This window comes from Centipeda infelix ATCC 43532 (assembly GCF_000234095.1).
Lineage (GTDB): Bacteria > Bacillota > Negativicutes > Selenomonadales > Selenomonadaceae > Centipeda > Centipeda infelix.
In genome coordinates, this window is sequence record NZ_JH376799.1 from 324,268 (window position 1) to 381,938 (window position 57,671).

At 57.4% G+C, this 57,671-nt stretch carries 60 protein-coding genes and 3 tRNA genes (2 of these 63 only partly in view); 3 read left to right on the forward strand and 60 right to left on the reverse strand.

All coding sequences use genetic code 11. The features are described 5' to 3' along the window. Positions 1–195: the 5' end (the start) of a diaminopimelate epimerase gene (dapF, locus tag HMPREF9334_RS07635; protein ID WP_006692898.1), read on the reverse strand. 645 nt of this gene lie to the left of the window's left edge; only the first 195 of its 840 coding nucleotides appear in the window; its start codon is at positions 193–195; the stop codon falls past the left edge of the window. 119 nt (positions 196–314) lie between these two features. On the opposite strand from dapF, the gene HMPREF9334_RS07640 reads away from it, so the two are divergent. After that, positions 315–2,075 (forward strand): Rqc2 family fibronectin-binding protein, encoded by a 1,761-nt coding sequence (locus tag HMPREF9334_RS07640; RefSeq protein ID WP_039957424.1) that lies wholly within the window; start codon positions 315–317, stop codon positions 2,073–2,075. A gap of 53 nt (positions 2,076–2,128) precedes the next feature. Here the strand turns inward: HMPREF9334_RS07640 and rplQ are convergent, their stop codons facing one another. The 39 genes from rplQ to HMPREF9334_RS07835 form a co-directional block, all read right to left on the reverse strand. Continuing rightward, positions 2,129–2,461 (reverse strand): 50S ribosomal protein L17, encoded by a 333-nt coding sequence (gene rplQ, locus HMPREF9334_RS07645; RefSeq protein WP_006692900.1) that lies wholly within the window; start codon positions 2,459–2,461, stop codon positions 2,129–2,131. Positions 2,462–2,480: 19 nt separating this feature from the next. Further along, a complete protein-coding gene (locus tag HMPREF9334_RS07650; RefSeq protein WP_006692901.1) occupies positions 2,481–3,440 on the reverse strand; it encodes a DNA-directed RNA polymerase subunit alpha in 960 nt (319 codons plus the stop codon). Positions 3,441–3,490: 50 nt separating this feature from the next. After that, positions 3,491–4,084, reverse strand: coding sequence for a 30S ribosomal protein S4 (gene rpsD, locus HMPREF9334_RS07655; RefSeq protein WP_006692902.1), 594 nt, complete (start codon positions 4,082–4,084; stop codon positions 3,491–3,493). Between the two features lie 20 nt (positions 4,085–4,104). After that, complete coding sequence (gene rpsK, locus HMPREF9334_RS07660; protein WP_006307536.1) at positions 4,105–4,497, reverse strand: 30S ribosomal protein S11; 393 nt, start codon at positions 4,495–4,497, stop codon at positions 4,105–4,107. 15 nt (positions 4,498–4,512) lie between these two features. After that, the gene (rpsM, locus tag HMPREF9334_RS07665; RefSeq protein WP_006307537.1) at positions 4,513–4,881 is read right to left on the reverse strand and encodes a 30S ribosomal protein S13; all 369 of its coding nucleotides are present in this window, start codon (positions 4,879–4,881) and stop codon (positions 4,513–4,515) included. A 14-nt stretch (positions 4,882–4,895) separates the two neighbouring features. Beyond that, positions 4,896–5,009, reverse strand: a complete 114-nt coding sequence (rpmJ, locus tag HMPREF9334_RS07670; protein WP_006307538.1) for a 50S ribosomal protein L36 — start codon at positions 5,007–5,009, stop codon at positions 4,896–4,898. A gap of 87 nt (positions 5,010–5,096) precedes the next feature. Then, positions 5,097–5,315 carry a translation initiation factor IF-1 gene (gene infA, locus HMPREF9334_RS07675; RefSeq protein WP_006307539.1) on the reverse strand — a complete coding sequence of 73 codons (219 nt, stop codon included), beginning with the start codon at positions 5,313–5,315 and terminating at the stop codon, positions 5,097–5,099. An 18-nt stretch (positions 5,316–5,333) separates the two neighbouring features. Continuing rightward, positions 5,334–5,978, reverse strand: coding sequence for an adenylate kinase (locus HMPREF9334_RS07680; RefSeq protein WP_006692904.1), 645 nt, complete (start codon positions 5,976–5,978; stop codon positions 5,334–5,336). Positions 5,979–5,995: 17 nt separating this feature from the next. Beyond that, on the reverse strand, positions 5,996–7,252 hold the full coding sequence (secY, locus tag HMPREF9334_RS07685; RefSeq protein WP_006692905.1) for a preprotein translocase subunit SecY: 1,257 nt from the start codon (positions 7,250–7,252) through the stop codon (positions 5,996–5,998). 1 nt (position 7,253) lies between these two features. After that, positions 7,254–7,697 carry a 50S ribosomal protein L15 gene (gene rplO / locus HMPREF9334_RS07690; protein ID WP_006692906.1) on the reverse strand — a complete coding sequence of 148 codons (444 nt, stop codon included), beginning with the start codon at positions 7,695–7,697 and terminating at the stop codon, positions 7,254–7,256. Positions 7,698–7,716: 19 nt separating this feature from the next. Continuing rightward, positions 7,717–7,902 (reverse strand): 50S ribosomal protein L30, encoded by a 186-nt coding sequence (gene rpmD, locus HMPREF9334_RS07695; protein ID WP_006692907.1) that lies wholly within the window; start codon positions 7,900–7,902, stop codon positions 7,717–7,719. Between the two features lie 15 nt (positions 7,903–7,917). Continuing rightward, positions 7,918–8,424 carry a 30S ribosomal protein S5 gene (gene rpsE / locus HMPREF9334_RS07700; RefSeq protein ID WP_006692908.1) on the reverse strand — a complete coding sequence of 169 codons (507 nt, stop codon included), beginning with the start codon at positions 8,422–8,424 and terminating at the stop codon, positions 7,918–7,920. A gap of 12 nt (positions 8,425–8,436) precedes the next feature. Continuing rightward, complete coding sequence (gene rplR, locus HMPREF9334_RS07705; protein ID WP_006692909.1) at positions 8,437–8,796, reverse strand: 50S ribosomal protein L18; 360 nt, start codon at positions 8,794–8,796, stop codon at positions 8,437–8,439. Positions 8,797–8,817: 21 nt separating this feature from the next. Continuing rightward, complete coding sequence (gene rplF / locus HMPREF9334_RS07710; RefSeq protein WP_006692910.1) at positions 8,818–9,369, reverse strand: 50S ribosomal protein L6; 552 nt, start codon at positions 9,367–9,369, stop codon at positions 8,818–8,820. A gap of 22 nt (positions 9,370–9,391) precedes the next feature. Continuing rightward, on the reverse strand, positions 9,392–9,790 hold the full coding sequence (rpsH, locus tag HMPREF9334_RS07715; protein ID WP_006307547.1) for a 30S ribosomal protein S8: 399 nt from the start codon (positions 9,788–9,790) through the stop codon (positions 9,392–9,394). 30 nt (positions 9,791–9,820) lie between these two features. Beyond that, a complete protein-coding gene (locus HMPREF9334_RS07720) occupies positions 9,821–10,006 on the reverse strand; it encodes a type Z 30S ribosomal protein S14 (protein ID WP_006307548.1) in 186 nt (61 codons plus the stop codon). 19 nt (positions 10,007–10,025) lie between these two features. After that, positions 10,026–10,565 carry a 50S ribosomal protein L5 gene (gene rplE, locus HMPREF9334_RS07725; protein WP_006307549.1) on the reverse strand — a complete coding sequence of 180 codons (540 nt, stop codon included), beginning with the start codon at positions 10,563–10,565 and terminating at the stop codon, positions 10,026–10,028. Between the two features lie 27 nt (positions 10,566–10,592). After that, the gene (gene rplX / locus HMPREF9334_RS07730; protein WP_006692911.1) at positions 10,593–10,919 is read right to left on the reverse strand and encodes a 50S ribosomal protein L24; all 327 of its coding nucleotides are present in this window, start codon (positions 10,917–10,919) and stop codon (positions 10,593–10,595) included. 15 nt (positions 10,920–10,934) lie between these two features. Then, positions 10,935–11,303 (reverse strand): 50S ribosomal protein L14, encoded by a 369-nt coding sequence (gene rplN, locus HMPREF9334_RS07735; protein WP_006692912.1) that lies wholly within the window; start codon positions 11,301–11,303, stop codon positions 10,935–10,937. A 15-nt stretch (positions 11,304–11,318) separates the two neighbouring features. After that, complete coding sequence (gene rpsQ, locus HMPREF9334_RS07740; protein WP_006307552.1) at positions 11,319–11,576, reverse strand: 30S ribosomal protein S17; 258 nt, start codon at positions 11,574–11,576, stop codon at positions 11,319–11,321. A 51-nt stretch (positions 11,577–11,627) separates the two neighbouring features. Further along, the gene (gene rpmC / locus HMPREF9334_RS07745) at positions 11,628–11,819 is read right to left on the reverse strand and encodes a 50S ribosomal protein L29 (RefSeq protein WP_006307553.1); all 192 of its coding nucleotides are present in this window, start codon (positions 11,817–11,819) and stop codon (positions 11,628–11,630) included. Further along, positions 11,809–12,246: a 50S ribosomal protein L16 gene (rplP, locus tag HMPREF9334_RS07750; RefSeq protein ID WP_006692913.1), complete on the reverse strand. Its 438-nt coding sequence runs from the start codon at positions 12,244–12,246 to the stop codon at positions 11,809–11,811. The genes rpmC and rplP overlap by 11 nt, the downstream gene beginning before the upstream one ends. Continuing rightward, a complete protein-coding gene (rpsC, locus tag HMPREF9334_RS07755) occupies positions 12,246–12,917 on the reverse strand; it encodes a 30S ribosomal protein S3 (protein WP_006692914.1) in 672 nt (223 codons plus the stop codon). The genes rplP and rpsC overlap by 1 nt, the downstream gene beginning before the upstream one ends. A 16-nt stretch (positions 12,918–12,933) precedes the next feature. Further along, positions 12,934–13,272 (reverse strand): 50S ribosomal protein L22, encoded by a 339-nt coding sequence (gene rplV / locus HMPREF9334_RS07760; RefSeq protein ID WP_006307561.1) that lies wholly within the window; start codon positions 13,270–13,272, stop codon positions 12,934–12,936. A gap of 18 nt (positions 13,273–13,290) precedes the next feature. Further along, positions 13,291–13,572, reverse strand: a complete 282-nt coding sequence (gene rpsS / locus HMPREF9334_RS07765) for a 30S ribosomal protein S19 (RefSeq protein WP_006307562.1) — start codon at positions 13,570–13,572, stop codon at positions 13,291–13,293. Positions 13,573–13,694: 122 nt separating this feature from the next. Then, the gene (gene rplB, locus HMPREF9334_RS07770; protein ID WP_006692915.1) at positions 13,695–14,522 is read right to left on the reverse strand and encodes a 50S ribosomal protein L2; all 828 of its coding nucleotides are present in this window, start codon (positions 14,520–14,522) and stop codon (positions 13,695–13,697) included. Positions 14,523–14,542: 20 nt separating this feature from the next. Next, positions 14,543–14,824, reverse strand: coding sequence for a 50S ribosomal protein L23 (gene rplW / locus HMPREF9334_RS07775; RefSeq protein ID WP_006692916.1), 282 nt, complete (start codon positions 14,822–14,824; stop codon positions 14,543–14,545). After that, positions 14,824–15,447, reverse strand: a complete 624-nt coding sequence (gene rplD, locus HMPREF9334_RS07780) for a 50S ribosomal protein L4 (protein ID WP_006692917.1) — start codon at positions 15,445–15,447, stop codon at positions 14,824–14,826. Before rplD ends, rplW begins: the two co-directional genes overlap by 1 nt. A gap of 18 nt (positions 15,448–15,465) precedes the next feature. Next, positions 15,466–16,119: a 50S ribosomal protein L3 gene (rplC, locus tag HMPREF9334_RS07785; protein WP_039957430.1), complete on the reverse strand. Its 654-nt coding sequence runs from the start codon at positions 16,117–16,119 to the stop codon at positions 15,466–15,468. A 15-nt stretch (positions 16,120–16,134) separates the two neighbouring features. After that, positions 16,135–16,446, reverse strand: coding sequence for a 30S ribosomal protein S10 (rpsJ, locus tag HMPREF9334_RS07790; RefSeq protein ID WP_006695835.1), 312 nt, complete (start codon positions 16,444–16,446; stop codon positions 16,135–16,137). A gap of 383 nt (positions 16,447–16,829) precedes the next feature. After that, the gene (gene tuf, locus HMPREF9334_RS07795; RefSeq protein WP_006692919.1) at positions 16,830–18,017 is read right to left on the reverse strand and encodes an elongation factor Tu; all 1,188 of its coding nucleotides are present in this window, start codon (positions 18,015–18,017) and stop codon (positions 16,830–16,832) included. 15 nt (positions 18,018–18,032) lie between these two features. Then, positions 18,033–20,111 carry an elongation factor G gene (gene fusA / locus HMPREF9334_RS07800; RefSeq protein WP_039957433.1) on the reverse strand — a complete coding sequence of 693 codons (2,079 nt, stop codon included), beginning with the start codon at positions 20,109–20,111 and terminating at the stop codon, positions 18,033–18,035. A 34-nt stretch (positions 20,112–20,145) separates the two neighbouring features. Then, a complete protein-coding gene (gene rpsG / locus HMPREF9334_RS07805) occupies positions 20,146–20,616 on the reverse strand; it encodes a 30S ribosomal protein S7 (protein ID WP_006692921.1) in 471 nt (156 codons plus the stop codon). A gap of 27 nt (positions 20,617–20,643) precedes the next feature. Then, a complete protein-coding gene (rpsL, locus tag HMPREF9334_RS07810; protein ID WP_006692922.1) occupies positions 20,644–21,021 on the reverse strand; it encodes a 30S ribosomal protein S12 in 378 nt (125 codons plus the stop codon). A gap of 64 nt (positions 21,022–21,085) precedes the next feature. Next, positions 21,086–21,331, reverse strand: a complete 246-nt coding sequence (locus HMPREF9334_RS07815) for a ribosomal L7Ae/L30e/S12e/Gadd45 family protein (protein WP_006692923.1) — start codon at positions 21,329–21,331, stop codon at positions 21,086–21,088. Between the two features lie 158 nt (positions 21,332–21,489). After that, positions 21,490–23,505: an LTA synthase family protein gene (locus HMPREF9334_RS07820; RefSeq protein WP_006692924.1), complete on the reverse strand. Its 2,016-nt coding sequence runs from the start codon at positions 23,503–23,505 to the stop codon at positions 21,490–21,492. Between the two features lie 63 nt (positions 23,506–23,568). Then, positions 23,569–24,750, reverse strand: a complete 1,182-nt coding sequence (locus HMPREF9334_RS07825) for an FtsW/RodA/SpoVE family cell cycle protein (protein ID WP_006692925.1) — start codon at positions 24,748–24,750, stop codon at positions 23,569–23,571. Next, the gene (gene trmB / locus HMPREF9334_RS07830; RefSeq protein ID WP_006692926.1) at positions 24,750–25,409 is read right to left on the reverse strand and encodes a tRNA (guanosine(46)-N7)-methyltransferase TrmB; all 660 of its coding nucleotides are present in this window, start codon (positions 25,407–25,409) and stop codon (positions 24,750–24,752) included. Before trmB ends, HMPREF9334_RS07825 begins: the two co-directional genes overlap by 1 nt. A 30-nt stretch (positions 25,410–25,439) precedes the next feature. Further along, positions 25,440–27,095 carry a ShlB/FhaC/HecB family hemolysin secretion/activation protein gene (locus HMPREF9334_RS07835; protein ID WP_006692927.1) on the reverse strand — a complete coding sequence of 552 codons (1,656 nt, stop codon included), beginning with the start codon at positions 27,093–27,095 and terminating at the stop codon, positions 25,440–25,442. A gap of 176 nt (positions 27,096–27,271) precedes the next feature. Here HMPREF9334_RS07835 and HMPREF9334_RS07840 point away from each other — a divergent pair, with 176 nt between their 5' ends. Then, complete coding sequence (locus HMPREF9334_RS07840) at positions 27,272–27,730, forward strand: low molecular weight protein-tyrosine-phosphatase (protein WP_006692928.1); 459 nt, start codon at positions 27,272–27,274, stop codon at positions 27,728–27,730. 75 nt (positions 27,731–27,805) lie between these two features. Here HMPREF9334_RS07840 and HMPREF9334_RS07845 read toward each other — a convergent pair whose 3' ends face one another. From HMPREF9334_RS07845 to HMPREF9334_RS07910, 15 genes are all read right to left on the reverse strand, one after another. Beyond that, on the reverse strand, positions 27,806–39,238 hold the full coding sequence (locus HMPREF9334_RS07845) for a YDG domain-containing protein (RefSeq protein WP_006692929.1): 11,433 nt from the start codon (positions 39,236–39,238) through the stop codon (positions 27,806–27,808). Positions 39,239–39,371: 133 nt separating this feature from the next. Continuing rightward, positions 39,372–40,748 carry a flagellin N-terminal helical domain-containing protein gene (locus HMPREF9334_RS07850; protein ID WP_006692930.1) on the reverse strand — a complete coding sequence of 459 codons (1,377 nt, stop codon included), beginning with the start codon at positions 40,746–40,748 and terminating at the stop codon, positions 39,372–39,374. Between the two features lie 284 nt (positions 40,749–41,032). Further along, positions 41,033–44,803 (reverse strand): PolC-type DNA polymerase III, encoded by a 3,771-nt coding sequence (locus HMPREF9334_RS07855; protein ID WP_006692931.1) that lies wholly within the window; start codon positions 44,801–44,803, stop codon positions 41,033–41,035. Further along, positions 44,800–45,375, reverse strand: a complete 576-nt coding sequence (locus tag HMPREF9334_RS07860) for a lytic transglycosylase domain-containing protein (RefSeq protein ID WP_006692932.1) — start codon at positions 45,373–45,375, stop codon at positions 44,800–44,802. The genes HMPREF9334_RS07855 and HMPREF9334_RS07860 overlap by 4 nt, the downstream gene beginning before the upstream one ends. After that, a complete protein-coding gene (coaE, locus tag HMPREF9334_RS07865; protein ID WP_006692933.1) occupies positions 45,362–45,967 on the reverse strand; it encodes a dephospho-CoA kinase in 606 nt (201 codons plus the stop codon). The genes HMPREF9334_RS07860 and coaE overlap by 14 nt, the downstream gene beginning before the upstream one ends. After that, entirely contained in the window at positions 45,968–48,598 is a 2,631-nt protein-coding gene (gene polA / locus HMPREF9334_RS07870) for a DNA polymerase I (protein ID WP_006692934.1), read from the reverse strand. Further along, positions 48,595–49,104: a cob(I)yrinic acid a,c-diamide adenosyltransferase gene (locus HMPREF9334_RS07875; RefSeq protein WP_006692935.1), complete on the reverse strand. Its 510-nt coding sequence runs from the start codon at positions 49,102–49,104 to the stop codon at positions 48,595–48,597. Before HMPREF9334_RS07875 ends, polA begins: the two co-directional genes overlap by 4 nt. Positions 49,105–49,182: 78 nt before the next feature. Next, complete coding sequence (gene ndk / locus HMPREF9334_RS07880; RefSeq protein WP_006692936.1) at positions 49,183–49,596, reverse strand: nucleoside-diphosphate kinase; 414 nt, start codon at positions 49,594–49,596, stop codon at positions 49,183–49,185. Continuing rightward, positions 49,596–50,126, reverse strand: coding sequence for a gamma carbonic anhydrase family protein (locus HMPREF9334_RS07885; protein ID WP_006692937.1), 531 nt, complete (start codon positions 50,124–50,126; stop codon positions 49,596–49,598). Before HMPREF9334_RS07885 ends, ndk begins: the two co-directional genes overlap by 1 nt. Positions 50,127–50,179: 53 nt before the next feature. After that, on the reverse strand, positions 50,180–51,409 hold the full coding sequence (locus HMPREF9334_RS07890; protein WP_006692938.1) for a tRNA nucleotidyltransferase/poly(A) polymerase-related protein: 1,230 nt from the start codon (positions 51,407–51,409) through the stop codon (positions 50,180–50,182). 13 nt (positions 51,410–51,422) lie between these two features. Further along, positions 51,423–51,548, reverse strand: a complete 126-nt coding sequence (locus tag HMPREF9334_RS12625; protein WP_071985983.1) for a secretion protein HlyD — start codon at positions 51,546–51,548, stop codon at positions 51,423–51,425. Positions 51,549–51,637: 89 nt separating this feature from the next. Continuing rightward, positions 51,638–51,714 (reverse strand) — tRNA-Ile (locus HMPREF9334_RS07895). 72 nt (positions 51,715–51,786) lie between these two features. Continuing rightward, a tRNA-Gly gene (locus HMPREF9334_RS07900) sits at positions 51,787–51,861 on the reverse strand. A 4-nt stretch (positions 51,862–51,865) separates the two neighbouring features. Next, positions 51,866–51,940: transfer RNA gene (locus HMPREF9334_RS07905), tRNA-Gly, on the reverse strand. Between the two features lie 123 nt (positions 51,941–52,063). After that, positions 52,064–53,782 carry a methyl-accepting chemotaxis protein gene (locus tag HMPREF9334_RS07910; RefSeq protein WP_006692939.1) on the reverse strand — a complete coding sequence of 573 codons (1,719 nt, stop codon included), beginning with the start codon at positions 53,780–53,782 and terminating at the stop codon, positions 52,064–52,066. A gap of 164 nt (positions 53,783–53,946) precedes the next feature. Here HMPREF9334_RS07910 and HMPREF9334_RS07915 point away from each other — a divergent pair, with 164 nt between their 5' ends. Continuing rightward, positions 53,947–54,276 carry a hypothetical protein gene (locus HMPREF9334_RS07915; protein WP_006692940.1) on the forward strand — a complete coding sequence of 110 codons (330 nt, stop codon included), beginning with the start codon at positions 53,947–53,949 and terminating at the stop codon, positions 54,274–54,276. Positions 54,277–54,322: 46 nt separating this feature from the next. Here HMPREF9334_RS07915 and lptB read toward each other — a convergent pair whose 3' ends face one another. The 5 genes in view from lptB to HMPREF9334_RS07940 are tightly spaced (at most 20 nt apart) and all read right to left on the reverse strand, a layout consistent with a single transcriptional unit that may run on beyond the window. Continuing rightward, positions 54,323–55,042 carry an LPS export ABC transporter ATP-binding protein gene (lptB, locus tag HMPREF9334_RS07920; RefSeq protein WP_006692941.1) on the reverse strand — a complete coding sequence of 240 codons (720 nt, stop codon included), beginning with the start codon at positions 55,040–55,042 and terminating at the stop codon, positions 54,323–54,325. 12 nt (positions 55,043–55,054) lie between these two features. Continuing rightward, complete coding sequence (locus tag HMPREF9334_RS07925) at positions 55,055–55,750, reverse strand: LptA/OstA family protein (protein WP_006692942.1); 696 nt, start codon at positions 55,748–55,750, stop codon at positions 55,055–55,057. Continuing rightward, complete coding sequence (lptC, locus tag HMPREF9334_RS07930) at positions 55,747–56,292, reverse strand: LPS export ABC transporter periplasmic protein LptC (protein ID WP_006692943.1); 546 nt, start codon at positions 56,290–56,292, stop codon at positions 55,747–55,749. Before lptC ends, HMPREF9334_RS07925 begins: the two co-directional genes overlap by 4 nt. Beyond that, on the reverse strand, positions 56,292–57,200 hold the full coding sequence (locus HMPREF9334_RS07935) for a lysophospholipid acyltransferase family protein (RefSeq protein WP_006692944.1): 909 nt from the start codon (positions 57,198–57,200) through the stop codon (positions 56,292–56,294). Before HMPREF9334_RS07935 ends, lptC begins: the two co-directional genes overlap by 1 nt. A 20-nt stretch (positions 57,201–57,220) precedes the next feature. Further along, a protein-coding gene (locus HMPREF9334_RS07940; RefSeq protein ID WP_006692945.1) for a KdsC family phosphatase crosses the window boundary here: on the reverse strand, positions 57,221–57,671 show its 3' portion. The gene runs 107 nt beyond the window's last position; 451 of the gene's 558 nt are visible here — the last part of the coding sequence; the start codon falls outside the window, past its right edge; it ends in the stop codon at positions 57,221–57,223.

Consider the following 57,671-nt stretch of genomic DNA (forward strand, 5'->3'; position numbering starts at 1 on the left):
TCCGTCGGGATTGAACTCACGCATCCGCACATCCGCCGTCTCCGAGGGGCAGACCACCATCAGACCGTCTGCACCGATGCCGAAATGCCGATCACACATCTTCACCGCGAGTGCCGCAAAGTCAATCGGCTCTTTATCCAGAAAATCCACGACCACGAAATCGTTGCCGCAGCCCTGCCATTTTGTAAACTTCATCTATCACACCGCCTTGCTGCACGTATTGTACTATGAAACGTCCCCATGTGCAAGGCGCAACGCTTGCCTATTATGCTGTCGGCGTGTATAATTTTTATGAACTAGAAAGAAGTGATAGCATGAGCCTTGACGGCTTCTCCATGTCCGCCCTCGCACGCGAACTCGCGGACGCACTCACGGGCGGGCGCATCGATAAAATCAACCAGCCAAATAAACAGTCCATTGTTCTCTCCGTACGCCAGCCGGGGAAAAACCTGCTCCTCTATATCAACACCAACGCAAGCAACCCATCCGCACATCTCATCGAAAATGCCCCCGAGAATCCCGCCGAGCCGCCAACCTTCGTCATGCTCCTCAGGAAACAACTCGAAACGGGACGCATCGCCGCCGTGCGGCAGGAGGGACGTGACCGCATCATCCACCTCGACATTGACGTGATTGCAGGCGGCGGGCGCATCACAACGCGCACCCTCACCCTCGAACTCATCGGCAAATACAGCAACATCATTCTCCACGAGGACGGCATCATCACCGAGGCACTGCGCCGCATCGGCGAGAATACGAGCCGTGTACGTACCGTCTTCAAGGGCATTCCCTACACCCTTCCCCCCGTACAGGACAAATACGACCTCTTTACGGCGAATATTGACGATATTATCACACGCATACAATCGGACAGCGAGGCAAAACTCTTTCAGGCTCTCATTGGCTCTGTCCTCGGCTTTGGCCCCGTCTCGGCAAAGGAGATCTGCTTTCTCGCGGGACTTGCACCAAACATCCTCATTTCCGCACTGGATTCATCAGACTTTGCGGAAATCTCCCGCGCGCTCACAGAGCTGCATACATGGATGAAAGAGCCCTCGCCCTCCCTGCGTCTGGACGAGAACAGCAAAGTTACGGCAATGGCGGCATTTCCCCTCAGCGAACTTCCCAATACGCAGCGCATCTCCTATCCCACGCTCAGTGCACTGATGATCGACGCGGACAAACGCCTCGGCAGCTACATCATCCCCGACCGCGAGCGCTTTCGCCGTCTCGTACGCACCGAGCTTACGCGCGCACGCGAGAAATATGACAAGCTCGGCGCAGAGATTGCGGCGGCAGAGAATGCCGAGGAACAAAAAATCTATGCCGACAACCTGATGACCTATCAGTATCAGTACAACGACCACGCCGATGACGAGATCACCGTCCCGAACATCTACAGTGAGACGGGTGAAACGATTACGATTCCGCTCGATCGCCGCATCGGTATCATCGCGAACATGCAGGCGTACTACAAGAAATACGACAAGCTGAAGCGTGCCCAACAGCTGCTCGCCGTCCAACAGGAGCACTGCATGGCGAACATCCGCCACCTTGAGAGCATCGAGGCATCTCTCGACTCCTCCACGCGTCTTGCAGAGATCGCAGAGATACAGGACGAGCTGATTACCTCGGGCTACCTCCACGAAAAACTGCCGAAGCGCAGCAAGGATCGCCGTGCGCATCCATTCTCCTTCACCGCCCCCGATGGCAGTATCATTCTTGTCGGCAAGAACAATGTCCAGAACGACACACTCACATTTAAGACCGCCGCCCCCACGGACATCTGGCTGCACGTCCGCGACATTCCCGGCTCACACGTCATTCTGCGGACAAACGGAGACGAACCGAGTGAGGCATCCCTCCACCTCGCCGCGCAGATTGCCGCCCATTTCAGCAAGGCGTGCGGCTCCTCTAACGTCCCCGTCGACTACACCGCCGTCCGCTTCGTCAAGAAACCCTCGGGGGCCGTCCCCGGCTTCGTCCGGTTCATCAACGAGAAAACACTCTTTGTCACAGAGGATGAGGATGTGCTTGTGCCAATATTGGCACAAGATCCGACGGCAAGTACATAACGAAACAAAAAACTCCCGAAACTTTCGTTCCGGGAGTTTTTTCACGATACCACTTACACGAGCTCAATGATTGCCATCGGAGCGGCGTCGCCGCGACGGGGACCGAGCTTCAAGATGCGGGTGTAGCCGCTCTTCTTATCCGTGTATTTCTCTGCGATTTCGCCGAAGAGCTTGCGCACGACATCCTCTTCTGCCAGAGCTGCGATAGCCTGACGGCGCGCACTGAGATCGCCGCGCTTGGCGAGCGTGATGAGACCGTCGGCGAGGGAGCGGAGCTCCTTTGCCTTTGCCTCGGTCGTCTCAATGCGTCCATACTTGAAGAAGGATGTGAGGATGCTCCTGAGGAGAGCCTTGCGGGCCGCGGAATTGCGTCCGAGCTTTCTCATGTGTTTCCCACTCCTATCGTTATTCGTTTTCCTGTCTCAAGGAGAGTCCAAGCTCCTCAAGTTTTTTCTTCACTTCATCCAGAGACTTGCGTCCGAGATTGCGCACCTTCATCATGTCATCCTCGGTCTTCTGCGCGAGATCGGCAACGGTGTTGATGCCGGCGCGCTTGAGGCAGTTGAAGGAACGGACGGAAAGATCCAGATCGTCGATGGTCATCTCCAGCACCTTCGCGCTGTCGTCGACCTCCTCGGGCGGGAAGTTCGGAACTTCCTCCTCCTCCTCGACGATGTTGCCGTCCATGTTCTGGAACAAACGCAGGTGCATGACGAGGATCGCAGCCGCCTTGCTCACGGCTTCCTCCGGACGGATGGAGCCGTTCGTCCACACGTCGAGAATGAGACGGTCGTAGTCGGTAACGTTGCCGACACGCGTGTCCTCGACCGTGTAGTTGACGCGCTGCACAGGGGAGAAGATGGAGTCGATAGGGATAACCCCGATGGAGTCATCCGACTTCTTATTCTTGTCCGCCGGTACATAGCCGCGCCCACGCTCGACGGTCATCTCGATCTTGAGCTTGCCCGTCGCATTCAGCGTTGCGATGTGAAGATCCGGATTCAGGATCTCGATGTCGCTGCCGCATTCGATGTCGGCTGCTGTGACCTCACGCTCCCCCACCGCTTCAATGCGGATGGTATGCGGCTCTGTTCCCTGCATACGGATGCAGAGCTGCTTCAAGGCAAGCACGATACTCGTCACATCATCCCGTACACCCGGAATGGTGGAGAACTCGTGAAGGACGCCGTCGATCTGGATGGAGGTAACAGCTGCTCCATCCAGTGAGGAGAGCAGCATACGCCGCAGACTGTTGCCGAACGTCGTACCGTAGCCCGGTTCGAGCGGCTCGCAGACGAAACGCCCGTAGCGTCCGTCCTCGCTGATCTCTGCGATCTCGATTTTCGGTTTCTCGATATCTGTCATCTATGTGCCTCCTCCATAATAAACGCGTAATGCAGACACATTCACATTCATTATTTGGAGTAGAGTTCGACGATGGCCTGCTCGTTGACCGGCACGTCGATTTCCTCACGATGGGGGAAACGCGTGACCGTGCCTGTCAGATTTGCCTGATCGGCGGTCAGCCATGCGGGAGCGGAAAGAGCGTTGCTGCTCTCCTTGAGTTCCTTGAAGAACGCGCTCGCGCGGCTCTTCTCGGCGACCTCGATCACGTCGCCCTCACGAACGAGTGCGGAGGGAATGTCAACGCGCTTGCCATTCACGGTGAAATGTCCGTGGCGGACGAGCTGACGTGCCTGACGGCGCGTGTTGGCAAGCCCGAGGCGGAAGACGACGTTGTCGAGACGACGCTCGAGAAGGCTCAGCAGGTTCTCACCCGTGACGCCCGACATCTTCTTCGCCTTGTCATAGTAGCCGCGGAACTGACGCTCGAGGACACCGTAGATGAACTTTGCCTTCTGCTTTTCCTTGAGCTGGAGTCCGTACTCGGAGACCTTGCGGTTCGTGCGGCGGAGCTGACGCGTCGACTGGCGCGAGCGGCCGAGTGTAGCCGGCTCGAGACCGAGGGCACGGCAGCGCTTGAGAACTGGTACTCTATCAATTGCCATGTTGTTTCATGCACCTCCTGTTAGACGCGGCGACGCTTCGGCGGACGGCATCCGTTGTGCGGGATGGGGGTCACGTCTTTGATCATGTTGACTTCGAGACCGGTTGCCTGCAGCGAGCGAATTGCCGCCTCACGCCCTGCACCGGGTCCCTTGACATAGACTTCGACGGACTTCAGACCGTGCTCCATCGCAGCCTTTGCCGCCGTCTCTGCAGCCATCTGTGCTGCAAACGGCGTGCTCTTGCGCGAGCCACGGAAGCCGAGACCGCCGGCACTCGCCCACGAGAGGGCATTGCCGCTCTTATCGGTGAGCGTGACGATCGTGTTGTTGAATGTCGAGCTGATGTGTGCAACGCCCGACTCTATGTTCTTGCGAACTTTTTTCTTGGAACGTGTTGTTTTCTTAACAGCCACCTCTACAAGCCTCCTTTACTTTTTCTTGCCTGCAACGGCCTTCTTCGGGCCCTTGCGTGTGCGCGCGTTGTTCTTCGTGTTCTGTCCGCGAACAGGCAGGCCGAGACGGTGGCGGCGGCCACGGTAGCAGCCGATATCAACGAGACGCTTGATGTTCATCTGAATTTCGCGGCGAAGGTCGCCCTCCACCACGGCGTTCTTGTCGATGGCATCACGAAGTCTGACGACTTCATCCTCCGTGAGGTCGCGCGTACGAGTATCGGGGTTCACGTTCGCGATCGCAAGCAGCTTCTTCGCGGTCGTGAGGCCAATCCCGTAGATGTACGTCAGGGAAATCTCAATTCTCTTATCACGGGGCAAATCTACACCGGCAATACGTGCCATAAGTGCACCTCCTTTTATCCTTGTCTTTGTTTATGCTTCGGGTTCTCGCAAATGACCATGACACGGCCTTTGCGCTTGATGATCTTGCATTTCTCGCAGATTTTCTTGACAGACGGTCTTACCTTCACTGCGCTTGCCTCCTTCCGTCTCCCTAGGTTCAAGTCGATCTTTTCTATTCTAGCACAAAATTTGCGGTTCGGCTAGTATTTTCAGGACTATTTGAAGCGATATGTAATACGTCCACGAGTCAGATCGTACGGGGTGAGTTCGATGGTCACTTTGTCGCCCGGCAGAATACGGATGAAGTTCATGCGTATCTTTCCGGAAACATGAGCCAGGACAACGTGTCCGTTCTCAAGTTCGACCTGGAACATCGCATTGGGAAGCTTCTCGACAACTCTTCCCTCTACCTCGATGACATCCTGTTTTGACATACTTCCCTTTCGCTCCTTTTACGCCTCAAGGACGGCGGCGAGATCCGCCTCGACCTTCGCGATGTCCTGTCTGCCGTCGATCTCCTTGTAGACGCCCGCCTTCGTGTAGTAGTCGATAAGGGGGCGCGTGGAGGATTCATAGACGGAAAGACGGCTCTTCATGGTCTCCTCGCTGTCGTCGGCACGCTGATAGGTCGTGCCGCCGCAGTCATCGCAGACACCCTCAACCTTCGTCGGGTTGAACTTCACATGGAAGGAATGTCCGCAGCTCTTGCAGATCCGGCGGCCAACGGCACGCTCGATCAGATCGGCGGCGGGAACATTGATGTTCAGCACCCCCGTCAGCTTGATGCCGTTATCCGCAAGAATCTCAGTGAGTGCATCCGCCTGCTCGACCGTGCGCGGGAAGCCATCGAGGATAAAGCCCTTCTGACAGTCCGGCTTACTGAGACGCTCGCGGACAATGCCGATCGTCACCTCGTCGGGGACGAGCTTGCCCGCGTCCATGTAGGACTTTGCCTCTTTGCCGAGCGGAGTGCCCTCTTTTACGGCTTCACGAAACATATCGCCCGTGGAGATATGCAGAATACCGTAGCGTTTTACGAGATTTGCCGCCTGTGTACCCTTGCCGGCACCCGGAGGCCCCATCAAAATGATGTGCATTGCTCTATCTCCTTACGTTATTTCATAAAGCCTTCGTAGTGGCGCATAACAACCATCGACTCGATCTGCTTCATCGTCTGGAGGGCAACCCCCACGACAATGAGGAGAGCCGTGCCGCCGAAGTACACCCCCTGAATGTTCGTCGCACCTGCCACCATGTTGGGCAGTACCGCGATGAATGCGAGGAAGAACGCCCCCGCGAGCGTGATGCGTGTCAGCACGTAGTCAAGATAGTCGGCCGTCGCCTGTCCGGGTCTGAGCCCCGGGACGAATCCGCCGTACTTCTTTAGATTGTCTGCCATATCAGTGATCTTCACCGTGACCGATGTGTAGAAATAGGTGAAGAAGATAATCATCAAAACGTAGAGTGTTGTCTGAAGCGGTTTGCCCCACTCCAGATACGCAGCTGCGGTCTTGACCCACGGTACGTCGATGAACTGTGCGACCGTAATCGGGAACATCAGAACCGACGAGGCGAAGATGATCGGGATCACACCCGCCTGATTCACCTTGAACGGGATGTGGCTCGAGTGCCCGCTCCCCACGCGGCCGCCCACGAGACGCTTTGCGTACGTGATCGGAACGCGACGGAAGCCCGTTTCGATGTGGATGACAAAGACGATCATCGCAAGTGCGATGACGGCAAACGCGAACACGCTGAAGTAGCTGATCGTGCCCGCCTTGACGTAGGCGTAGATCGTGCCGATGTTCTTCGGCAGTGCCGCGACGATACCGGCAAAGATGATGAGTGATATCCCATTGCCGACACCGTTTGCCGTGATCTGCTCGCCCAGCCACATGAGGAACACCGTCCCCGCTGTGAGGGTGATTGCAATGATGAGGATGTTCACGGGGTTCGGGTTGAGGATCGCACTCTTCAGACCGATCGACATACCGATCGCCTGAAAGAATGCGAGCGCAACCGTAAGATACCGCGTGACTTTCGTCGTCTTCTTGTGCCCCTCCGCGCCTTCCTTCGACCACTGTTCAAGCGTCGGTACAACGACGTTGAGCAGCTGGATGATGATGGCTGCGTTGATGTAGGGCGTGATGCTCATTGCAAAGACGGAAAACTTACTGAACGCACCACCCGAGAACAGATCGAGGAGACCGAACAGCGTCCCCTGTGCGAAGAGCTGCTCGATCGCCGTCGGATCGACGCCAGGCACGGGGATGTGCGTCCCCATGCGGAACACGGCGAACATGATGAGGGTGAATACGATCTTTTGGCGCAGTTCCGGAATCTGAAAGATGTTTCCAAGGGCTTGGAGCACCTTAGATCACCTCTACTTTGCCGCCTGCCGCTGCAATTTTCTCCGCCGCGCCCTGCGTAAAGCCCTGCGCGCGTACGGTGAGGTTCTTTGCCGTGAGCTCGCCATCGCCAAGGATGCGGATGCCGTCACGGACATTCTTGAGGATGCCCGCCTCGATGAGTGCAACGGGATCCACCGTCGCACCATCCTCGAAGCAGTTCAGGCTTCCGACGTTCACCTCGGCAAAGGTCTTTGCCCAGATGTTCTTGAAGCCGCGCTTCGGAAGACGACGGTAGAGAGGCATCTGACCGCCCTCAAAGCCGCTGCGGACACCGCCGCCGGCACGGGACTTCTGCCCCTTCATGCCGCGCGTCGAAGTCTTGCCCATACCCGAGCCGATGCCGCGGCCGACACGCTTGCGCGTGACACGCGATCCCTCAGCGGGCTGTAATTCATGCAGTTTCATAGATGTTTGCCTCCCCTCTTCAGTCTGCAATCTCTTCCACCGTGATGAGGTGGGAGACCTTGTGAAGCTGCCCACGCACGGCGGGCGTGTCGGGAAGCTCGGTAACGGAGTTGCGCTTACGCAGTCCGAGCGATTTCACAGTCTTGCGCTGCGTCTCAGGACGACCGATCAAGCTGCGTGTCAGCGTTACTCTGACTTTTGCCATGTTCGTTCCTCCTTATCAGCCAAAAATCTCGCGCACGGTCTTGCCGCGGAGTGCTGCTACATCGGCGGGGTTCTTGAGGCCGATGAGACCTTCCATCGTCGCGCGAACCATGTTGTTCGGGTTGGACGAGCCGAGCGACTTCGTGAGGATGTCACGCACACCCGCAAGCTCGAGCACCGCACGCGCAGGGCCGCCGGCGATCACGCCAGTACCTTTGGCGGCGGGCTTCAGAAGCACACGGCCGGCACCAAAGATGCCCGTGATCTCATGCGGGATCGTGCGCTCCTCGCGCAGCGGAACCTCGATCAGGCTCTTCTTGGCATCCTCAATGCCCTTGCGGATTGCCTCGGGCACCTCGGCAGCCTTGCCCATGCCAAAGCCGACCTTCCCCTTCTTGTTGCCGACGACAACAAGTGCACTGAAGGAGGAGCGTCGGCCGCCCTTGACAACCTTCGATACGCGGTTGATGAATACGACACGCTCCTCGAACTCCGGCGTCTCGTTTTCGTTATGTCTAGCCATGCTTTCCCTCCTTTAGAATTTCAGACCGGCCTCACGTGCCGCCTCAGCGAGAGCAGCGACGCGGCCATGATAGATGTAGCCGCCGCGGTCAAAGACGACCTCGGTGATGCCCTTCTCAAGAGCCTTCTTCGCAACAGCGGCGCCGATTGCCTTGGCCGCCTCGACGTTGCCGCCGTACTGGGAGAAGTCCTTGTCCTTCGAGCTCGCGGAGACGAGCGTCACGCCCTTTTCATCGTCGATGATCTGTGCGTAGATGTTCTTCAGGCTGCGGAATACATTGAGGCGCGGACGAGCCGCAGTCCCCGCAATGTGATTGCGCACGCGCAGATGGCGCTTCTGGCGCGCCTTATTCTTATCCTGCTTGATAAGCACAGTGTGTCACTCCTCTCCTTCTTATTTCTTGCCCTTCGCGCCGGCTTTGCCTTCCTTGCGGCGGACATGCTCTCCGGCGTACTTGATGCCCTTGCCCTTGTACGGCTCCGGCTCACGATGCGCACGGATCTCGGCCGCAGTCTGACCGACGACTTCCTTGTTGATGCCGGAGATCGTGATGACCGTAGCAGAGGGGCACTCAAACGTGATGCCCTCGGGCGGCTCAACGACAACGGGATGAGAGAAGCCGAGCGAGAGGTTCAGATTCTTGCCCTGCTTTGCCGCACGATAGCCGACGCCGCTGATCTCAAGGGTCTTCGTGAAGCCTTCCGACACACCGACCACCATGTTGTTGATGAGCGTGCGGGAAAGGCCGTGGAGCGACCTGTGCATTTTATCGTCCGAAGGACGGGTGACGGTTACGACACCTTCCTCGACGGTTATTTTCATATCCGGATGGATCTCGCGCGAAAGCTCGCCCTTCGGGCCCTTCACTTTCACGAGATTATCCGCACCGACCGTGACGGTAACGCCAGACGGAATGTGAATCGGTGCTCTTCCAATTCTTGACATTGTTACACCTCCTGCCTGTGCATTACCATACGAATGCGAGAACTTCGCCGCCGAGTCCCGCCTTGCGTGCGTCCTTGTCGCTCATGATCCCCTTCGACGTGGAGATCACAGAGATACCGAGGCCGCCGTAGACACGCGGGAGCGCATCGTGCTTTGCATACTGACGAAGTCCGGGCTTGGAAACGCGCTTCAGGCCGGAGATAACGTGCTCACGCTTAGCTCCATACTTCAGCGTGACGGTGAGAACGCCCTGCTTGCCGTCCTCCTGGAAGGAGTAGTCCTTGATGAAGCCTTCCTTTTTCAAGACCTCGGCGATTGCCGTCTTGACCTTTGACCCGGGGATCGCCACGCTCTCGTGGTAGACCGAGTTCGCGTTGCGGATGCGGGTCAGCATATCTGCAATAGGATCAGTCATTGCCATGAATCGATATCCTCCTTTTTGCTATTGTTATTACCAGCTTGCCTTCGTTACACCAGGGATGGCGCCCTTGTAACTCTGCTCACGGAAGCAGATACGGCACATATCGAACTTGCGGATGTAGCCGTGCGGACGTCCGCAGATCTTGCAGCGGTTGTACTTGCGTGTCGAGAACTTGGGCTCTTTGCTCCACTTCTCAATCATTGCCTTCTTTGCCACAGTTGTTCCTCCTAGCCCGTTACGCGCGGAACGGCATACCCATGAGACGGAGGAGCTCTTTTGCCTCTTCGTCCGTATGCGCGCTCGTAACAATGACGATGTTCATGCCGCGAATCTTGTCGATCTTGTCGTAGTCAATTTCGGGGAAAATGAGCTGCTCGCGCAGACCCACAGCATAGTTGCCGCGGCCGTCGAACGCCTTCTCGCTGACCCCACGGAAATCGCGGACGCGCGGAAGTGCGACATTCATGAACTTGTCGAGGAACTGATACATACGCGTGCCGCGCAGCGTCACCTTGCAGCCGATCGGCATGCCCTCGCGAAGCTTCCACGCGGCAAGCGACTTCTTCGCACGCGTGAGCTGGGGCTTCTGCCCTGCGATAGCGGTGAGATCTGTCACAGCGGCATCGAGTGCCTTCGGGTTGCCGACAGCCTCGCCGACGCCCATGTTGATGATGACCTTCTCGACCTTTGGGAGCTGCATGACGTTCTTATAGCCAAACTTCTCCGTCAGAGCCGGCGCAACTTCCTTCTGATACTTTTCCTTGAGTCTTTCCACTTTGCGTATTCCTCCTTTCCGCTAATCTTACTGCTCGATGGGCTCGCCGCACTTCTTGCAGGCGCGCACCTTGCGCTCACCGATGATGCGGTGCGCAACGCGCGTCGCCTTGCCGCATGCGGGGCAGACCAGCTGCACCTTCGATGCGAACAGCGGTGCTTCCTTCGTGATGATACCGCCCTGCGGCGCACTCTGGCTCGGCTTCGTGTGACGCTTCACCTTGTTCACGCCCTCGACAATGACCTTGCCCTTCTTCGGCTGAGCCTCGAGAACCTTGCCCTGCTTGCCCTTATCCTTACCGGAAAGAACGACGACCGTATCGCCCTTCTTGACGTTCAGTTTTGCCAGCGACAAAATAACACCTCCTCCTTAAAGAACTTCGGGCGCGAGCGAGACGATCTTCATGAAATCCTTCTCGCGCAGTTCGCGTGCAACAGGTCCGAAAATACGCGTTCCGCGCGGCGTGTGGTCGTCTTTGATGATGACGGCCGCATTCTCGTCGAAGCGGATGTAGGACCCGTCCGGACGGCGCAGTCCCTTGACGCTGCGGACGACAACCGCCTTGACGACGTCGCCCTTCTTCACCGTGCCGCCCGGCGATGCTGCCTTGACGGAGGCGACGATAACATCGCCGATGTTGGCATACTTGCGGTACGAGCCGCCCAGTACGCGAATGCAGAGGATTTCCTTCGCTCCTGTGTTATCGCCGACATTCAGGATTGTTTCCTGCTGTATCATTGATTCTGTTCCTCCTTACTTCGCGCGCTCAACGACTTCGACCACGCGCCAGCGCTTCGTCTTCGAGAGCGGACGCGTCTCCATGATGGATACGCGGTCGCCGACGTGCGCATCGTTCTTCTCGTCATGCGCGTGGAACTTCACCGTCTTCTTAACCGGCTTCTTATACATCTTGTGCTGCTCGAGCTCCTCGACAGCAACGACAACGGTCTTGTCCATCTTGTCGGACACGACCTTGCCGACTCTCACTTTGCGTACGTTTCTATCGCTCATGTGTGTATGAGCCTCCTTCCTGCGTATCAATAAAATGTCCGTAATTTAGATTTAGGCGTTTGCCTGCTCACGCTGAATGGTCTTGATGCGGGCAATCGTCTTCTTTACGTCCTTGATACGCATCGGGTTGTCGAGCTGTCCTGTGGCGTGCTGGAAACGGAGGCCAAAGAGCTCTTCCTTGAGCGACGCGAGTTTTTCCGTGAGCTCGTCGGCACTCAGGCCGCGGATCTCATCAACCTTCATTCACTTCACCGCCCTCTACTTCTTCGCGTACGACGAACTTCGTCTTGATCGGGAGCTTGTGACCGGCAAGGCGCATTGCCTCTGCCGCAACCTCGCGTGCCACGCCGTCCATCTCAAAGAGGACACGGCCCGGCTTCACGACGGCTACCCAGTACTCGGGCGAGCCCTTACCAGAACCCATGCGGGTCTCCGCCGGCTTCGCCGTGACCGGCTTGTCCGGGAAAATCTTGATCCAGACCTTACCGCCGCGCTTGATGTAACGCGTCATCGCGATACGCGCAGCCTCGATCTGGCGGTTCGTGATCCATGCCGGCTCCAGAGCGACGAGGCCATACTGGCCGTGGCTGACCGTGTTGCCGCGCTGTGCCTTGCCCTTCATGCGTCCGCGGAACTGCTTGCGGTACTTAACGCGCTTTGGGAGTAACATTACGCCTCGCTCCTTTCCTTATTGTTCTTCGGTGCCTGCTTCTTGTCGGGGAGAACCTCGCCCTTGAAGATCCAGACCTTGATGCCGATACGGCCATACGTCGTATGTGCCTCGGCCGTTCCGTAGTCGATGTCTGCACGCAGTGTGTGCAGGGGGATGCTGCCCTCGCGATAGGACTCGCGGCGTGCGATTTCCGCACCGCCGAGACGACCGCTGACGGCGATCTTGATGCCCTTCGCGCCGAGGCGCATCGTGCGGCCGACCGCCTGCTTCATCGCACGGCGGAAGGCAATGCGGCGCTCAAGCTGTGCCGCAATGTTCTCGGCGACGAGCGTCGCGTCGAGATCCGGCTGCTTGATCTCTGCAATATTGATGTCAACGCGCTTCTCGGTGAGGTTCTTGAGCCCCTCTTTGATCTGCTCGATGCCCGAGCCGCCGCGTCCGATGACCATGCCCGGCTTTGCCGTATGGATCGTGAGCTTCAGGCGGTTCTTGCTGCGCTCCGTCTCCACGCGGGGAACACCTGCGGTCTGGAGGCTCTTCTTGAGGTAATCGCGAATCTTGATATCCTCGTGCAGATTCTGCGCGAAATCCTTGTCTGCATACCAGCGGGCATCCCAGTCCTTGACGATGCCAAGGCGAATGCCATGGGGATTTACTTTCTGACCCAAACTGTTTCCCTCCCTATTACTTTTCGTTTACGGCAACCGTGATGTGGGACGTGTGCTTCAAAATCTTGAACGCCTGTCCACGCGAGCGCGGATGAATGCGCTTGAGCGTCGGTCCCTGGTCAACGAAAGCTGAGGAAATGAACAGTCGATCCACATCCATGTCAAAGTTGTTCTCCGCGTTTGCAACAGCAGAGCGGAGCACCTTCTCCACGGCGTCCGCGCCGACCTTCGGCGTGAACTTCAGGATCGCGAGAGCGTCAGCAACGCTCTTGCCGCGCACGAGGTTCATTACAATGCGAACCTTGCGCGGTGCGATACGGATGTATTTGGCGGTAGCCTTTACTTCCTGTGCCACGAATCGTCCTCCTCTCTATCAGCGCAGCGAGGTCTTGCGCTCTTCGCCCGCGTGACCCTTGAATGTACGTGTCGGCGCAAACTCGCCGAGCTTATGTCCGACCATATCCTCCGTGACGTAGACGGGGACATGCTTGCGTCCGTCATGGACAGCGATCGTGTGGCCGACGAAATCCGGGAAGATCGTCGAGCTGCGCGACCATGTGCGCACAACCTTCTTCTCGTTCTTTTCGTTGAGCGCATCGATCTTCTTCATCAGGCTCTCTGCGACGAAAGGCCCTTTCTTAATCGATCTTGACAAAGTTTTTCCTCCTTTCGCCGGACTGTAATCAATCCGACGAGGTTCTATCTGCAAGTTGCGGTGTTAAATCAGCAATCCAGAGGGATGCCCCAAAAGCAGGGGCTATCCTCATGAGTTACTTATTACTTCCTACGATGCACAATCAGACGATTCGACGCCTTCTTCTTGCGGCGCGTCTTCTTGCCCATCGCAATCTTGCCCCACTTCGTCATCGGGCTCTTGCGTCCGACCGGCGAACGGCCTTCGCCGCCGCCATGCGGATGGTCATTCGGGTTCATCGCAATGCCGCGCGTCTCCGGACGGCGTCCGAGCCAGCGGCTGCGGCCTGCCTTACCGATGGTGATGTTCTCATGCTCGAGGTTGCCGACCTGCCCGATCGTCGCACGGCAGTTGATATGCACGCGGCGGATCTCGCCGGACGGCATACGGAGGAGAGCGTAGTCGCCTTCCTTTGCCATGAGCTGCGCGGATGCTCCCGCGCTGCGCACGAGCTGTGCGCCCTTGCCGATCTTGAGCTCGACGGCATGGATCACCGTACCGAGCGGGATATTCTTGAGCGGAAGCGCGTTGCCCGGCTTGATGTCAGCCTCGGCACCCGACTCCACGACATCGCCGACCTTGAGGCCGTTCGGTGCGAGGATGTAGCGCTTCTCGCCATCTGCGTAGTTCAGGAGCGCAATGCGTGCGCTGCGGTTCGGATCGTATTCAATCGTCGCGACGCGGGCGGGGATCCCGTCCTTCGTGCGCTTGAAGTCGATGATGCGATAGAGCCGCTTGTGACCGCCGCCGCGATGGCGCACAGTCAGTTTGCCCTGCTGGTTGCGTCCACCCGATTTCGTCAGGCGGACGGTGAGGGACTTCTCCGGCTTGTCCGTTGTGATCTCATCGAAGGAAGAGACCGTCATGAAGCGTCTGCCGGCAGAATACGGCTTAAAACTCTTTACTGCCACGTTCGTACCTCCCTTTCGTCTCAGCCTTCAAAGAACTCGATGCTCTCGCCCGGCGCGAGTTTCACGATGGCCTTCTTGTAGTCCGGGCGCTTGCCCTGCGTGCGGCCCATGCGCTTTGTCTTGCCGATGACGTTGACCGTGTTGACCTTTGCGACCTTCACCTTGAAGATCTCCGAGACCGCCTTTGCGATCTCGATCTTGTTTGCAGCCTTTGCAACAACGAAGACGTATTTGCCTTCAGCCATGAGCTGCGTCGTCCGCTCCGTGATGAGCGGGCGTACGAGAATATCACGTGCGTCCATTATGCGAATACCTCCTCGATACGGGTGATGGCATCCTTCGTAATGAAGAGTTTGTCGTGATGGAGAATGTCATAGACATTGATTCCACGCGCCGTGATGGCTTTTACACCCGGAATATTGCTGGTGGAACGCTCCACATTCACAGCTTCGTCCGCCGTGATGAAGAGGCTCTTTGCATTCACACCGAAATCGCTCAGGAGCTTCACGGCTGCCTTCGTCTTCGGTGCCTCGAAGTCGAGCTGGTCGAGGACGATGAAATCGCCCGTACGAACCTTGTCCGACAGCGCGCACTTGAGGGCAAGACGACGCTGCTTGCGCGGCATCGTAAAGCCGTACTTGCGCGGATGCGGGCCAAAGACCGTACCGCCGCCAACCCACAACGGGCTGCGCGTCGAACCTGCACGGGCACGACCCGTGCCCTTCTGACGCCAGGGCTTGCGTCCGCCGCCGCGCACGAGACCGCGCGTCTTCGTGGCATGGGTGCCGAGACGCTGCGATGCGAGCTGGAGGACAACCGCCTGATGAAGGAGGCCGGCATTCATTTCGACATTGAAGAACTCGTCGCTGAGGCTGATCTCGCCAACCTGGTTGTGCGACATATCATATACTGCTACATTCGCCATGCTGCGATTCCCCCTTCCTTATTCTTTCGCTGCCTTTGCAGGCTTAACGGTATCTTTGATTACGACAAATCCCTTCTTCGGGCCCGGAATCGCGCCCTTGATAAGGATGAGGTTGCGGTCACTGTCCACGCGGACAATCGTCAGACGCTGCACCGTGACACGCTCGCCGCCCATACGGCCGGGGAGCTTCTTGCCCTTGAGGACGCGTCCGCCGGGACCGGAGATCATCGCACCCGTCGAGCCCGGCTCACGGTGTGACTTCGAGCCGTGCCCCATGGGGCCGCGTGCGAAGTTGTGACGCTTGATGCCGCCCGCGAAGCCCTTGCCCTTGGACGTACCGACCACATCGACGAGATCGCCCGCAGCGAAGATGTCGACGCCGATCGTGTCACCAACATTGTATTCGGAAGGAGCAGCAAGACGCATCTCACGAATGAAGCGCACTGCCTTCACGCCCGCCTTCTCAAACTGACCCTTGAGCGGCTTCGTGACGTTCTTCTCCTTGATATCGCCAAACCCGAGCTGCACAGCGTTATAGCCGTCCGTCTCGTCGGTCTTGTTCCGGAGCACGAAGTTGTTGCCGGACTCAACGACCGTCACGGGAACGACGCGGCCTTCCTCTGTGAAGATCTGGGTCATGCCCAGTTTTCTTCCTAAAATAGCCTTAGCCAAGGCTTCCACCTCCTATTAGAGCTTAATCTCGATGTCAACGCCGGCAGGCAGATCGAGACGCATGAGCGAATCGACCGTCTTGTTCGTCGGCTGCAGGATGTCGATGAGACGCTTGTGCGTGCGCATCTCAAACTGCTCGCGCGAGTCCTTGTTGACGTGCGGAGAACGGAGAATCGTGTAGACATTCTTCTCCGTCGGAAGTGGAATGGGACCTGAGACCATTGCACCCGTCTTCTTTGCCGTGTCGACGATCTTCGCCGCACTCTGATCGAGAGCCTTGTGGTCGTAGGCCTTCAAACGAATTCTGATTTTCTGCTGTTTCGCCAAAGTAGTTTTCCTCCTTCGTCCGGGGTCTCGCCCCAAACATTTCTCCACGGCAGTTCCCTCTGCCCCCTCGGGGCATAGCCATCTGCCATGTCATCGCATGGAGTACGTCGTCTGTCGTATGATTCCAAAAGATGAAAAAGAAGTTTTATCATATCCCAATCGGGAAATTTCGGTTCATTCAGCCCCCATCTCAGCGCATCTTTTTCGCGCTGTCTGTGTCAGCAAATCCTCCACATAGCACCTCGGCTATGCGTCCGGTTTGCTTCCTTGACAGCCCCAAAAATCTACGCCAATCTGAGGAGCTTCATCGAACCGTCATTTCCCTCGAAAAGGAGCGACGCGAGCGCCGCTCCTCTCCCTAGGGAATATCAAGAGACTAAGAATTAGCCTTCAATCGCCGTAACACGACCCGCGCCGACCGTGTGGCCGCCCTCGCGGATAGCGAAGCGGAGACCCTGCTCGATCGCGATCGGGGTGATGAGCTCGACTTCCATCTCGACGTTATCGCCGGGCATAACCATCTCCGTGCCCTCGGGGAGACGGACAACGCCCGTCACGTCCGTCGTACGGAAGTAGAACTGGGGACGATAGTTCGTGAAGAACGGCGTATGACGGCCGCCCTCTTCCTTCGTCAGAACGTAGACCTGCGCCTTGAACTTCGTGTGCGGATTGATGGAACCCGGCTTTGCGAGAACCTGACCGCGCTCGATGTCCTTGCGATCCACGCCGCGGAGCAGTGCGCCGATGTTGTCGCCCGCAACCGCGCTGTCGAGCAGCTTGCGGAACATCTCGATGCCCGTGACAACCGTGCTGCGCGCCTCATCCTGAAGGCCGACGATCTCAACCGTATCGTTCAGCTTCAGCTCGCCGCGCTCCACACGACCCGTAGCAACCGTGCCGCGGCCCGTGATCGTGAACACGTCCTCAACCGGCATGAGGAACGGCTTGTCCGTGTCACGCGTCGGCGTCGGAATGTACTTGTCAACCTCGTCCATGAGCTCGAGGATCTTCGCCTTCATCGCCTCGTCGCCCTCAAGAGCCTTGAGTGCGGAGCCCGCAACGACAGGGATGTCATCGCCGGGGAACTCATACTGCGAAAGCAGCTCGCGGACTTCCATCTCGACGAGCTCGAGGAGCTCGGGATCGTCAACCTGGTCGACCTTGTTGAGGAACACAACGAGAGCCGGAACGCCGACCTGACGAGCGAGCAGGATGTGCTCACGCGTCTGGGGCATCGGGCCGTCAGCAGCGGAGACAACGAGGATTGCGCCGTCCATCTGCGCAGCACCCGTGATCATGTTCTTGACATAGTCCGCGTGGCCCGGGCAGTCGACGTGTGCATAGTGGCGGTTGTCCGTCTCATACTCAACGTGTGCCGTGTTGATCGTGATGCCGCGCTCGCGCTCCTCCGGAGCCTTGTCGATGTCCGCATAGTCCTCGAACTTCGCATAGCCCTTCTCGGAGAGAACCTTCGTGATCGCAGCCGTCAGCGTCGTCTTGCCGTGGTCAACGTGGCCGATCGTGCCGATGTTGACATGGGGCTTGCTGCGGTTAAACTTTTCCTTTGCCATTCTAAAATTGCCTCCTTATTCGCCTTTGTTCTTGGCGACTACAGCGTCAGCTATATTCTTAGGAACTTCGTCGTAGAAGGAAACCTCCATCGAGTAGTTCCCGCGGCCCTGAGTTTTGGAACGGAGATCCGTCGAGTAGCCGAACATCTCCGACAGCGGAACGAACGCGTTGATGACCTGCACACCGTTGCGCGGCTCCATGCCGTCGATGCGTCCGCGACGCGAGTTCAGGTCGCCGATGACGTCGCCCATGTACTCCTCGGGCACCGTGACCTCGACCTTGACGTACGGCTCAAGGAGAACCGGGCTTGCCTTCTCGGCACCCGCCTTGAATGCCATCGAACCCGCCACCTTGAACGCAGCCTCGGACGAGTCGACCTCATGGAACGAGCCGTCGTAAACGATAACCTTAATGTCGACCATCGGATAGCCGGCGACCACGCCGCCCTCCATCGCCTGTTTGACACCGGCCTCGATCGGATTGATGAATTCCTTCGGAATTACGCCGCCGACGACCTTGTTCTCGAAGCTGAAGCCCTCGCCTGCCTCCTGCGGAATGAGTTCGAGCCAGCAGTGACCGTACTGACCGTGACCGCCGGACTGACGGACAAACTTGCCCTCTGCCTTGACGGACTTGCGGATCGTCTCGCGGTATGCAACCTGCGGCTCGCCGACTTTGCAGTCGACCTTGAACTCGCGGAGCATACGGTCGACGATGATCTGCAGATGCAGCTCGCCCATGCCCGAGATGATGACCTGCCCCGTCTCAGCGTCCGTATGAACGCGGAACGTCGGATCCTCCTCCGCAAGCTTCTGGAGAGCGATGCCCATCTTCTCCTGATCGTTCTTCGTTGCGGGCTCAACCGCAACAGAGATAACCGGATCGGGGAACTCCATCGACTCGAGGATGATCGGCTTGTTCTCATCGCAGAGCGTGTCGCCCGTCGTCGTATTCTTGAGGCCGACTGCCGCCGCAATGTCGCCGCTGTAGACCACGTCGATCTCCTTGCGGTTGTTCGCGTGCATCTGGAGAATGCGGCCGATGCGCTCCTTGTTGTCCTTCGTCGCGTTGAACACATACGAACCGGAGTTCAGTGTGCCCGAGTAGACGCGGAAGAACGCGAGCTTGCCGACGAACGGATCCGTCATAATCTTGAACGCAAGTGCCGAGAACGGCGCATCGTCCGAAGAGGGACGGCTGTCCGCCTCGCCCGTATCGGGATTCACACCCGCAATCGGCGGGATGTCCGTCGGTGCCGGCATATAGTCGACGATCGCGTCGAGCAGGGGCTGCACGCCCTTGTTGCGATACGACGTACCGCAGGTGACCGGAGTCATCTGACAAGCGATCGTTGCCTTGCGGATCGCACGGCGGATCTCCTCCTCCGTGACCTCCTCACCGCCGAGATACTTCTCCATGAGCTCATCGTCCGCCTCTGCGCACGCCTCGATCAGCTTCTCGCGGTACTCTTCTGCCTGCTCTTTGTACTCGGCCGGAATCTCGACCTCATCGGTCACCTTGCCGAGATCGTCCTCGTAGACGATCGCATCCATCTTCACGAGATCGATGATGCCCTTGAACTCATCCTCTGCGCCGATCGGCAGCTGAATCGCCACCGGGTTCGCATTGAGACGCTCGCGCATCATGTTCATAACATTGAAGAAATCTGCGCCCGTAATGTCCATCTTGTTGACATACGCCATACGCGGAACATTGTAGCGTTCCGCCTGACGCCAGACCGTCTCCGTCTGCGGCTCAACACCGCCGCGTGCGGTCAGAACAGCCACCGTGCCATCCAGCACGCGCAGCGAGCGCTCTACCTCGACCGTAAAGTCAACGTGACCCGGCGTATCAATGATATTGATGCGATGGTTCTTCCAGTGGCAGGTCGTCGCCGCCGACGTAATCGTAATGCCGCGTTCCTGTTCCTGAACCATCCAGTCCATGGTGGCAGCGCCCTCATGAACCTCGCCGATCTTGTGCGTTACGCCCGTGTAGAAGAGAATGCGCTCGGTGGTCGTCGTCTTGCCGGCATCGATGTGTGCCATGATGCCGATATTCCGCGTTTTTTCAAGGGAATATTCTCTTGCCACTGTTTCCTATCGCTCCTTACACTGCCGGTAAATATTACCAGCGATAATGTGCGAATGCCTTGTTGGCCTCCGCCATCTTGTGCGTATCTTCCTTCTTCTTGATCGCTGCGCCCGTATTGTTCGCAGCATCCATCAGCTCCGCCGAAAGACGTGCATCCATCGTCTTCTCGCCGCGCAGACGCGCATAGCCGACAAGCCAGCGGATGCCGAGCGTCATGCGGCGATCCGCACGAACCTCGACTGGAACCTGATAGTTGGCACCGCCGACACGGCGTGCCTTGACCTCGAGCACAGGCATGACATTGCGCAGAGCCGTCTCGAACACCTCGAGCGGATCCTGCCCTGTCTTCTCGCGAATCGTGTCAAACGCATCGTACACAACGCGCTGTGCGACACTCTTCTTGCCCGAGAGCATAACCTTGTTGATAAACTTCGTCACCGTCTTGGAATGATATACCGGATCCGGCAGAACATCCCGCTTCGGCACGGGGCCCTTACGTGGCATAGCCCAACCTCCTAACGATATACTTCCTTACTTCTTCTTCGCACGCTTCGCGCCGTACTTGGAGCGACCCTGTGCACGGTTCTGAACCCCTGCGGTATCGAGGGAACCGCGAATGATGTGGTAACGAACACCCGGCAGATCCTTCACACGACCGCCGCGAATGAGGACGACGCTGTGCTCCTGCAGATTGTGCCCAATTCCGGGGATGTATGCGGTCACTTCGATGCTGTTCGTCAGGCGAACACGAGCAACCTTTCTAAGAGCAGAGTTCGGCTTCTTCGGCGTGGACGTATAGACACGCGTGCAGACGCCGCGCTTCTGCGGGCTGTTCTTCAGTGCTGGTGCTTTCGATTTCTCCTCGAGGCTCTTCCGGCTCTTGCGAATGAGCTGATTGATCGTTGGCATACTGCACCTCCTTCCTTTGTCGTCATATCATTTCTTTTGTATGAAAACGCAGAGAACTGCGTTTTTACCGTAGTTTGGCGACCGCTGCCGCACCCACATCGAGGTGCACCGCAGCGCCGAGCTCCGCCTTCGTCGCGGAGCGGTTAGGGGTAATCCCCGCACCCCCGCATGCCGCAAGCAATGCGCCAAGCACACGCTCATCGACATCAGAGGCGATGAACACCATCTCCGCCGTATCGCTCCGCACCGCCTTGCACACCTGATGGATGCCGGCGACCGTGCGCGCTGTACGCAATTTTTCCAAAGACATAGTGCACCTCCAAAAAGGGGACTGTCACATAATATCATCCGTCAAAACGCTTGTCAACGCATATTTTACAAAGTTTTCTATTTACACCCCTTCTAGCGTATCTTTCTTTTTTGTTTAGATATTTTTGTAGAAAATGCGGACATTGCTGTCCGCACTCATCAAATATTACTCTCCATCAAAAGTTCGGGGTGACGCACATAGTACGCCGTCAACTCACAGTACGCATCGCGCTCCGCCGTGAACCGCTCCGTATCGAAGTGCCACGGCAGCTGCCCCGCCGTCACAGCCAGCTCCTGCGCGGCACGCTCACGATAGTAGCCAATCTCCTCACGCGTGAGCCACGCATATGGTGTCACAACACAATCAATCGGCTCTGTCAGCGGCTTTTCGACAGCATAGTAGGGGAATCCCTGCGGTGCAATAAGTTCAATAAGTGTCGGCAAGATGTTGAGGTGTCCACCAATCACATTGTGTGCAAGATGCGCTTCCGTCAGCTCCGCATGGTGCATCGAAAACGACGTGAGAATGCGTTCACGCAGCAGCATCTCCTCCCGCGCTGCCAGCCCCCGAATAAGCGGAGCCTCACCGCCCATGTGATCTCCCGTCACGATAAAGAGGCCGTCCGGAAACGCTTCCCGCATCTGTGTGATGAAACGGCAGAGTGCCCAGTCCGCATACCACGCACAACCAAGCCCGCGATACTTCAGCGAGTTTTTGCGCAGCGCAGCACCCATTTGGGGATTCAGACGTGCTGCATCAAAGCCGCACTCCTCAAACGGGATACGGTAGGGGCCATGGTTCGAGGTCGTATAGAGGAAATGAAAGGATGGCACATCATCCCCCTCTGTGCGAATGCGCCGCGCCGCTTCGTCCAGAAAGATATGATCGTAGACACCGAGCCACGTACGCGGCGCATCTTCCCCACAGATATCCATGCCGCCGTATGCCGCATCAAACCCGAGCGCAGGCACAAAGTGGACGAGACTGCCCCAGTTCAGTCCGCCGCCGTACCAGAAGGACGTACGGTATCCAAGTTCCTTGAGCTGGCGCGGCAACGCAGTGGGCAACGTATGATCCCAAAAGATCACATTCTCGTTCAACTCCATATCCGCGTCATAGATGCCGAGAAGCAGCCTGACAATAGACGGCTGCGAGATCATCCCGCCCGAAAGAAAATTGTTGATACTGACCGTATGTTTTTCGGCACGAAAACGAGCCCCCGCCTCCATGAGATTCAGTGTCGCGTACGGCTCATCGAAAAAAACCTGCCCGTAACTCTCCGCCAGCAGAAAGAAAATATGACGCGGCGGCGTGATGCGCGCCCCCTGCGCCGTTCGCCGAAACACTTCCAGTGGAGCCCCCGCGAAGGATGTCGGCATGATCGCTGTCATAATCGCACGGCTCTCTGCATCGGTATGATTCAGGCACTCCCGCACAGGACGTTTCCACACCATCTTGAGCGCGATGAGATCATCGATCGCCGCCTTGCCGAGTACCGCATCCTCCTTGACAGCAGCAGGCACCTCATCCCACTCGGGCTTTTTCCGATGGCGCAGCGTCCCACCATAGCGCAGCCAGTAAAAGAGCACAATAGCGGCGATAAACACCAACGTATTGACCGCATACTGTCCCGCCCCATCCGTCAGCGTGGGATAGGACACGGACGGCAGGGAAAGCAGAGCATTTCCCGCCGCGCAGCAGAGCGCGAGATAGGGCAGATACCCGAGCAGCAGCCACACACCATGATTCTGGTGAAAGAAGATATCGGCGAAGTTGCGCTTGTCTGCATTTTTCCCGAGCCAGAGCGTCTGATTGAACGTATCGTGAAAATGCGCATAGAAAATCATCTTACCGATAAACGCCGTATAGAGCACCGCTGCATAGATAAGGAGCAGCGACAGACGCACGGCATCACTAACGGCAAAGTATGCGGGAAGGAACGCCGCAGGTATCGAGACGAGAACAAGAGGAATCAAAAACGCATACGCGTTGAAGTCCATCCCCCACCAGAATCCGTAACGAAAACAGGAAATCCACTTCCCCCACGCACCACACGGCGACTTCTTTGGCCGGTAGACGAGGATAAAGATGAGACGAAACACGGCACAGATCAGCGGCGGCAGAAGGAAAATCTTGAAATCCTGCTGCATTCCGAGAAAGAAATCACTGAACATCAAACAACCTCACAAACAAGAGAGGGATCTGCATGGAATTGTTTCTCATGCAAATCCCCAACTTCATCGCACTACATGAATGTGTTCCCGCCGTTTCTCCGGCGGCTCCATATTTTTCTTTTGCACAGGCACATCCTTACTGCGATCAGCAATGCCGAGCAGCATGCCCATTCCTGCCATCGTCACGATCAGCGACGAGCCGCCGTAGCTGATGAACGGCAGCGGCACGCCGACCACAGGGAGCAGCCCCGCGACCATCGCGAGATTTGCAAGCGCCTGCCCGAGTACGAGAAAGATGATACCGAGCGCCAGCACCTGCCCGAACGTATCCTTCGCCCGCGCCGCCACACGCATACAGGTAATGAGCAGCACCCCCAGCAGAAAGAAGATCAGCACCACGCCGAAGAACCCGTGCTCCTGACTGAAAATTGCAAAGGCAAAGTCCGTATGTGCCTCCGGCAGATACTCATATTTGCTCACGCCGTCGCCAAACCCCATGCCGAAGATCCCGCCCGAGCCGATCGTCGAGAGCGACTGCACCATCTGATAGCCTGCATCGCGTGCATCCGACCACGGATCGAACCACACCTCAATGCGCTTCATGCGATAGGGCTGCAGCGTCCCAATGGCAAATGCCGTCACCAGCGTAAGCGGCACGATCCACAGCCAGTAGCGCGGCTTAATGAGTAGGACAAGCGCCATGAGGAGTGGAACACCGAACACAATGCACGCCGTACCAAAGTCCGGCTCGCGGTAGACGAGAAATGCCATCACGAGAATTGCCCCGAAGGGGATCACCACACGCGGCCAGTCCCGATCCATGCGAAAGCGCTCCTTGCCAAGCATCGCCGAGATTGAGAACGCCCCCATCAGCACCGCCATCAGCTTTGCAAACTCCGCCGGCTGAAAACTCAGAGGTCCGAGCGCAATCCAACGCTGTGCCCCGTTGATCGTTGTGCCCACAAAGAGCACCGCAACCAAAAGGAAGAGATTGATCCCAAGTCCGATGAACATGAGCCCGCGCAACCGCTGATAGTTGATCTTACGACAGATCCAGCAGGCGACAATTCCGAGCAGCAGCCATTGGAGATGCCGCTGGAGGAAGTAGTACGGATTCTCGAAATTCATCGCCGCAAGCACATAGCTTGAGCTAAATACATTGATCGTCCCCGTCACAAGGAGGATCGCCATGATGATGACAATCGGCTCCGTCTCACTCTTGAAGAGCGTATAGCGCGTACGCATTACACGTGCCTCACGGGAGGGTGCGCCACAAGACGACCGATCTTCGCCCCGCGCGCGCTGAATTTGCGCTCGTACTCCGTCATGATATTGTCCGCCTCACCGAGCGCATGGAGATCGTGCGTCACACGCGAGAGCTGCCACCCCTCCGCCGCCATTGTCTCAAGCGAGTAGTCAAACAGCCCCATATTGTCCGTCTTAAAGTGAAGTTCTCCGTCTGCCTTCAGCACAGCACGATAGCGTTCAAGAAAGAGCTCACTTGTCAGTCGTCTCTTTGCATGGCGTTTCTTCGGCCATGGATCGGAGAAATTCAGATAGATGCGGTCGACCTCGGCGGGAGCAAAGAGCTCCGTGAGGTACGCCGCATCAAAGACGAGCAGCCGCACATTCGACAGCTGACGCGCCGCCGCCTTGCGCGCCGCAAAGTAGAGCACCCCCTGCTGCGCCTCAAGCCCTACATAGTTCACATTGGGATTCCGCGCCGCAAGCTCCGTCAGAAAGGCCCCCTTGCCCACGCCGATCTCCACATGAAGCGGTGCTATGCGCCCAAACGCCTCCGTCCATGCACCGGCGCACTGCGACCAATCGCCCCCAAGCGGTGTCACAAAATCCGCATAGTCCAGAATCGCCGTATCAATCCACGGCTTTCGTCTCAGTCTCATAGCCCGTTCCCGTTCAGCCCCGTTCTATCATTACCAGATCTTCCCCGCCATGAACCAGACGCGCCCCGCCGCATTGTTTTTCGCCGACACCGACGAGTCAAGACCGATGCGCCGCGCATAGTCTACACGCGCGAACCAGTCGCCCGGATTGCTGTATGCCGCGCCGATCCCCCAACCGCGCAGGGTCACGCGGTTGTCCGGCGCAACCGCCGTTTTGCTCACACGCACCGTTCCCATATCGTAGAACGTGCTCATTGTCAGTCCGCGCACCGGTGTATGCCAGCGCAGCTCCGCCGTTCCGAGCACCCCCTCATCACCCGCCCCCTCGCCCTGCGCGTAGGCGCGTACGCCGTTCGGGCCGCCGAGGTAGAACTCCTCCGAGCTGTCGAGATTGCGGCTTGCCTTCTGCCCCGCAACCTTGACGAGGAAATCCGTCGTGTGCCCGAGCTGCTGCACCGCTGTAGCTTCCGCCTCAAGCTTTGCATACGACCCATCCTCCGTGCGGTTGAGCTCGCCCAGAATACGGCTATACTCCGAGTCCAGCCCCAGCGTTCCAAGCGTCAGATTCGCATTGTAGTTCAGCGTCAGCCCCTGCACACGATGCATGCCAACCAGGCCCGCATAGACGCTATGCGTATGCTTTTTGCCCGTAAGCTCAAACGCCGTGATATCATCGTTCAGATCGCGGTAGTTGTAGCCATAGCGGAAAGTCAGGCTGCGATTCGTCAGATGATAGAGCGGCACCTGCCCAAAGAGCGAGACTGTCAGCGAGTTCCCCTCCGCGCCAATGGCAGAAAGGGTCTGTCCGATCTTATAATTCATGCGCGAGATGCCAAGTCCCAGTGTCGATCCGCCGTGTCCGACCACCGTCTCATAGTTTGCGTAAAAGTTTCGGAGGCTCCCGTTCGAGATCAGCGTACCGAGGCTCACCTTGTCGCCCGCCCCCGAGGCATTGTAGATCGTCTCCTGCAAGCCGTAGCGGTAGCGTCCCGTCGACGGACTGCCGTAGTTCTCTACATAGAACACCGTATTCGACTCCTTCGAGTCCTCGATGCGCACCGTCAGCTTGCTCGTACCGAACGCCGTGCCGGGGCTCAGCACACCGACCGCGCGTGCGCCCGTCGCATCCGACACCGAGTAGAGCGCCGTCTCAAGCTTCTCCGTCGTGATGATGTCATCCGCCTTCAGCCCTGCAATGATCCGACGTGCAACAGGCGTTTTCAGTCGGCTGTTGTTTTCAATCGCGATCTCACCGTAACGCCCCGGCAGCACACGCAGCACAACAATGCCGTCTGCACTCTCCTGCGGCGGCAGATACACCGCAGCAGCAGGATAGCCGTGGCTGCGGCAGTACGAAGTCAGTGCGTCCACCGTACGGCGCAGCTGTGCCATCGTCCGATACTCGCCCATCCCCTCCTCGAGGATGCGTGTCAGCTCCTTCTTATCGAGATCGAGATCGGGGGCCTCCAAAATAAAATTCTCAATCGTGAACTGCGCATCGTCACCCGCCTGCTGATAACGCGGGGTCTGATCCTCCACGCCAATCTCAGGTCTTGGCTGCTCACTCGCGACCTCCGCGCCCGGCCGCGCCAGCGACGGTGCAGCATAGCCCGCGCTCCCTACGCACGCAGCCCCCGCACAAATACACGCGGCAACACCCGCACGCACAACAGCATACTTTCTCATACAATTCATCCCATCACACACGATCGTCTCTCAACCCCTATTATGCTGACATTATTTCGTATACATTCTAGCATTTTCAAGGAGAAAAGACAAGGGAAGCGCACACGCGGCGGTTGCAATCGGAGCATATTTACGGTAGACTTTCCAAGAAAAACAAACATAGAGGAGTATACACCATGAAAAAAATACTATTCGTCTGCCACGGCAACATCTGCCGCTCCCCCATGGCGGAGTTCGTCATGAAACACCTCGTGCGCGAAGCAGGGCTTGCCGACAAAATCCTTGTAGAGTCCAAAGCTCTCCACCGCGACGAGATCGGCAGCGACACCCATCGCGGCACACGCGAAGTACTGCGCGCGCATGGCATCCCATTCAGCAAGCGACGTGCAACGCTCATGACCGCCGCCGACTACAGCGCATTCGACATCATCATCGGCATGGATACCGAGAACATGAACGACCTCGACCGCCTCACAGGCGGCGATCCCGACGGCAAGGTTCGCCGACTCCTCTCCTACATCGGCGAGGAGCGCGATGTTGCCGACCCGTGGTACACCGGCAACTTCGACATCACCTACCGTGATGTGGATGCGGGGTGTCGTGCACTGCTGCAAGAACTGACGAAAAATAAATAACCATGACAAAAGCGCCCCATCGATGGATTTTATCATTCCACCGATGGGGCGCTTCATGTTGCTATTGTTTTTTGCTCAGCCGAACACTTTATTCACGAGAGAGAACACAGTCTCATCCGTGATGCGGATGTCCGTTTTGCTGATATCGACCCCGTCCTTGATCGTATTGATAGAAGGCGGTGTGTAGGTTACCTCCGCCTCGGCATCGCGGCCGAAATGGCTGCGGCGGTCGAGCGAGGCATTTTCATAGGCATACTCATCGGGGATCATCTTGCTCGTCTGGGTGAGTGCCTTGTAGTACTCATAGTCCGGGATATAGGGGCCGATGTGGAGCGCGGTCGCGTTCGCGGGATCCTGCACAAAGCGATAGTTGCGCGAGACGGTATCGCCGTCCGTGCCGTTCAGTGCGTGATAGTCCCCACGGATCATATAGTCGCCCCAGCGCAGACGCGCATTCGGCGAAGAATAGCCGATCGAGCCGGGCAGAACCTCATTCGGAAGGAGCTCTGGGATATCATTATGTCCCAGGTTGCTGCCCATCGGTTTGCCCGTATAGCTCTTGGGCAGCCCCTCGTTGATCCAGCGTGTCTGCGGGTCAGCTTTCAGACGAATGTCCTTCGGCGTGATCTTGCCCAGGCCCTTGGCATTTGTCACCTCAGTGCCCTTGCTGTCCACGATCTTATAGTTCGCAGCATCCGCTCCCGAGAGGCCAAGTGCATAGGTAACACCGACATCAGCAGCCGTGCCGTTCCCTTGGTTCCAGACACCGTCCTTCCACGCAACATTCTCTGTGTCATACGTTGCCGTAGTTGCATTCGACACATCATCGCCCGTGATGAGGGCACGCTTCGCCGTATCATTGGCATGACGGAACCGCATGAGCCCGTCGCCGCTCCGCATGATGAGATTACCGTCGGCGTCCCGCGCCGCATTCACAACGCCGCGCGTGCCGTCATACTCCTTCGTCAGGTACGGCAGTGTCTCCGCCATGATCGCTCGGCGGTTGATCTTGCCCGCGCCATCGCCATGGATTTTCCCATTCCAACCATTCTCAAAATCGAAGTTCTGCTTGCTCAGCTGCACCTCGTACTGCACACCGCGGCTGTTCTCGCTCGCATCCTTGCTGCGTTTTCCACCCGTCGGCTGATACGTCCCCTTAATGTCCGCGATATCCTTGTCCTGCAGGGCGAAGGGCTTCCATCCCTCCGCGCGGGGCAGGCGCATACGGCTATCCGATCGATCGAGGCGCGACCGTGCATCGTTTACGGCATCCGTGCCATCGTACTCCTTTACCGCATCCTTGAACTTCATGCGGAAATCGCTCTCACGCACGCTTGCCTTCGTAATCCGGCCCTTGCCGTAGCCCGTTTCATCGAAGTCATAGTTACCCGCATCATTGCCGAGCAGCGTACGCATCGCGTCACCCAGCTTGCGGTACTGCACATCCTTCGGCGGCTCGCCGGTCTGATTTGCGTCGGCGTTTTTCGTAAAGGCACTGTCGGTTCTGCCGTAGCCGTAGTCGCTCGGCAAGGTAATGTCGTTATTTGCCGCATCACGCAGGATCAGCTGTTCGCCGCTGGGATTCACACCATCGCGGCGCAGCGTCGCGCGCGCATCCGAATCCTTCACGAGTGCAGTCACATCCGTGTTCGTGCTTGTCCCATCATACGCACGCGACACATCACCGAACGTGATATCGAGGCGGCGCGGCGTGATCGTATTGTTGTTCGTCGAGGTCTGTGAGATCACATTTCCGCGCTGATCGACGAGTTCATAGTTGCCCGCGTGCGCAGCATCGACAGCAATATTATAGTTGACTTTCTTGTTGCGTCCCGCCTTCTTATCCTCAAATGTCGCCGTCGAGATATTCTGCACGCCGTCATTCGTGAGAAGCCCGCGATCGCCGTTCTCTTCCTCCAGCTGCACGATGTCCGCACCCGACGTAACCTGATTTCCACGATAGTACGTCTTGATCGTCGGGTCGCCGCTGTCATAGACCTTGGTCGTCCCGTCATACATCTTCGTCAGCTGCCCCGGGGCATACGCCGTGACCTGCCGCTTCGTGATTGTGCCATTCGCCTGCTTTGTGATCGGCCCCGTGATATCGAAATTGTGCCCCGTATAGTTCAGCGTGTACGTCACACGCGGCTGTGCACCGCCCGCCACGTTTGCGGTATCGTAGTGGGTTGATGCCTCGTCGGCGCGGATCGTGAGCTCTTTCTTGATGTCAATCGGCGTACCATTGATGTTCACTGTCGCGCTCGTGAGATAGTTCTTGAGTGCGTCCGGCGTATTCTGCCCATTGTACTTGACCTTCGTCGTGCCGTCATAGACCTTTGTGGCATCTGCGAGCGTCAGACCGTTTGCAATATCATTCGGCGTGATCGTACGCGGTGTGATCTTGCCCTTGCCCGACACCGTGTCGCTGTCCACGCGATAGTTTCTCGCCGCGCTGCCCGCATGGTTGTCGGCGTAGTTCTTAAATGCCGCCTTCACACCGCTGTACGCGATATCCTTGTCGAGGATCGTGCCGTCCGCCGCACGGCTGACGTTCGGATCGGAGTAAAGCCCGTCAATCTTATCCGCCGCCGGCTGGTCGAAGTCAAAGTGATCTGCCGTCTTCGCGAATCCATTGAGTTTCAGCTTATTCGCCGCCGGATGCGGTGCCGTCGTCGAACCATTGGGGCGAACAACCGTCCGTGTGCCGTCGTAGACCTTATCGATCGGATCTGCACTGACCGTCAGCGTTTTCTTATAGATATCCGCCTTGCCGGAGCCATTGCCCTTCATCTCGCCATTGCTGTCAAGGGTCTCCACAGTGCCGATCTTGTAGTTCGAGAGTGTATCGGCATCACCCGAGAGCGTCAGCTCATAGGCGACATCTCGTCCTGCTGTCGCAGGTGTACGCGCCTCCGCATCCGTCCGCGTCTCCACCGAGGCATCGGGGCTGCTGTACGTCCCCTTAACCTTCAGCTGGATCTTGTTCTTGTCACGGTCGACAACACCCGTCAGATTTGCGCGTGCCATTGCATTGGCAAATATCTCATTTGTCTCGGTAAACGTGTCCTCGCCATCATACTCCTTGATGAGATGCGGCGGGAGCTTCGTCGCGAGGTCGCGTTTTTCGATCTTGTCACCCGTATGATTGATTATGCGGTTCCGAGTGCCCGAGAACTCAAAGTTCTGCGTATTGATCGTCACATCATAGTCGACACCCGCAGCGTGCGCAACGCGCTCGTCATTGTACTTCGCTGAATTCAGCTGGATGTCATTGAGATTGATATCGACGAGATTGCCACCGCCGAGATCGAGCTTGCTCGTGCTGAAATAGTTCTTGACATGCTCCATGTCCTTGTAGGACTTGCCCGTCACGGTATCTTTCCAGTAGACATCCCGCGTGCCGTCATACATCTTCGTGGCATTGTTGATGTTAAAGGTAAAGTCATTTGCCGTGACCGTACGCTTGCGAATCGTGCCCTTGCCGTATGCCGTATTCGCGATCTCATAGTTGACTGCATAGGGCTGTGCCGCAAGCGTATTCGCGAGATTCGAGTACTGGACATCCTTGCCGTTCGGAATGACATTTCCGTTTGCATCCGTCACAACGTTCGGATTGCGCTGGAATGCCGCATCCGTCGTTCCTGCACCATAGTAACTCACGATGCCGGTCGTATCAAACGACGTGCTCGTGATCCTATCTTCCGTAAGCGTGGCGGCACCGCGACCGTCCGTATCGCCTGCCGTCACCGAGGTGATATTCTTCGTGTTGTTGTTCGGTGTCGTGTCGTACATCTTCTGCACATCGCCAAACCCAAGTGTGATCGTACGCTTCGCGATCGTTCCCGACGCACCTGTGAGATCAAGGCCTATTTCGGCATTTGCCGTCGTGCCGTTGTACGAAAGGGTATAGTTCTGCCCCTGCGCCCCACCAATCTTAACATTGTATGCAATATCCTTGTTGATGCCGGCATTCTTATCCGCAACACCCGTATTCACATAGTTCGCCGTGATCGTCATCGACGCGCCGTCATTGACCTCTGCACCGTTCGACGTACGGACGAGCTTGTTGTCATTCGTCGTGCCGGATGCATAAGTAACATTGCCCTTTGCATCGTCGTCAATGAACTTGTCGTAGTGCCGCGTATCCGTATCCACGAGATTCGCATTAGCATCGTAGATTTTGTTGATGCCCGTTTTCTGTGCCAGATCGAGGTTCAGCACACGGCGGTCAATCGTGCCGGAGTCTGTCATCTCGAACTCATTTTTTCCAGAGATTTCGATGTTACTGTTGTTCAGCCGGAACTTATACTTGACGCGGATATTCGTACCCGCATCGGCACTGACATACTTCGTCTCTTTCTCGTCAATCACGAGATCGCCGCGCAGGTCAGCCGTATGTCCGCCGCCGAGGTTTGCCGTCGCCGTCGTGATATAGTTCTTCACATCATTGGAGGCACTCGATCCGTTGTACTTCACCGTCTTGGTGCCATCATAGACCTTGCGTGCGCCCGTGGTAGCAAAGATAATGTCCGACGTATTGATATTCGCCTTGTTGATCGTGCCTGTGCCGTCCTTGACGTTGAAATCATAGTTGTTCGCGCCAAAGGTCGTACCCATCGCCGTGCCGATGCCATAATAGCGCACTGTCTTCGCGCCGGCATTCGGATTGGGCGTAAACGTCCCTCCGGAGAGCGTGCCGTACTGACTCGTGACACCCGTCAACCCCGTGATCGTTGTGCCGCTGACATTGCCGCTGCTGTCCAGAGCAAGCACTCCCGCATCGTTCGCCGATACCTTTGGTGCAATCGTATTGTTTGCCGCCGTCCCATCATAGGACTTCGTTACCGGATCGAACGTGACATCCACCTTGCGCTTCGTAATCGTATTGTCATTCGTTGAGATCGGCGACGTAATCGTTGCGCCGTTGTACTTCAGATTATAGTTGCCCGCATTCGCACTGTCGAGCTTGACATCATAGTTGACGACCTTGCCCGTACCGGCGTGCTGATCCGCGTACGCTGCCGTCGACTCATTCGTCGCGCCGTCGCCGGAGACCAGCCCCGTCATGCCGATGATGTCATTCGCCGTATTGACGACCGTGTTCGCGGAGTTCTTTGCCACGCCGAGTACATCCTGCGTCGCATCATAGGTCTTCGTCAGAGAGCTCTTGACTGTGACCGTGACATCCTTCTTCGTGATAACGCCGTCGCCCTGCTTCGCAAAGGTCGACGCCCCACCGAGCGAGAAGTTCCCACTCTGCCCTGTGTAGCGCAGATTGTAGGTCACGCGATTCACCGAGCTGCCGTTATCGACATTCTTCGTATCGTATTCGGCCGAGGACACCTTCAGATCATCCAGAACATTGACGTGATTGCCATTGATGTTCACGGTCGCGCTTGTGATGTACTTCTTCTGATCGCTCGGTGCGCTTGAGCCATCCGTCCACTTGACCGTCTTTGTGCCGTCATAGGTCTTCGATGCCTGCGTGATGGAAAAGTCCACCGTGCTCGGATTCAGCACGTACGGCGTGATCTCGCCAAGCCCCTGTGCCGTTGCCCCAAGGCTAAGCGTATAGTTCCCCGCATCTGCACCCGTGAGCGAGAGGTTCGAGTAGTTGACCCAGTTGTGCTGCGTCGATCCGTCGGGTGCTGCCCACGTCGTGCCGCTGCCGCGCACATTCTCACTCTCAAACTCCTGCGTATGTCCGCTGGCAAGACCGACCGCATCGCCCGACACGACACCATTCGCGCCGATCTCAAAGCCGACCTTTGACGGGTCGACATTCTTCGTGCCGTCATAGACCTTCGTAACCTTTTTGAACGCACCCGAAAGATCCCTCGGCGTAATCGTTCCCGTCGCCGAAAGTTCAAGTTCTGTCTCTGCATTGACCGTTGTCGAGCCGTCCGTGAGGTAGTAATTCTTCCCCGCGTCACCCGCAATCTTTACCTTATACGTAATGCTCTTCGTCGTCACATTGCCACTGCCGTCGCGGGCGACATTCTTACCCGTATAGTTGCCCTGCACCGTTACCTGTGCGCCGTCGTCCACCGTATAGCCGTTCTTCTTGCGTACAAGCTTGTTGGCATTGGTTGCCCCCGCAGCATAGGCGACATTTGCTCTGGCATCGTCATCCGAGAACACCTGGTGGTGACGGGTCGCGGTGTCAATGAGCTGTGCATTGCCGTCATAAACCTTGTCAATGCCACTCGCCTCTGCAAGACCGACATTAATCGTGCGGCGCTTGATCTCTCCCGCACCAGTCGCCGTCGCATTCCCGCTCTCAAGGTTTTGCCCATTCAACGTATAGTTCTTGAGCAGGTACTCATAGCCATTATCTGTCGTCGCCTTGACATTGTAGGCGACACGCTGCGCCTCATAGGCATTCGCCGTCCGCGTCGTATTGTCTGCTTTCGTGAAATGCGCGCCCTTATTGGGATCAATCGCAAAGTTGATCTTGTCCGCATCCGCACTGATCACACCTGTACCGAGCCCCGTGTCCGGACGCAGCTTCCAGTTGGACGGAACCGTGTAGTTGCTGGTGCCGTCATAGACCTTCGCCGCATGGGAGGCGTTCCCATGCGCATCGACGATATCGAAGTTGTTCGGATCAATCGCCTTGCGGTTGATCGTCCCCTTTCCGTAGACGGTCTGGTCCACCGTATAATTGCCCGCTGTCGTCGCACCAAACGCATCCCTAAACGCCTCATCCATCTTCGTATAGCGAACGTCATGCGGCGTGCCGTTGCTCGCGTTTGCGTTGTGTCGGAAAGCACTGCCTGTGCCGTTGCCGTAGCTGCTCGATGCCGTTCCGCCCGAACGCTTATTATCCCACGCAGTCTTCAGTGCGCCTGCCGTGATACCGTCCCCACTGAGAATCGTTCCGATGACAGAGCTCTGCGGTGCATCCGTGATCTCCGTGACATTACTGTCCGTATTGACCGTCGTACCGTCATAGGTCTTCGACACATCGCCCATCTTGATATTCAGCTTGCGCGGCGTAATCTTGCCCGCGTTGGCTACCGTAATGGGTGCATTCATCGTCACGGTCTTCGTCGCACCCGAGCCGTTCGCCGTACTGATGACATGGTTCCCCGCATCGACAATCTGATAGTCGTCTGCATACTGACCCGTGAGCTGTGCCGTATAGGTGACATCCTTGTTGATGATATTGCCGCTGCCGTCACGCGAGACATTCTTATCCGTATAGCGTGCCGTCGAGGTGTTCGTCGGCTGTCCGTCCGTCTCGTCCGTGATCATCGCCGCAAGACTGACGATATCGCTCCCGCGTTTGATATTGCGGCTGCCGTCCGTATGCTCTGCCACACCGTCATAGACCTTCTCGACGGCGTGCGTTGTTGCCCGAATCGAAGCAGGCGTAATCGTACCATGTGCCGTAACATGAGCGGGGTTGGCATTATTCACAGACTCGAGATTGCGGAGTGTCCCCGCTGTCTCCTCTGCTGCAGAGCCAAAAGTATAGTTCGACAGCGGATTATTCGTCGGATCGCTCGTTCGTGCCACAACGTCATAGGCGACATAGTGCGCCTCAGAGACGTGGGAGGTACGGTTGTTGCCGTCTTCATCGCTGGAGAAATGCCCCGTCGAACCGCTCTTGAGCGCAAAGGTCACCTTCCCGTAGTCCCGCGTGACAATCCCCGTATCCCCCGATGCCGCTGTTCCCGTCAGATATGCGCCGGGCGCGAGCGTATGACGGTCGTTCCCGTCATAGACCTTCTTCGCATCTGCAACTGTGTGATCCGCATTGTATACGCGAAAACCGCCCTTATCGATCCGGCGGCGCGTAATCGTCCCCGTACCATACTGCTTATCCGCAATCTTATAGTTGTGATTCGTTGTTCCAAGCGCATTCGAAAGCCCCGCATACTCAACGGTGCGGTTTCCTGCGTTTACATTTTCTGCAAATGTCCCCTCGGTGTTCCCCGTGCCATACCTGCTGGTGACATTCGTCATGCTGAAATTGCCGGTCGTGATGTTGTCCGCGCCAACAACGGTGCCTGAAAGGCCATCGTCAAGCGATGCAAGCGACTTTTGGCTGTTGGTCGCCGTGCCGTCGTAGACCTTCGTTACACTGTTGAAGGTCATCGTAAGATTACGCGGTGTGATCGTTCCCTTATAGCTGGGATCTGTAAGCGTCTTCGACGATACGATCGGCTTTACACCCTCTGTGCCGAGGGTGTAGTTCTCTGACTCCGCTCCCGTTCCGGCATCAAAGGACGCCGTATAGGTAACGCCCTGCGTCGTCGGATTTCCGCTCCCATCCACCACGACATTCTTTGACGCGTACTTCGCCGTCGAGGTGTTCGTGCGCGATTCCGAGCCGACAAAGCCCGAGAGGGTCACAAGTGCATCGCCCTTGATGATCTGACGGCTGCCATCGGTCTGGTCGTCCATCGCGTCGTAGACCTTCGTGATATTGTTGTTCACGACCGTCGCCGTCAGCGCCTTCGGCGTAATCTTGCCGTCGCCGGTCGCGTGGAATGTATCGCTCAGTGCTTTCTTGGTCGTATTGTCCGTATCCAGCACATAGTAGTCGGAGAGGCGATGGTTCACAGCATCATCTGTCTGCCCCGTCACCTCATAGGCGAGCTTCGTCGCTTCCTTGACGTTCTTGGTTCGGGTTCCGCTGTTATCGGTGAAATACCCTTTCCCGCCCGTCAGCGCAAACGTAATATGCCCCTGATCGCGCGAGACAATGCCCGTATCGCCGACAGCGCCCGCATTCGTCGAGAGATAGACGTTCGAGCCGGGCGTATAGTCGCTGTTCCCGTCATAGACTTTCTTCGCATCAACCTTCGCATGCGTCGTCTTGTCATAGACATTGAAGCTGTCGCGCGTAATCTGGCGTGGGATGATCTTGCCGTCGAGATAGACCGTCTTATCCGTGCTCGAAACGAGGGTCTTTGTGTTGTTTGCTGGGGTATAGTAAAGCTCATAGTTGCCCGCATCATTGCCCGTGAGCCCGACATTCGTATACTGGAGCTTGTGGCTGCCGGCGTGGATCTGCTCGTTGCCCGCCGCATCCGTGTACTTCGGACCGCCTACGTTTGTGAGGTCGACGGAATCCACCGCATCGCTGTCATCGCGCATGATCGCGCCATCTTGAATGGTCTGGCCGAGTCCCATCTGTGCGATCGTCGGAGCAGTCTTTGACTTATCCAGTTTGATGTTCGGCTTGGACTGGAGCATATCCGTATCAGTGACGGCAGAGGTGCCGTCATAGATTTTGTCAGCCGCCCTCTTCTTGAAGATGTCAAGGTAGAGCGGTGCCTTGGTGATCGTCGCCTTGCCTTTGAGATTATTAATGGAGGTTCCATCAAATTCATAGTTATTCTTATCGTCACCGTTAAAGCCGATCGATCCCGTGAATGTGACTTCCTTATCCGTGCCGACATTCTTATCCGCCATCTGCGCCTTGAAATTTCCCGTTGTAAAATCAAGTTGAACGGAGCCCGCATTAATATCATCCTGCGTAAATCCGTTGGATGTGATGCTGCCGGATTTAAGCGCTTGAATAAACGCATCGGTAACGTCCTTCTTGCCGTTATACATGCGCTTGGGGTTGATGTTGCCGTTATTGAGTTTTACTTGGCGTTTATCAATCGTCACATTAACGCCGCGCAGATTCGGCCCGTCCTGATCCGACCAAAGGATCGCCTTCGTCCCGACATCGCGGATGCCGTTGGTCTTGTCGTAATCCTTCGTGCCGGTGTTGACATAATCGTGCACTTTGTTGTTGTCGACGATGTCTCCGCTATAGATGACATTCGACTTATCACCCGCGGCTGTCGGCGCATTCGGATTTACGATTTTAAGATACTTGCTGTTGTAGGTCAGACCGGTGAGGTCCTTGCCCCCGTTTGATTTGACCGTATTGCCCGTATCAGTATCCACAGTGCCATCTGCATTAAAATAGCGATAGTTGTACGTCGCTGTCGCCGTACCGCTCATAAATGCAGTCAGCAAAGGAGCGGTACGCCCCTCATAGATACGCCATTTTGCGCCGGGATCGCCATTGTTGTTGATATCCCAGCCGGAATAAGAGGAAGAGACGTGTGCTTTAACCGCTGGGCCCGACCCGAACGGTGTAGCCATTCCTGTTGTCTTATCAATGGTATAACTATTCGTAATGCCCGGTGCCGTAGGAACCCAAGTAAAATTTGAACCAGTTGCATAAGAATTTTTGATTGTTGTTTGTGCTGCAGGGTCAATCAGATAGACAAAATATGTTCCGGATGCGCCTGGGCGAATCGTTACATCGCTATAGGAATCTGTAACTACTGTGCCGGCATGTGCCCAGCCGATGATGCCGCCGCCCTCACCGATTGTCGCTTTGCTATAGGCACTGTCAATCGACGTGTGGTTCGTATAGCCGGCAATTCCTCCAATCCCCATATCCTCGCCGTCAAGGGTTACACCAGTGCCGGTATAGACATTTTTAAGGGTTGACCCGGTAGCGTGAGCCACAATACCGCCCGTAAAATTCACAGGAACAGCGCCGCCTGACCCGCCGACGTTATTCCCCATAATTGTAGCGTTTACAACACCAAGATTTTCAATACGGGCACCGGTTATCTTGCCAAAGAGTCCTGCGTATGCTCCCGTTCCAGTCGGAATAGTGAAATTTTTGACTTTGAAAAAATTGCCGTCAAATTTTCCAGTAAAGTCAGTATACCCATTACCGCCAATCGGTCTATGAGTCGCGCCACCAAGGTCAATATTGTCCTCAAGCATATAGTTGCCCGAGAGATTGTTCTTGATGTTCTGCAATTCCGTTGCATTAGCAACAAGCTGATAGTAGTTATCCCCTGCTGTTGCCAGCCCACCGTTGACCTTATACTTCGTCGTCGCAGGGGCAGTGCCGCGGTAGCCAATATGCGCCGTGCCGTCGTTTGCCGTATCCGTACGAAGGATCACGGGACTGCTTGCTGTGACCTGTGCGTCATTGAGGAAGCGGATACTTTTGCCAATGACCTCGACATTCGTCGCGTTGATTGTACCCATATTAACGACATCTGCCTTGCCTGCGGCAGATGCGCTGAAGGGCGACACATTGTTCGCCATATCTGCAGCGGTGTTGACCGTATTGATTGGCTGCGTCGAGACATGGAGACTTCCGACATTCACCGATGCCGTCTTGCCAAAGATCACGCCATTCGGGTTTACAAGATAGATTTTGCCTCCGCCGGTAATCGTACCGTTGATGGCAGAGGTGTTTGCACCCGTGACCAGATTAAGATAATTTTTTGTATCATAAGCGACCGTCTCTCCGCTCGCCACGGAGTAATCCTTCCACTTGATAACATTGTTCGCCGCGCTTGCGCCAATATTGGTCGTACTGCCTGAACGACTGACTGCAACGCCCGTCGTCATATCGTGCTCGCCTGTCGGTGCAGCAAAGCCGATCTGCGGAATCAAAAAAGCGCCCGCCATGCCTGCAAGCAGTGCATAACGCACACGCTGCGATAGTTTCGTTCGATTGTTTTTCATTCTCCGCTCTCCCATAGACATATTATTCCTTATGTAGTATATCGAATATTATAGTGCATTTAATAATAGCATATAAAAATAAAAAATCCTCCAATCGTCCTACGGATGATCGGAGGATTTTCCCAAAAACGTTTTACTGGAGCAGACTCAGCACTGCACTTGAGTTCTGATTCGCCTGTGCGAGCATTGCCTGTGCCGACTGGGTCAGCACATTGTGTTTCGTGTAGGCGGTCATTTCCTTTGCCATGTCAGAATCGCGAATTGTGGACTCCGATGCCTGCACATTCTCAGACGCAACGACCAGATTACTGCCCGTATAGTTCAGACGGCTCTGCACCGCACCGATGGCGACGGCCTGGTCTGTTGCCTTGATGAGTGCATTCTCGAACACGTTGATGGCAGCGTTTGCAGCCTCTCGTGTCGTGACTTGAACCTTTGGCCCTGCGCCGACGACTTCAGTGTTCGGGTTTAATCCCGTCCTATCTCGATTCCAACCGGCTCCATTGGCCGATTGCAATCCAAGTGCAACAGACCGCATGTCTGTGAATCCGACTTTCGTCGCTTGATTCGCACGCACACCTGTTTGCAGCGTCAACGAGTTATCGGGGGATGGATTCTGCCCGCGCACAGTTTCTTTGAAGGCATCAAGAACTGCATTCACCTCATTGCGCATCCGTCCTTCACTGTCAGTCACGGCAAAGGTCACGCCTGAAATCTGCCCATCTACACCCGGCCTCGCCGCACGAATCGTAATTGCCGGCTGGTTATCCGGAGTATAGACATCTCTCCCATACTCATCCACACCAACCAACGCATCACGACTATAATAACTAGCATGGGCATTTGTTATAATGCCTATTGCGTTGAGCAAATTCGCATTCCCAATGGGTGAAAGCGTCCCCGTATAGGTCACGCCGTTCTTTACCCATGAGGCAGTAATGGTATCCGACGAATGAATGCCGACGCTATTACCATCACGCCGCAATAATGCGGTCAGACGCGTACCCGGTCCTGTGTTGGACGCGAGACTCATATTTGTAAAGCTTGTATATGTTCCATCTCCGCCATCACCTTTGACGAGCCCATTATGCGTTCCGTCAATCAGATACTTCCCGTTATACGTTGTGAGCGCGTTGTCGTCGATCTGATCGATCAGATGATCGACTTCCTTCTGGATCAGCGCGCGGTCTTCGTCCGTGTTCGTATCGTTCGCGGCGTTGATCGCCTTTTCCTTCAGCGTCTTCAGAATCTCAATGGTGGACTGTACTGCCCCCTCTGCCGTCCGCAGCAGAGCAGAGCCGTTATTCGTGTTCACATCGTCCTGATCGAGCGCACGTACCTGCACGCGCATCCGCTCAGAGATTGCCATCCCCGAAGCATCGTCTCCGGCACTGTTGATCTTCATGCCCGAGGAGACCTTCTGCAGGCTCTTCGACAGCTCACTCTGATTCTTGTTGAGCGTATTGAGCGTGTTCACCGCCGACATATTATTCTTGACCACCATTGCCATAAAGACTGCCTCCCTGACTATCTATCATTTCCATAATTAACTTTGAAATAATTGGATAATTTTGATGTAGACATTATATCTCGCTAGATATATCGACGAAATGAGGAGGGGACTTAACTATATATATTATATTTTTAAGGAAGCACTGATAAATTCAGCCCTGCCATCGTCGCCAAATCTTCCACATAGCTTTGGCTATGCGTCCGTTTTGTCTCCTTGACAGGACAAAAAATCTACACTAATCTGACAGACTTCATTTTATCAGCGATTTCTTTATTTTGATTCTACGCAAACAGTTCCACCTGGTTGCTCTCCATCATCCCGTCCAAACAGCCGTGCTCACGCAGGAGTTCGACAGCGGGGGTTGGGATGTGTGCACGGGTGGCGAGGTCCTCGATGGAGATGAATCGTCCATACTGCCGCGCCTCGACGATTGCCTGCGCCGCCTTCTGCCCCATGCCGGGGAGTGCGGTCAGCGGCGGGAGGAGCGAGGTGTCATGGAGGATAAATTTCTCCGCATCGGACGTGTAGAGGTCGACGGGCTCGCAGGAGAAGCCGCGCAGATACATTTCCCACGCTAGCTGTAACACGATAAGGATGTCCTGTTTCTTGTTGTCGAGCTTGCCGCGGTGCTCACGCGCCTCGGCATGCAGCGCGTCGATCGCCGCCTTGATCGCATCCTTCCCCTTGGAGATAATGTTCGCATCGAACTCATCGGCACGGATGGAAAAGTACGCGGCGTAGTACGCGAGCGGATAGTGTACCTTGCAGAAAGCGATGCGGTAGCCCATCATGACGTATGCGGTCGCGTGCGCACGCGGGAAAAGATACTTGATCTTCTGGCAGGAGTCGATGTACCACTCGGGAATGCCGCCCGCACGCAGTTTCTCGACAACATCGGGGGCGATGCCCTTGCCCTTTCGCACGTTTTCCATGGTCTTGAACGAGAGCAGCGGCTCGATGCCGTTCTGCATGAGGTAGTTCATGATGTCATCACGCGCGGAGATCGCGTCCTTCAGCGTGCTCGTGCCCGCCTTGATGAGGTCCTGCGCGTTGCCGAGCCAGACGTTCGTGCCGTGGGAAAAGCCCGAGATGCGCACGAGGTCGGCGAAGCAGTCGGGGTTTGAGTCGTCGATCATCTTCTGTGTGAACGAGGTGCGGAACTCGGGGATGCCGTACGTACCCATGTTCGCGCCGAGATCCTCAGGTGTGATGCCGAGTGCCTCGGTGGATGTGAAGATCGACATGGTGGCCGGATCGTCAAACGGAATGGTCTCGGGATCGCGGTGCGTCAGCTCCTCAAGCATCTTGATGACGGTCGGATCATCGTGTCCGAGGATGTCGAGCTTGACCAGGCGCTCACTGATCGAGTGGTAGTCGAAGTGGGTCGTCAGCGTGTCCGACTCCATGTTGTTCGCAGGGCGCTGGATGGGTGTGAAGTAGTGTACGTCCATGTCACGCGGCACGACCATGATGCCGCCCGCGTGCTGCCCCGTGGTTGCCTTGACCCCCATGCAGCCGCGCATCATGTGCTCGATGTAGGCACGTCCCTTTGTCTCACCCATGTCCTCATAGTAGCGCATCGCATAGCCGAAGGCGTTCTTGTCCTGCAGTCCTGAGATCGTGCCCGCGCGGAACACGTTCATCTTGCCAAAGAGAACCTCGGTGTACTTGTGCGCAGTCGGCTGATAGTCGCCCGAGAAGTTGAGGTCAATATCGGGGACTTTGTCACCGTCGAAGCCAAGAAAGACGGCGAACGGGATGTTGTGCCCGTCCTTCGTGAGCGGCGTACCGCAGACGGGACAGTCCATGGACGGCAGGTCAAAGCCGCTCCCGACGGAACCGTCCTCGATGAATTTGTTGTACTGGCAGTGGCGGCAGCGGTAGTGCGGCGGCAGCGGGTTGACCTCGGTGACACCGATCATGGTCGCGACAAAGGACGAGCCAACCGAGCCGCGCGAGCCGACCAGATAGCCGTCGTTGTTGGATTTTTTCACGAGACGCTGCGCGATGATGTAGAGCGCGGCAAAGCCATGCTTTAGGATTGGCTTCAATTCGAGTTCGAGGCGGTCGGAGACGACCTTCGGCAGGTTCTCGCCATACAGCTTGCGTGCACGTGCGTAGGACATCTCTTGGATCTCTCGATCCGCACCCGGGACGGTCGGCGCATAGAGTTCGTCGGGGATCGGGAGGAAGTGCTCGACCATGTCGGCGATCTTCCGCGGATTCGTGACGACGCACTCGTAGGCGCGCTCCGCGCCGAGGTAGTCGAACTCGGCGAGCATCTCATCTGTCGTACGCAGGTAGAGCGGCGGCTGGCGATCCGCGTCGTTGTATCCGTTCGCCTTTTGGATCATGGCGCGGTAAACGGCATCCTCTGGGTTGAGGAAGTGCACGTCACAGGTCGCAATCAGCATTTTATCCAGTTTTCGCGCGAGTGCATCGACCTTGTGGTTGATGTCCCTGAGATCCTCGTCCGTCTGCATCGGAAAACGCTGATCGAATTTCAAAAAGTCGTTGTTGTGGATGGGCTGGATCTCAAGGAAGTCATAGAACTTCGCAATCTCCTCCAGTTCCTCGTCGGGCCGCCCCGCGACAATGCCGCGAATGAGCTCGCCCGCCTCGCATGCTGAGCCGACAATGATACCGTCGCGGTACTGCTGCAGGACGGCACGCGGGATGCACGGACGTCCGCGCTTTTTCGTTCCGCGAAAGTAGCGGATGTGCGAGAGGGAGACGAGGCGGTAGAGGTTATACAGGCCCGTCTTGTTCTGCGCGAGAAAGATAATGTGGTGGGCACGCCGATCCTCTGGTTTGTCGAGGAGGTAGCCCTCCATCCCGTAGATGATCTTGATGTCCGTGCCTTTTTTCTTCAGAGCACGCGCGGTGTTCATCGCCTCGGGAAACGCCTGCACCACGCCGTGATCGGTGATGGCTACGGCGGGCCAGCCCCAGCGCGCAGCGGTCTCGACGAGTACCTTCGGCGGAACAACGGCATCGAGCGCACTCATCTTTGTATGTGCGTGCAGCTCGACACGCTTGACCTCTGCCGTGTCCTCGCGCTGCGGAACGCTCCGCTTCTCCATGCTGTCGATAAAGAGAACGTAGTCACTGATGAATTTATCGTATTCGATTTTCCCTTGAATGCGGACGGAGCAGCCCTTGCCGATTACCTTTAGAATACGCGCGACCTCCGCGTCGACATCCTCCTGTGTGGTCTTGCCGCGTGCACCGAAGAATTTCTTACATGCGATGCCGTTCGTTCTGTCCGCAAATTTGAGCAGGAGGATGTACGCACCAGACTTGAGCTGGTTCGCCTGCGGGGCAAAGACCTCACCCTCAAGAACAACGTTCTTCACTTCGTCCTCGATCACGCCGAGGTCACGCGCCTCACCAGAAACCCCGCGCCCCAAGATGACGTTTGCGGGCAGTTCCTTCGGCTTTGCGCCCCGTGCTGCGCGTGCGGGAGCGGCGGCGGCGGGGGCTTCCTTTTTGACGGCGACGGGCATCACGGGCGGTGTCCACGCAGGTGCGTGCACTTCCCCGAGTTCTGTTTCCATGCAGACAACCCGACAGGCACAGCCGATGTGCGTGCGCACCGCTGTCTCGATGCGCTTTGCGACGGCACTCTGCGCGAACAGCTCCACACCGAATGTACCGGGGGCAGAAAGGCGGATCACGTTGCCATCGACGGCGTACTCCGCCTGCAGCAGCGTGTGAAAGAGCACGGCATCTCCCCCCGCCGCCGCGCTCACAATGCGCTCCCACTGAGGTTTCACTTCAAAGGCGAGGGATACGGCGTTCTGCTGAATGTGTGCCGATGCGAGCTGATAGTTCGCCGCAATCTGCTCTTTCATGCGCACGATCAGCCCCTCGTCGAGCACCTCAGAGCATCCAATGACCAGCTCCCATGTGTTTTCCTCCGCGGAAACTTCGACGTGACGCAGCACGCAGGCACGCAAAAGCGCCCGCTCCTCATCCGTGAGGGCGAGCCCGCGCAGGAGGCGGAGGAGCATATCCTCCGCGCTTGGCAGAATCCGATAGGTCTTGTTCATTCGTCGTAGAGCCTCTTATACTGCTCCCTGTCCTCAAGCACGCGGCGCACGTAGAGCCGCGTCTCGGGGTAGGGAATCGCCTCGATTTCGTCAAACTGATCCGTCCAGTGCCAGCGTTCCATCCACTCGCGCACGTTGCCGCGTCCCGCGTTGTACGCGGCGAGCGCGAGGATGTCGTTGCCGCCGAACTCGCGCTCAAGCTCCGCAAGGTACCATACGCCGTAACGGATGTTGAGCGCGGGGTCGTAGAGATAGTCCTCGGTGAACGGCTCATCCATCTGCCGCGCGATCCACGCCGCCGTCTGCGGCATGAGCTGCATGAGGCCGAGCGCACCGCCGTCGGACTGTGCACGCGGCTGAAATTTACTCTCGTGCTTGATAACGGCGGCGACGAGGCAGGGATCGATATGGTGGTGCACGGCACTCGTCTCAATGTAACTGCGGTAGTCATAGGGGTAGATGTAGCTGCGCTCCACCCAGCCCCAGCCGCCGACGATCGCAAAGGCAATGACGGCAACGACAAGAGCGCGCAGTCCCCACCAGAATCTGCGCCGCATTTTACGCACGTTCAAGAATCCGTTCCTTCCAAAGTTTCCCAATGTATTCCCGTATTTCTTCCTTCGTTCCACTGTTGTCAATGATGACATCCGCACGTGCACATTTCTCTGCAAGCGGCATCTGTGCGGCGATGCGTGCCCGCGCCTCGCCCTCGTCCATGGACGTATCGCGTGCCAAAAGACGCGCCAGCTGCTCCTCTCGCGGGAGCGCGACTACCCACGTCTCATCGGCGAGCGCGTCCCATCCCGCCTCAAAGAGCAGCGGCACATCCAGTACCGCTGCTCTTTTGTTTTCGTCTCTTGCCGCACGCAGCCGCTCCTCTGCCGCCATGCGAATCAGCGGGTGTGCGATGGCATCCACCTCGGCACGCACAGCGGGATCGGCAAAGACACGGCGTGCAATCGCCGCACGGTCGAGCGTGCCGTCCGCCATCACGATCTCCCTGCCGAACCGCTGCACATAGGCATTAAAGAGCGGCTGATGCGGCTGTGACAGCTCGTGTGCAAGCGCGTCTGCATCGATGATGGCCGCGCCGCGCGCACGCAGCGCTGTGCTGACGGTGGACTTGCCGCAGGCGATGCCGCCCGTCAGGCCGATGATCTTCACCTACTTCGCCTCCGCCCAGTTCTTCCCCATGTGCACGTCCACGGCGAGCGGCACGGCGAGCTCCGCCGCCCCGCTCATCGCCATGTGCAGGATCTCACTGACGCATTCGATCTCATCCGTTGTCACCTCAAGCACGAGTTCATCGTGCACCTGAAGGAGGATACGGCTCTTGACCTTTGCCTTACGCAGTGCCGCATCAGCGCGGATCATAGCGATCTTGATGAGGTCGGCTGCCGTCCCCTGGATCGGCGTATTCATCGCCATGCGCTCGGCAAAGGAACGCTGCATAAAGTTGCGGCTATGGATGGCGGGCAGGTCGCGCCGCCGCCTGTAGAGGGTCGTTACAAAGCCGTTCGTATGCGCGTCCGCGACCGTCTTGTCGAGAAACTCACGAACGCCGTGATAGCGTTCAAAGTACCGTGCGATGTAGCCCGCCGCCTCCTTGCGCCCGATGCCAAGGTCACGCGCAAGACCGAAGTCGCTGAGCCCGTAGACGATGCCGAAGTTGACCGCCTTTGCCCTGCGCCGCTGCTCGGCTGTGACCTCCGCGAGCGGCACATCGAACACCTCCGATGCGGTGCGGGCGTGCACGTCCTGCCCGTGGCGGAACGCGTCGATGAGCGTCGCATCCCCCGACATATGCGCGAGGATGCGCAGCTCGATCTGCGAGTAGTCCGCCGAGAGCAGCAGGTCATAGCCCTCGCCCGGCTCGAAGAGCGCACGCACGGCACGCCCCTCCTCCGTCCGCACGGGGATGTTCTGGAGGTTCGGGTCGGAGCTTGAGAGCCGCCCCGTCGCTGTCACCGTCTGGTTGAAGCTCGTGTGTACGCGCTCCGTCGCGGGGCGGATGAGTGCGCCGATGCCCTCAAGATAGGTGGAACGCAGCTTCGTCCACATGCGGTAGGTGAGCACCTTGTCCACGATGGGATGGCGGTCACGCAGCTCCTCAAGGGTCTCGGCATTCGTCGAGTAGCCTGTCTTGGTCTTTTTGACCTTGCTCCCCGCCGCGAGATCGAGCCGCTCAAAGAGGACTTCGCCAAGCTGTTTGGGCGAACTGATGTTGAACTCCGTGCCCGCGAGTGCATGAATCTCCGTGACGAGCGCATCGATACGCGCATTTGCCGCCGCAAGTTCGCGCTCAAGCGCGGCGCGGTTCACATAGATGCCCGTCCGCTCCATCGCTGCCAGCACGGGTACAAGCGGCAGTTCCACGTCCTGATAGAGACGCATCAACTGTGCTTCTGTGAGTGCTGTCCGCAGGGGAGCTGAGAGCCGCGCGGCAATCTCCGCCTCGCGTACGGCGCACTGCTCTTCGCTCAGAGCATCGGGCGCAGCGGGGAGCTGTCCCAGATGGGCGAATGCCGTGCGCTCGATGTCGCGCTTGCTCTCCTCGGGATGGAGGAGGTAGTCCGCAAGTTCGAGGTCGAAAATATTTGCACCGACGGAAAGTCCCGCCTGTGCATAGCGTTTCGCATTCCAGAGCACGACGGGACGCGCCGCGAGGATGTCCCGCAGCGTGTCAAACAGTGCGGAATCCGCACGCACAGTGCGCTGCTCCGTCCCATAGGAGAGGGCAAGCAGCTCCACCTGCACAAAGGGCGCATCTCCGTGAAAGCGTGCGCCGACAGCAATCTCCTCCGCTGCACGCAGCGCATCGAGGTCGGTAGTGGTGAGTTCCGCCGCCTTGAAATCCGACTGCTCATCGTCCGTCCCTGCGGCAAAGAGCGATTGCTCCACCGTCTCCGCAGGTGCAGCCGTCCCCAGATAGTCCGAGAGCGCGCGATGCACCGTCCGCAGCTCGTACTCCCGGCAGAACGCGTCGAGTGCCGCACGGTCGGGCTGCATACGAAAGCCCTCCGCCGCATAGCGGAGTTCGGGCACATTGCATTCAATCGTCGCAAGCTGCTTCGACAGGAGTGCCTGGTCGCGGTACTCCACGAGCGAGGCACTGAGTTTCTTTCCGCTGACCTCGGCGGCATGATCGAGCACGTTCTCAATCGTACCGTACGCGAGCAGCAGCTTCGTCGCGGTCTTGGGTCCCACGCCGGGCACGCCCGGAATATTGTCCGAGCTGTCCCCCATCAGCCCCTTCATATCGATGAGGCGGATCGGCGCGAAGCCGTACTCCTCCTCGAATGCCGCCGTGTCGTAGGCACGCGTGTCGCTGATGCCCTTTTTCGTCAGCACAACCGTGAGACCGTCGCGGATCAGCTGCAGTGCGTCGCGGTCGCCCGTCACGACGACGGTCTCCGTACCGCCCTCTGCCGCCTGGGTCGCGAGCGTGCCGATGATGTCGTCCGCCTCGTAGTCGTCCAGTTCGAGAAAGGGAATGCCAAGGCTCTGCGCGAGCTCCTTCAGAAGGGGGATCTGCGCGATCAGCTCCTCAGGGGTCTTGTCACGCGTCCCCTTGTAGTCGGGATAGAGTGCCGTGCGAAACGTCGTGCGGCTCTTGTCAAACGCAATGACAATCTGCGTCGGCGCGAGTTCTTTGAGCAGCTTTACGAGCATCATCGCAAAACCATGCACCGCGTTCGTGTGGATGCCGCGTGCATTCGGCGGGAGCTGCAGCGCGTAGAACGCGCGAAAGAAAAGGCTGCTCCCGTCGAGAACGGCAAATCTCTCCCCGCTCACAGGTTCGGCTTGTCCTCGTCCTCGAGACGCATGAGGACGAAGCAGTAATCAGAGATGCGGTTGAGGTACTGCAGGTCGACCTCCGCCACGCTGCCGCGCCGTGCAAGCGTCCATGCGCGACGCTCTGCCTCGCGTGCCACCGTTCGCGCCAGATCGAGCATCGCGCTCGACTTCTTGTTGCCGGGAATGACAAACTCCTTGAGTGCGGGCAGGCTCTCCTCGATGTCCGCAATCTCCGCCTCGATACCCGCGACCATCTCCGCCGTAATGCGGGGTGGCTTGTTGCGGCTCGCAAAGTCCGCCATGAGCATGCCAAGCTGCTTCTGCACAGCGAGGATATCGTCCTTCACGCGCTTGTTCGTCGCAAAGGCGCGTGCCATGCCGAGCGCAGAGCCGAGGCTGTCGACCTTGCCGTAGGCCTCAACGCGTGCGTCATCCTTCGCGATACGCTCGCCCGTGAAAAGGCTCGTCTGTCCCTGGTCGCCGGTCTTTGTTGTAACACTCATCGTAGATTCCTCCCTTGTCTCTGATAACTGCACCCGACTTTGCAAAGGTGCAGAGTCGGGCGTCAAAATCAAAAATATTTAGAAAATCTCCGTCTCACTGAAGAAGATATGTACCTCGCGCGCCGCACTCTCGGGGCTGTCGGACGCGTGCACCGCGTTCTCGCTCCCGTTCTTTGCAAAACGCTTGCGGATCGTACCCTCTGCCGCATTCGCCGGATTCGTCGCACCGTGCAGTTCGCGCACGCGTGCAATCGCATTCTCACCCGCGAGCACCATCGCCACGAGCGGCGCGGAGGTCATAAATGCAGAGAGCTCACCGTAGAACGGCTTCGCAAGATGCTCCGCATAGTGGATGCGTGCGATGCGATCCGTCATCTGCATCATCTTCATCGCACGGATCTCGAGCCCCGCATCCTCGTATGCCTTCGTAATGTCTCCGATGTGATGCGCCCCGACGGCGTCCGGCTTAATGAGAACCAGAGTTTGTTCCATTACTTCATCTCCTCAATGATCTGTTTGTACTCTGCTCCGAGGCCGGCATAGTTCTCTGCCGCCGCACGAAGCGCCTCAATCTCATCGTCGCGCAGTGCGCGTACGATCTGAGCGGGGTTGCCGAACACAAGCGAGTTCGAAGGGATCTTCTTGTGCTGGGGAAGGAAGGTGCCCGCGCCGATGACAACGTTCTCGCCAATCTCGGAGTACCCCATGATGATCGAGCCCATGCCGATGAGGGTATTGTCCCCGATACGGCTGCAATGCACAACGGCATTGTGTCCGATGAGCACATTGTCCCCAATACAGACAGGCACGTCACGCATGACGTGAATCGTCGCGTTTTCTTGGATGTTCGTATTCTGCCCGATCGTAATCGGCTGAAAATCGCCACGCACCACTGCGCTGAACCAAACACTCGATCCGGCTCCGATCTCCACATCACCAACGACCGCAGCCGTCGGTGCAATGAATGCCGTTGGATGGATCGTGGGCATTTTTCCCCGATAGGGCAGGATAATCTTGTCCATCAATGCTGCCTCCTTCTTATCTTTCTCCGCTCAGTCGTATTATACCACGTCAATTACATCTCCAACAAGGAGTTTTTCAATATTCGCACACGCTGCTCACGCAGCCACCTGCCGATCTCCGCACCCGAGAGCTCCGGCGGCGCGGAACGCCCCGTGACCGTCCGCATCGCCGCGAGATACTCTGCGCCATGTACGAGATAGTCCGGCAGAGAGCCGTGGTCGGCGCGGATGATGACATTGAACTCTGCGATGGAAAGCCCCGAGGCACCGATGCCGAGCAGAAGATCGGCGATCTTGCCGGGACGTGTGAGGCGCGGTGCACGCATATGCTCGCGGATGAGGAATATCGCCGCCTTCATCCAGTCATGCGGAAGGGTCATGCGTCGATTCCACGCAGCGAGCGCATCCAGCCCCGTACGCTCGTGTCCGTAGTGATGCGGCAGCATCTCCTGCGAGGTCAGCCCCTTGCCGAGGTCATGCACGAGCGCGGCAAAGCGCGTTTTGGTCTCCTCCGTCTCACGCGCAACCGCATCGACCATCGCCAGTGTATGCGCGAGGGCATCCCCCTCGGGATGAAACTCTGTCGGCTGTGTCTGTCCCGCAAGCGCGGCGATCTCTGGAAAGGTGACGGCAAGGAGATCCGCCGCACGCAGTACGCGGAAGAATACGGATGGACGCGGCGCGGCAAGCGCACGCCGCAGCTCGCCCATCAGACGCTCCGTTGGCTCGTTTTTGAGCTCTGCCGCACACGCGTTCATGTAGCAGAGTGTCTCCTCCTCCACCGCAAAGCCGAACTCCGCCGCCTGCCGTGCCGCGCGCAGCGCACGCACGGGATCGTCCGTGAAATGCGGTGAGACGGCACGGATCACGCCGGCAGCGATGTCTGCACGCCCACCATAGGGATCAAAGAGCTCCTCCGTGGGGAGCTCCATCGCCATCGCATTCATCGTCGTGTCGCGCCGATAGAGATCCTCCTCAATCGTCACGGACGGATCGAACGCGACCGCGAAGCCGCGATAGCCCGTGCCCGTCTTGCGCTCCCTGCGCGCAAAGGCGACCTCGCGCCGCACCCCGTCCACGCGCACATGATAGACGGGAAAGGCTCTCCCGATCTTCTCCGCACGCGGAAAGAGCGTACAGAGCTGCTCCTCCGTCATGCCTGTCAAGACATAGTCGACATCCTTTGCCAGCACACCGCGAAAGCAGTCGCGCACGCAGCCGCCCACGCGAAAGACACGCGCACCCGCGCTGTGTATCTGCTCAACAAAAGCAGCTTCCGTCATCCGCTCACCTCCCCTAAGGAAGCACTGATAAATTCAGCCGCGCCATCTTGACGCATCTTTTTTGCCCGCACTGTGTCGGCAAATCCTCCACATAGCTTTGGCTATGCGTCCGGTTTGCCTCCTTGTTCGGACGAAAAATCTACGCCAATCTGACGGACTTCATTTTATCAGCGATTCCCTAAAAATAAAAAAAGCATCACTTCTTCTGCATGATGCTCTCATTTCGATTGGTGGGCCCACTTGGACTTGAACCAAGGACCGACCGGTTATGAGCCGGTTGCTCTAACCAACTGAGCTATAGGCCCCAAACAAAGTGAAGAGCACGCAAGGCTCTCACTTTCAAAAAAACCTGCGCAGTGCGCAGGTCAGATAAGCGATGGAGCGGAAAACGAGGCTCGAACTCGCGACCCCCACCTTGGCAAGGTGGTGCTCTACCACTGAGCTACTTCCGCAAAATGGAGCGGAAAACGAGGCTCGAACTCGCGACCCCCACCTTGGCAAGGTGGTGCTCTACCACTGAGCTACTTCCGCATCCGTCACTGACATCTCTGTCAATCAACAAGAGATATTTTAGCAAGAGAAGGGATTTCTGTCAAGGAGTATTTTTCAATCAAAAAGGGGCACGTCACCATGCGTGCCCCTCCAAAATATTGCTTACACCTTGAACTTGTCCGTCTCACTCTGCAGATCGGTTGCCATGTCGGCAAGACTGCGGCTCGAGGAGGCAATTTCCTCCATGCCGGCCGCCTGCTCCTCAGTCGCGGCAGAGACGTTCTGCGACTCGCTGCCGATGCCCTTCGCCGACGTATCCACAGCACCCATGCCCTCGACGATCGAGTTCATATTCTCGCGCAGTTCGAGGACGCGCTTGCTGACCGCGAGCGATGCGGTCTTGACATCCTCGACCATACTCAGGATGAGCGAGAAGGTTTCGCCCGTTGCGGTGACATTCTCCTTGCCCGTCTCCGCCTCGCGCAGTCCCTCTGCCATCGAAGCGACCGCATGATCCGTCTCCTCCTGAATGCTGCGGATGAGCTCGGAGATCTGCTGAGAGGCGTTCTGCGACTCCTCTGCGAGTTTTCGCACTTCCTCGGCGACAACTGCGAACCCACGTCCATGTTCACCCGCACGCGCCGCCTCAATCGCCGCATTGAGTGCGAGGAGGTTCGTCTGTCCCGAGATGCTCGAGATGATCTCGACGATGTTGCCGATCTCCTTCGAACGCTCGCCGAGCTTACTGACAATCTCGCCTGTCTGCTGAACCGTGAGCGCAATCGAGTTCATCTGCTCAACCGTCGTCTGCACGAAGGCGTTGCCCTCTGCCGCCTTCTCCGCCGTCGCCTGCGTCTGCTCACGTGCGCGGCGCTGGTTCGTGATGGCCTCCTCGAGTCCGCGCTGGAACTCCTGCACGGTCATGCGGCTCGTATCGATGATCTGCAGCTGCTTCTCCGCCGCCTCCGCAACCTCGGTGATGGACTGTGCGACGTTCTGCGTCACCTGCGCCGACTGGTTCGCGTTCGCCGTGAGCTCCTCGGAGGACCCTGCAACATCCGTCGCTGTTGTCTTGATCTTGCGGATCATCTTCTGCATACTCTCGACCATCGTGTTGAACTGGTGGGCGATGTGCGCAAACTCATCGTCGCCGTCGAGCATGATCTTTGACCGGAGATCTCCGCTCGCGATATGCCGTGCACCGTCGAGAATTGTATCCACGGAGTTCTTGATGCTCTTGAGAAGCAAAACAAGGATGATAATCGAAAGGATAACCACAACCGTGAGTGCGATGATCGTCGTCATCCATACGCCCGAGAAAACATCCTCACTGTATGCCATCTCTGCGCGTGCAAGACGGACGCTGTCTGCCTTATCCTCCTCGAGAATGTCCGTCATGCGCTTGTAGACATCTGCCTGCTCGTTGAACGCGAGGAGCACCGCCCCCGCCTGATCGCCCGCATTGATGAGATCCGTTGCATGCTGACGCGCCGCGGCATACGCCTTGCGCTCCTGCTTGAGCTTCTCGAGACGCGCGAGCTTCTGTGTGCGGTCCGGCTCGTTCTGGAACGGTGCTTCCTGAATCGCCTTTTCATACTCCTCGTACGCCTTGTTCAGCTGCGGCGTGAGCTGCGAGATCAGCCCTGCCGCACGTTGACGTTCCTCCTCATTCGGTGCCGAGATGCGCATGAGCTCAAACTCGCGCCCCTCTGCCGTGAGCGACTGCACCTGACCGCCCACGTTGATGACATGCGCCCAACTGAACACGCTCACCGTATTGTTGTTGAGCACACTGCTCGCATGATTCGCATAGAATCCATATGCGCCAAACATGACGACCAGGAATCCGATGCTCAGCACAATTTTCTTTGCTACCGACATTCTAAGTTCCCTCCAAAAACACTCCAATTTCTCAAAAGAAAAAATCTTCCCTTAATCTTTTTGATTATACCATTCTCTGCTGTGAAAAACCATATGGCAACAAATATTTTTCTATGATATACTTACACTATTACTACAACAAATAAACAAAAGGATGGATATCCATGGCAAAAATGTTAAAAAAGCTGCAACAAAAAGTCACGCCGGCAGAAAAGCCGAAGCCGGTGCGCCCTCCGGGGAAGGACTATATGCTTCTCATCCTCATGGCATTCACCGTCATGGTCGTACTTGCGGCATGGGAGGAGTTGGACAGCCTCACGCTCACGATGTATATTCTGCTGACGGCTTCACTTGGACTGACGTATACACGCCGACAGGCGGTTGAGCGTCTCTCCGAGTTCCAGATGATGATCGTGACACGCGCCAGCTTCGTTACCATCGGCATGGCGGGCGCACTCTTCCTCTTTGATGCGTATCGACGCTTCTTCGCGTAAGTTTGCGATATAAAAACCACCGACATCGCTGTCGGTGGTTTTTTGTTCAAAGGCTGAACTTTTCCCCCAGATAGAATTTCCGCGCAATGGGACTCTCCGCGATGGTTTTGCTGTCGCCCTCGAGGAGAAGTTTCCCCTCGCTGAGGAGGTAGACGCGGTCGACGATGTGCAGGGTCTCGCGGACGTTGTGGTCGGTGATGAGGATGCCCATACCGCGCTGGCGCAGATACTCGATGATCTCCTGGATATCCGCGACGGCAAGCGGGTCGACACCCGCGAACGGCTCGTCCAGCAGGATGAACTGCGGTTCAAGCGCGAGGCAGCGCGCGATCTCGACGCGGCGGCGCTCACCACCCGAGAGCTCCGTGCCGCGACGGTCGCGGACGTGCCCGATGTGGAACTCCTCGAGCAGTCCGTCGAGTTTATGCTTCTGCTCCGCCTTTGAGAGCTTCGTCGTTTCGAGAATCGCAGCGATGTTCTCGGTGACGGTGAGCTTGCGGAAGATCGACGGCTCCTGTGTGAGGTAGCTGATGCCCAGCTCCGCACGCCGATACATGGGATAGTCCGTGATGCAGATGTCGGAGAGATAGACATCGCCGTGCGTCGGCTTTTCAAGTCCCACGATCATGTAGAACGTGGTTGTCTTGCCCGCGCCGTTTGGACCTAGGAGGCCGACGATCTCGCCCTTGTCGATGCGGACAGAGATGCGGTCAACGACGGTGCGGCTGCCAAATTTCTTGATGAGGTTGCGGGATTCGAGATGCAAGATGATGCCCCCTCACTCGGTCACGGCACTGCCGTCGTCCGCGAGATAGACGGTCATGTGATTGCTGTGCGCCATGTTGTTCCCCTGATATACCCACGCGTTTCCGTCGAGCACAGCATACGGCCTCTCCGCCATGCCGAAATACTCCACGCGGTCGCCGCCGCCCTCGAGATCGCGCGGAGGACTGACGAGGTGGGCATTACCCGTACCGATGAAACGATTCTCCTTCAGCCAGCCCTCAAGGTGATCAGCGCTGAACGTCCCGTCTGCGCTCGTCATTGTTCCACCGCTCGCGGCAAGGACATATTCATTCTGCGACGGATAGTAGTCGACGACAGGCCCTGTGAACGTGCGCCCCGCCTTTACCATGTGGACGCTGCCCGTCGCCTGCCAATGGTCCTGACCGATCCCCGACAGGCGGTCACAGGAGAGCTGCATATCGTCGCGCATGGCACGAACACTGCCCTCGATCGTTCCCTCTTCGGTCTTTGTGTTGTAGGTCGCACGCGCTCCCTCAACGTAGCCCGTTCCCTGCTCCATGCGGACGTTCGTCTCCGCCGTGATGAGCCCCGTGCGCGTGTCGTAGGTAAGGCTGTCTGCCGTGAGATTCGTCGGCTCATTTCCCTGCTGCGGCGCAGCTGCTGCCGTGCAGACCGCCCCCGCCGCGAGGAGTGTGAGAACGCTCCGATAGAGTTTCTTTTTCGTCATTTCGCCCCACCCTTTTCTATACACGCATTGCCGAGGATGCTGAATTTCTGAAAGCCGTCCGTGCTCACAATGCGGTCGCCCGTCGCGCGCATATCGTCGCGAATGAGTTCAGCATCCCCCTCAGCTGTAAGGCTGCCATCCGCCGCCGTCCACTTGATCTGCTTTGCCCGCAGGCTTGCACCGTCGCTCGTCGTCGCCTCGATCGTCCCCGTGAGCACGATGTCGCGCGTCTTGCTGTCCATGCGCCCCTCGTCCGCCTTCAGCGTGAGCGTGCGCCCGTCATCACTGTAGAATGTCCCGTCGATTTTGACCATGCCGGTGTCATTCGTATCGATATCGACGTTCATCTGCTCTGCCGTCATCTGCCAGATCATACGCCCGTCGCGCTCCTCGTGGAGGGTGTTGTCCATATAGGACATGATGCGCGGTCCTGTCGGCGTATCCGTTTGCTGCGGGATCTCGGGCACACTCGCAACCGCCCAGACGATCAGACCCGCGAGGAGGACGGCACCGCCGCCATAGATCCACTTGCTCTGCGCCATCAATCCCCCTCCTTCGCAGATACGTGATGCTTGCCTGTCTTCTGCTGCTCGGGCGGCGTGTTCCACCGCTTTTGAAACCAGATCCACTGCGTCGGATTCTCGCGGATGATCCGCTCGACAATCGCCGTCATCTGCACGGTGAATTCATGGAGATCGCGGTCGCTGTCCCCCGTGTCGGGACAGCGCATGATCTCGCCGACAACGACCTTGTGCTTCCCCTTCGGCTGACGCAGGATAAATGCGGGCACGACGGGTGCTTTGAACTTGCGCGAAAAGACGGCGGGCCCGAGCGGGGTCGATGCCGTGCGCCCGAGAAATTCGATGAACGCACCGCCGGGACCGCCGTCCTGATCTGCGAGGAAGCCGAGGAGTCGTCCGCGCTTCAAGGCACGTGCCGCCGCAATGAGTTCGCTCGTCCCGCGCGAGAAGATCTCGACGTGGATGGTTGCACGCAGATCGTCAAGCACGCGCGTATATTCGATGTTCGGCTGCGGCTTTGCAATCGCACTGACGGGGATTCCGTTCAGCGTGAACGCCGCCGACAGCCACTCCCAGCAGCCGACATGACCTGTGAGCACGACGACACCGCGCCCCTCGGCGAGTGCCTCCTGCATCCGCTCAAGATGGTCGATCTCAATGTATTCATTGAGATTGCTCTCGTTCAGCATGGGCATCGCAAGAATATCGAGGACGTTGCGTGCCATATTGATAAAGGACGCGCGGACAAGGCTTTTCGCCTCCGCCTCGGAGATACCAAGTGCGGGCATCATGTGCTCTACCGCGCGGCGGCGCATCTTCGGGATCAGCAGATAGTAAAGGTTGCCGAGCACCCACCCTGCGCCGAGCAGAATGGGACGCGGCGTGCGGCACGCAAGATAACTGAGAAACATGAGTGTATTATAGAGCACTGCCGCACCTCCTTTCTGCATTACTGCGCAGCACCTTCGGTATCTGTCTGAAAGACCGTGAGAACTTTATCCCACAGTCCCTGTGTTTTCAAAATGATCTCGTAGATCTCGCGCACTGCCCCGCGTCCGCCATGTGCGTCCGCAATGATCTGCGCGGCTTCCTTCACCTCGGACACGGCATCGCCCACCGCGCACGGAAGTCCGACCATGCGCAGGATCGGCAGGTCAACAATGTCATCGCCGATGTAGGCGATTTCCTCATCCGTCAGCCCCGTTTTCGCCTTGATGTCCGCATAGGCGGCCCGCTTGTCCAACTTGCCCTGATAAACAAGGTCGATGTGCAGTTCGCGCGCACGGTTCTCCACGATGGACGATGCACGTCCCGTAATGATCGCGGGCACGATCCCCACCTTGTGTGCGAGCGTGATCGCAAGTCCGTCCCGCGTAAAGAACGGCTTATACAGCTCGCTC

Bases quoted from the DNA above. Each gene is read 5' to 3' on its own strand.
- HMPREF9334_RS07845 (WP_006692929.1), bottom strand. From the start codon at position 39,238: ATGAAAAACAATCGAACGAAACTATCGCAGCGTGTGCGTTATGCACTG.
- rpmC (WP_006307553.1), bottom strand. From the start codon at position 11,819: ATGAAGGTTGATGAGATCCGCGGCCTGAGTGCCGACGAGCTCACGGAA.
- HMPREF9334_RS07925 (WP_006692942.1), bottom strand. From the start codon at position 55,750: ATGACGAAAAAGAAACTCTATCGGAGCGTTCTCACACTCCTCGCGGCG.
- HMPREF9334_RS07910 (WP_006692939.1), bottom strand. From the start codon at position 53,782: ATGTCGGTAGCAAAGAAAATTGTGCTGAGCATCGGATTCCTGGTCGTC.
- trmB (WP_006692926.1), bottom strand. From the start codon at position 25,409: ATGAGACTGAGACGAAAGCCGTGGATTGATACGGCGATTCTGGACTAT.
- tuf (WP_006692919.1), bottom strand. From the start codon at position 18,017: ATGGCAAAGGAAAAGTTTAACCGCAGCAAGCCCCATGTCAACATCGGC.
- HMPREF9334_RS07815 (WP_006692923.1), bottom strand. From the start codon at position 21,331: ATGTCTTTGGAAAAATTGCGTACAGCGCGCACGGTCGCCGGCATCCAT.
- HMPREF9334_RS07820 (WP_006692924.1), bottom strand. From the start codon at position 23,505: ATGTTCAGTGATTTCTTTCTCGGAATGCAGCAGGATTTCAAGATTTTC.
- rplW (WP_006692916.1), bottom strand. From the start codon at position 14,824: ATGGACGCACGTGATATTCTCGTACGCCCGCTCATCACGGAGCGGACG.
- rpsD (WP_006692902.1), bottom strand. From the start codon at position 4,084: ATGGCAATTGATAGAGTACCAGTTCTCAAGCGCTGCCGTGCCCTCGGT.
- infA (WP_006307539.1), bottom strand. From the start codon at position 5,315: ATGTCAAAACAGGATGTCATCGAGGTAGAGGGAAGAGTTGTCGAGAAG.
- HMPREF9334_RS07875 (WP_006692935.1), bottom strand. From the start codon at position 49,104: ATGAGTGTTACAACAAAGACCGGCGACCAGGGACAGACGAGCCTTTTC.
- rplN (WP_006692912.1), bottom strand. From the start codon at position 11,303: ATGATACAGCAGGAAACAATCCTGAATGTCGGCGATAACACAGGAGCG.
- ndk (WP_006692936.1), bottom strand. From the start codon at position 49,596: ATGGAACAAACTCTGGTTCTCATTAAGCCGGACGCCGTCGGGGCGCAT.
- HMPREF9334_RS07840 (WP_006692928.1), top strand. From the start codon at position 27,272: ATGAAAAAAATACTATTCGTCTGCCACGGCAACATCTGCCGCTCCCCC.
- rplD (WP_006692917.1), bottom strand. From the start codon at position 15,447: ATGGCGAATGTAGCAGTATATGATATGTCGCACAACCAGGTTGGCGAG.
- HMPREF9334_RS07825 (WP_006692925.1), bottom strand. From the start codon at position 24,750: ATGCGTACGCGCTATACGCTCTTCAAGAGTGAGACGGAGCCGATTGTC.
- HMPREF9334_RS07680 (WP_006692904.1), bottom strand. From the start codon at position 5,978: ATGCACATCATTTTGATGGGGCCTCCGGGTGCCGGCAAGGGTACACAG.
- rplF (WP_006692910.1), bottom strand. From the start codon at position 9,369: ATGTCAAGAATTGGAAGAGCACCGATTCACATTCCGTCTGGCGTTACC.
- rpsE (WP_006692908.1), bottom strand. From the start codon at position 8,424: ATGGCTAGACATAACGAAAACGAGACGCCGGAGTTCGAGGAGCGTGTC.
- rplO (WP_006692906.1), bottom strand. From the start codon at position 7,697: ATGAAACTGCATGAATTACAGCCCGCTGAGGGATCGCGTGTCACGCGC.
- HMPREF9334_RS07885 (WP_006692937.1), bottom strand. From the start codon at position 50,126: ATGGACAAGATTATCCTGCCCTATCGGGGAAAAATGCCCACGATCCAT.
- lptC (WP_006692943.1), bottom strand. From the start codon at position 56,292: ATGGCGCAGAGCAAGTGGATCTATGGCGGCGGTGCCGTCCTCCTCGCG.
- rpmD (WP_006692907.1), bottom strand. From the start codon at position 7,902: ATGGCAAAAGTCAGAGTAACGCTGACACGCAGCTTGATCGGTCGTCCT.
- rplP (WP_006692913.1), bottom strand. From the start codon at position 12,246: ATGTTACTCCCAAAGCGCGTTAAGTACCGCAAGCAGTTCCGCGGACGC.
- HMPREF9334_RS07915 (WP_006692940.1), top strand. From the start codon at position 53,947: ATGGCAAAAATGTTAAAAAAGCTGCAACAAAAAGTCACGCCGGCAGAA.
- rpsH (WP_006307547.1), bottom strand. From the start codon at position 9,790: ATGGCAATGACTGATCCTATTGCAGATATGCTGACCCGCATCCGCAAC.
- HMPREF9334_RS07855 (WP_006692931.1), bottom strand. From the start codon at position 44,803: ATGAACAAGACCTATCGGATTCTGCCAAGCGCGGAGGATATGCTCCTC.
- HMPREF9334_RS07850 (WP_006692930.1), bottom strand. From the start codon at position 40,748: ATGGCAATGGTGGTCAAGAATAATATGTCGGCGGTGAACACGCTCAAT.
- rpsL (WP_006692922.1), bottom strand. From the start codon at position 21,021: ATGCCAACGATCAATCAGCTCATTCGCAAGAGCCGGAAGAGCCTCGAG.
- rpsQ (WP_006307552.1), bottom strand. From the start codon at position 11,576: ATGAGCGATAGAAACGTACGCAAAGTGAGAGTCGGCAAGGTCGTGTCC.
- HMPREF9334_RS07835 (WP_006692927.1), bottom strand. From the start codon at position 27,095: ATGAGAAAGTATGCTGTTGTGCGTGCGGGTGTTGCCGCGTGTATTTGT.
- rpsG (WP_006692921.1), bottom strand. From the start codon at position 20,616: ATGCCACGTAAGGGCCCCGTGCCGAAGCGGGATGTTCTGCCGGATCCG.
- rplQ (WP_006692900.1), bottom strand. From the start codon at position 2,461: ATGAGAAAGCTCGGACGCAATTCCGCGGCCCGCAAGGCTCTCCTCAGG.
- HMPREF9334_RS07650 (WP_006692901.1), bottom strand. From the start codon at position 3,440: ATGACAGATATCGAGAAACCGAAAATCGAGATCGCAGAGATCAGCGAG.
- rpsM (WP_006307537.1), bottom strand. From the start codon at position 4,881: ATGGCACGTATTGCCGGTGTAGATTTGCCCCGTGATAAGAGAATTGAG.
- HMPREF9334_RS07890 (WP_006692938.1), bottom strand. From the start codon at position 51,409: ATGACGGAAGCTGCTTTTGTTGAGCAGATACACAGCGCGGGTGCGCGT.
- HMPREF9334_RS07640 (WP_039957424.1), top strand. From the start codon at position 315: ATGAGCCTTGACGGCTTCTCCATGTCCGCCCTCGCACGCGAACTCGCG.